The 57,167-nt window shown below is 64.5% G+C and carries 52 protein-coding genes and 1 pseudogene (2 of these 53 cut by a window edge); 31 read left to right on the top strand and 22 right to left on the bottom strand.

All coding sequences use genetic code 11. The features are described from left to right. Both DDA93_RS05265 and DDA93_RS05270 read left to right on the top strand, forming a co-directional pair. A protein-coding gene (locus DDA93_RS05265) for an MFS transporter (protein ID WP_243400516.1) crosses the window boundary here: on the top strand, positions 1 to 994 show its 3' portion. Its footprint begins 317 nt before the window's first position; 994 of the gene's 1,311 nt are visible here — the last part of the coding sequence; its start codon lies off the left edge, out of view; the stop codon is at positions 992 to 994. Positions 995 to 1,057: 63 nt separating this feature from the next. After that, on the top strand, positions 1,058 to 2,371 hold the full coding sequence (locus DDA93_RS05270; RefSeq protein WP_116778213.1) for a nucleotide disphospho-sugar-binding domain-containing protein: 1,314 nt from the start codon (positions 1,058 to 1,060) through the stop codon (positions 2,369 to 2,371). Positions 2,372 to 2,400: 29 nt separating this feature from the next. Here the strand turns inward: DDA93_RS05270 and DDA93_RS05275 are convergent, their stop codons facing one another. The 3 genes from DDA93_RS05275 to DDA93_RS05285 form a co-directional block, all read right to left on the bottom strand. Continuing rightward, positions 2,401 to 4,074 carry an HNH endonuclease signature motif containing protein gene (locus tag DDA93_RS05275; protein WP_116778214.1) on the bottom strand — a complete coding sequence of 558 codons (1,674 nt, stop codon included), beginning with the start codon at positions 4,072 to 4,074 and terminating at the stop codon, positions 2,401 to 2,403. A gap of 222 nt (positions 4,075 to 4,296) precedes the next feature. Continuing rightward, positions 4,297 to 5,541 carry an amidohydrolase family protein gene (locus DDA93_RS05280; protein ID WP_116778215.1) on the bottom strand — a complete coding sequence of 415 codons (1,245 nt, stop codon included), beginning with the start codon at positions 5,539 to 5,541 and terminating at the stop codon, positions 4,297 to 4,299. Positions 5,542 to 5,596: 55 nt separating this feature from the next. Further along, positions 5,597 to 6,883 carry a class I SAM-dependent methyltransferase gene (locus DDA93_RS05285; RefSeq protein ID WP_116778216.1) on the bottom strand — a complete coding sequence of 429 codons (1,287 nt, stop codon included), beginning with the start codon at positions 6,881 to 6,883 and terminating at the stop codon, positions 5,597 to 5,599. A 114-nt stretch (positions 6,884 to 6,997) separates the two neighbouring features. On the opposite strand from DDA93_RS05285, the gene DDA93_RS05290 reads away from it, so the two are divergent. Further along, positions 6,998 to 7,993, top strand: a complete 996-nt coding sequence (locus DDA93_RS05290) for a LacI family DNA-binding transcriptional regulator (RefSeq protein ID WP_116778217.1) — start codon at positions 6,998 to 7,000, stop codon at positions 7,991 to 7,993. Between the two features lie 31 nt (positions 7,994 to 8,024). Here the strand turns inward: DDA93_RS05290 and DDA93_RS05295 are convergent, their stop codons facing one another. Together DDA93_RS05295 and DDA93_RS05300 are read right to left on the bottom strand one after the other, a co-directional pair. Next, the gene (locus DDA93_RS05295; protein ID WP_024477285.1) at positions 8,025 to 9,872 is read right to left on the bottom strand and encodes a glycosyl hydrolase family 28-related protein; all 1,848 of its coding nucleotides are present in this window, start codon (positions 9,870 to 9,872) and stop codon (positions 8,025 to 8,027) included. A gap of 222 nt (positions 9,873 to 10,094) precedes the next feature. Continuing rightward, entirely contained in the window at positions 10,095 to 11,234 is a 1,140-nt protein-coding gene (locus DDA93_RS05300; protein ID WP_162148067.1) for a hypothetical protein, read from the bottom strand. Between the two features lie 171 nt (positions 11,235 to 11,405). Between DDA93_RS05300 and DDA93_RS17070 the strand changes: the two genes are divergently transcribed. Genes DDA93_RS17070 through DDA93_RS05310 form a run of 3 tightly spaced genes read left to right on the top strand, consistent with a single transcriptional unit; the run spans position 11,406 to position 13,853 of the window. Then, complete coding sequence (locus DDA93_RS17070; protein ID WP_347693142.1) at positions 11,406 to 11,972, top strand: hypothetical protein; 567 nt, start codon at positions 11,406 to 11,408, stop codon at positions 11,970 to 11,972. Next, positions 11,882 to 12,775, top strand: a complete 894-nt coding sequence (locus tag DDA93_RS05305) for a DUF1524 domain-containing protein (RefSeq protein ID WP_347693143.1) — start codon at positions 11,882 to 11,884, stop codon at positions 12,773 to 12,775. The genes DDA93_RS17070 and DDA93_RS05305 overlap by 91 nt, the downstream gene beginning before the upstream one ends. A gap of 37 nt (positions 12,776 to 12,812) precedes the next feature. Beyond that, a complete protein-coding gene (locus DDA93_RS05310) occupies positions 12,813 to 13,853 on the top strand; it encodes a threonine/serine dehydratase (RefSeq protein WP_051317710.1) in 1,041 nt (346 codons plus the stop codon). Between the two features lie 275 nt (positions 13,854 to 14,128). On the opposite strand, the gene DDA93_RS05315 is transcribed toward DDA93_RS05310, so the two are convergent. Next, positions 14,129 to 14,566 carry a heme-binding protein gene (locus DDA93_RS05315; protein WP_019481905.1) on the bottom strand — a complete coding sequence of 146 codons (438 nt, stop codon included), beginning with the start codon at positions 14,564 to 14,566 and terminating at the stop codon, positions 14,129 to 14,131. A gap of 180 nt (positions 14,567 to 14,746) precedes the next feature. Here DDA93_RS05315 and DDA93_RS05320 point away from each other — a divergent pair, with 180 nt between their 5' ends. The 4 genes from DDA93_RS05320 to dhaK all read left to right on the top strand — a co-directional run bounded on the left by DDA93_RS05320 (position 14,747) and on the right by dhaK (position 18,073). Then, positions 14,747 to 15,598, top strand: coding sequence for a class II fructose-bisphosphate aldolase (locus DDA93_RS05320; protein WP_272942561.1), 852 nt, complete (start codon positions 14,747 to 14,749; stop codon positions 15,596 to 15,598). Positions 15,599 to 15,604: 6 nt separating this feature from the next. Then, on the top strand, positions 15,605 to 16,399 hold the full coding sequence (locus tag DDA93_RS05325; protein ID WP_024477291.1) for an HAD-IA family hydrolase: 795 nt from the start codon (positions 15,605 to 15,607) through the stop codon (positions 16,397 to 16,399). Beyond that, positions 16,396 to 16,998, top strand: a complete 603-nt coding sequence (gene dhaL, locus DDA93_RS05330; protein ID WP_243400517.1) for a dihydroxyacetone kinase subunit DhaL — start codon at positions 16,396 to 16,398, stop codon at positions 16,996 to 16,998. Before DDA93_RS05325 ends, dhaL begins: the two co-directional genes overlap by 4 nt. Positions 16,999 to 17,077: 79 nt before the next feature. Continuing rightward, entirely contained in the window at positions 17,078 to 18,073 is a 996-nt protein-coding gene (gene dhaK, locus DDA93_RS05335; protein WP_019481909.1) for a dihydroxyacetone kinase subunit DhaK, read from the top strand. A 33-nt stretch (positions 18,074 to 18,106) separates the two neighbouring features. Here the strand turns inward: dhaK and DDA93_RS05340 are convergent, their stop codons facing one another. Then, positions 18,107 to 20,035, bottom strand: a complete 1,929-nt coding sequence (locus tag DDA93_RS05340; RefSeq protein WP_165802574.1) for a LuxR C-terminal-related transcriptional regulator — start codon at positions 20,033 to 20,035, stop codon at positions 18,107 to 18,109. A gap of 216 nt (positions 20,036 to 20,251) precedes the next feature. On the opposite strand from DDA93_RS05340, the gene DDA93_RS05345 reads away from it, so the two are divergent. Next, positions 20,252 to 21,280, top strand: a complete 1,029-nt coding sequence (locus DDA93_RS05345) for a 6-phosphofructokinase (RefSeq protein ID WP_024475438.1) — start codon at positions 20,252 to 20,254, stop codon at positions 21,278 to 21,280. Positions 21,281 to 21,345: 65 nt separating this feature from the next. Here DDA93_RS05345 and DDA93_RS05350 read toward each other — a convergent pair whose 3' ends face one another. Next, positions 21,346 to 21,855 carry a universal stress protein gene (locus DDA93_RS05350; protein ID WP_024475439.1) on the bottom strand — a complete coding sequence of 170 codons (510 nt, stop codon included), beginning with the start codon at positions 21,853 to 21,855 and terminating at the stop codon, positions 21,346 to 21,348. A 64-nt stretch (positions 21,856 to 21,919) separates the two neighbouring features. On the opposite strand from DDA93_RS05350, the gene DDA93_RS16980 reads away from it, so the two are divergent. Beyond that, a complete protein-coding gene (locus tag DDA93_RS16980; RefSeq protein ID WP_272944171.1) occupies positions 21,920 to 22,045 on the top strand; it encodes a hypothetical protein in 126 nt (41 codons plus the stop codon). Between the two features lie 182 nt (positions 22,046 to 22,227). Here DDA93_RS16980 and DDA93_RS05360 read toward each other — a convergent pair whose 3' ends face one another. Then, entirely contained in the window at positions 22,228 to 22,968 is a 741-nt protein-coding gene (locus DDA93_RS05360; RefSeq protein WP_243400518.1) for an FCD domain-containing protein, read from the bottom strand. Positions 22,969 to 23,040: 72 nt separating this feature from the next. Here DDA93_RS05360 and DDA93_RS05365 point away from each other — a divergent pair, with 72 nt between their 5' ends. The 9 genes from DDA93_RS05365 (at position 23,041) to manD (ending at position 31,127) form a co-directional block, all read left to right on the top strand. Beyond that, positions 23,041 to 24,417, top strand: coding sequence for a sugar ABC transporter substrate-binding protein (locus tag DDA93_RS05365; protein ID WP_243400519.1), 1,377 nt, complete (start codon positions 23,041 to 23,043; stop codon positions 24,415 to 24,417). A gap of 171 nt (positions 24,418 to 24,588) precedes the next feature. Beyond that, on the top strand, positions 24,589 to 25,026 hold the full coding sequence (locus DDA93_RS16705) for a sugar ABC transporter permease (protein WP_243400520.1): 438 nt from the start codon (positions 24,589 to 24,591) through the stop codon (positions 25,024 to 25,026). Further along, positions 25,023 to 25,535 (top strand): sugar ABC transporter permease, encoded by a 513-nt coding sequence (locus DDA93_RS16710; protein ID WP_243400521.1) that lies wholly within the window; start codon positions 25,023 to 25,025, stop codon positions 25,533 to 25,535. Before DDA93_RS16705 ends, DDA93_RS16710 begins: the two co-directional genes overlap by 4 nt. Before the next feature lie 3 nt (positions 25,536 to 25,538). Beyond that, positions 25,539 to 26,426: a carbohydrate ABC transporter permease gene (locus DDA93_RS05375; RefSeq protein ID WP_116778220.1), complete on the top strand. Its 888-nt coding sequence runs from the start codon at positions 25,539 to 25,541 to the stop codon at positions 26,424 to 26,426. 3 nt (positions 26,427 to 26,429) lie between these two features. Further along, on the top strand, positions 26,430 to 26,954 hold the full coding sequence (locus tag DDA93_RS05380; RefSeq protein WP_024475761.1) for a gluconokinase: 525 nt from the start codon (positions 26,430 to 26,432) through the stop codon (positions 26,952 to 26,954). After that, complete coding sequence (gene dgoD, locus DDA93_RS05385; protein WP_116778221.1) at positions 26,944 to 28,089, top strand: galactonate dehydratase; 1,146 nt, start codon at positions 26,944 to 26,946, stop codon at positions 28,087 to 28,089. Before DDA93_RS05380 ends, dgoD begins: the two co-directional genes overlap by 11 nt. Before the next feature lie 32 nt (positions 28,090 to 28,121). Continuing rightward, entirely contained in the window at positions 28,122 to 28,754 is a 633-nt protein-coding gene (locus DDA93_RS05390) for a bifunctional 4-hydroxy-2-oxoglutarate aldolase/2-dehydro-3-deoxy-phosphogluconate aldolase (RefSeq protein ID WP_116778222.1), read from the top strand. Positions 28,755 to 28,851: 97 nt separating this feature from the next. Continuing rightward, complete coding sequence (locus DDA93_RS05395) at positions 28,852 to 29,853, top strand: sugar kinase (RefSeq protein ID WP_279325266.1); 1,002 nt, start codon at positions 28,852 to 28,854, stop codon at positions 29,851 to 29,853. Between the two features lie 44 nt (positions 29,854 to 29,897). Beyond that, complete coding sequence (manD, locus tag DDA93_RS05400) at positions 29,898 to 31,127, top strand: D-mannonate dehydratase ManD (protein ID WP_024475764.1); 1,230 nt, start codon at positions 29,898 to 29,900, stop codon at positions 31,125 to 31,127. A gap of 89 nt (positions 31,128 to 31,216) precedes the next feature. On the opposite strand, the gene DDA93_RS05405 is transcribed toward manD, so the two are convergent. Next, positions 31,217 to 31,585: a hypothetical protein gene (locus DDA93_RS05405; RefSeq protein WP_019481922.1), complete on the bottom strand. Its 369-nt coding sequence runs from the start codon at positions 31,583 to 31,585 to the stop codon at positions 31,217 to 31,219. Positions 31,586 to 32,054: 469 nt separating this feature from the next. Then, the gene (locus DDA93_RS05410) at positions 32,055 to 32,741 is read right to left on the bottom strand and encodes an aspartate/glutamate racemase family protein (RefSeq protein WP_024475765.1); all 687 of its coding nucleotides are present in this window, start codon (positions 32,739 to 32,741) and stop codon (positions 32,055 to 32,057) included. A gap of 200 nt (positions 32,742 to 32,941) precedes the next feature. On the opposite strand from DDA93_RS05410, the gene DDA93_RS05415 reads away from it, so the two are divergent. Next, positions 32,942 to 33,880: an NAD-dependent epimerase/dehydratase family protein gene (locus tag DDA93_RS05415; RefSeq protein ID WP_116778224.1), complete on the top strand. Its 939-nt coding sequence runs from the start codon at positions 32,942 to 32,944 to the stop codon at positions 33,878 to 33,880. A gap of 95 nt (positions 33,881 to 33,975) precedes the next feature. Here the strand turns inward: DDA93_RS05415 and DDA93_RS05420 are convergent, their stop codons facing one another. After that, the gene (locus tag DDA93_RS05420; RefSeq protein WP_116778225.1) at positions 33,976 to 34,863 is read right to left on the bottom strand and encodes a YscO family type III secretion system apparatus protein; all 888 of its coding nucleotides are present in this window, start codon (positions 34,861 to 34,863) and stop codon (positions 33,976 to 33,978) included. A 189-nt stretch (positions 34,864 to 35,052) separates the two neighbouring features. On the opposite strand from DDA93_RS05420, the gene DDA93_RS05425 reads away from it, so the two are divergent. From DDA93_RS05425 to DDA93_RS05435, 3 genes are all read left to right on the top strand, one after another. Further along, a complete protein-coding gene (locus tag DDA93_RS05425; RefSeq protein ID WP_165802575.1) occupies positions 35,053 to 37,098 on the top strand; it encodes an EAL domain-containing protein in 2,046 nt (681 codons plus the stop codon). 93 nt (positions 37,099 to 37,191) lie between these two features. Continuing rightward, positions 37,192 to 39,405: a catalase gene (locus tag DDA93_RS05430; protein ID WP_116778227.1), complete on the top strand. Its 2,214-nt coding sequence runs from the start codon at positions 37,192 to 37,194 to the stop codon at positions 39,403 to 39,405. A gap of 90 nt (positions 39,406 to 39,495) precedes the next feature. Next, the gene (locus tag DDA93_RS05435; RefSeq protein ID WP_024475437.1) at positions 39,496 to 40,392 is read left to right on the top strand and encodes an alpha/beta hydrolase; all 897 of its coding nucleotides are present in this window, start codon (positions 39,496 to 39,498) and stop codon (positions 40,390 to 40,392) included. An 87-nt stretch (positions 40,393 to 40,479) separates the two neighbouring features. On the opposite strand, the gene DDA93_RS05440 is transcribed toward DDA93_RS05435, so the two are convergent. Then, a complete protein-coding gene (locus DDA93_RS05440; RefSeq protein WP_243400529.1) occupies positions 40,480 to 41,937 on the bottom strand; it encodes a DASS family sodium-coupled anion symporter in 1,458 nt (485 codons plus the stop codon). A gap of 187 nt (positions 41,938 to 42,124) precedes the next feature. Here DDA93_RS05440 and DDA93_RS05445 point away from each other — a divergent pair, with 187 nt between their 5' ends. Beyond that, on the top strand, positions 42,125 to 43,123 hold the full coding sequence (locus tag DDA93_RS05445) for a D-2-hydroxyacid dehydrogenase (RefSeq protein WP_024476286.1): 999 nt from the start codon (positions 42,125 to 42,127) through the stop codon (positions 43,121 to 43,123). A 101-nt stretch (positions 43,124 to 43,224) separates the two neighbouring features. Next, on the top strand, positions 43,225 to 44,760 hold the full coding sequence (locus DDA93_RS05450) for an MDR family MFS transporter (RefSeq protein ID WP_116778229.1): 1,536 nt from the start codon (positions 43,225 to 43,227) through the stop codon (positions 44,758 to 44,760). Between the two features lie 8 nt (positions 44,761 to 44,768). Here the strand turns inward: DDA93_RS05450 and DDA93_RS05455 are convergent, their stop codons facing one another. Together DDA93_RS05455 and DDA93_RS05460 are read right to left on the bottom strand one after the other, a co-directional pair. Next, positions 44,769 to 45,635 (bottom strand): SDR family oxidoreductase, encoded by an 867-nt coding sequence (locus DDA93_RS05455; RefSeq protein ID WP_024476284.1) that lies wholly within the window; start codon positions 45,633 to 45,635, stop codon positions 44,769 to 44,771. Between the two features lie 196 nt (positions 45,636 to 45,831). After that, positions 45,832 to 46,557 (bottom strand): YoaK family protein, encoded by a 726-nt coding sequence (locus DDA93_RS05460; protein WP_024476283.1) that lies wholly within the window; start codon positions 46,555 to 46,557, stop codon positions 45,832 to 45,834. Positions 46,558 to 46,736: 179 nt separating this feature from the next. Between DDA93_RS05460 and DDA93_RS05465 the strand changes: the two genes are divergently transcribed. Both DDA93_RS05465 and DDA93_RS05470 read left to right on the top strand, forming a co-directional pair. Then, entirely contained in the window at positions 46,737 to 48,545 is a 1,809-nt protein-coding gene (locus DDA93_RS05465) for a gamma-glutamyltransferase (RefSeq protein WP_116778230.1), read from the top strand. 38 nt (positions 48,546 to 48,583) lie between these two features. Further along, the gene (locus tag DDA93_RS05470; protein WP_237742103.1) at positions 48,584 to 49,285 is read left to right on the top strand and encodes a GntR family transcriptional regulator; all 702 of its coding nucleotides are present in this window, start codon (positions 48,584 to 48,586) and stop codon (positions 49,283 to 49,285) included. Between the two features lie 34 nt (positions 49,286 to 49,319). On the opposite strand, the gene DDA93_RS05475 is transcribed toward DDA93_RS05470, so the two are convergent. Further along, positions 49,320 to 50,513, bottom strand: a complete 1,194-nt coding sequence (locus DDA93_RS05475; RefSeq protein ID WP_116778231.1) for a phospholipase D-like domain-containing protein — start codon at positions 50,511 to 50,513, stop codon at positions 49,320 to 49,322. Between the two features lie 93 nt (positions 50,514 to 50,606). Beyond that, positions 50,607 to 51,329: an ATP-binding cassette domain-containing protein gene (locus tag DDA93_RS05480; protein ID WP_116778252.1), complete on the bottom strand. Its 723-nt coding sequence runs from the start codon at positions 51,327 to 51,329 to the stop codon at positions 50,607 to 50,609. A 124-nt stretch (positions 51,330 to 51,453) separates the two neighbouring features. Here DDA93_RS05480 and DDA93_RS05485 point away from each other — a divergent pair, with 124 nt between their 5' ends. Beyond that, positions 51,454 to 52,743 carry a GNAT family N-acetyltransferase gene (locus DDA93_RS05485; RefSeq protein WP_116778232.1) on the top strand — a complete coding sequence of 430 codons (1,290 nt, stop codon included), beginning with the start codon at positions 51,454 to 51,456 and terminating at the stop codon, positions 52,741 to 52,743. A 21-nt stretch (positions 52,744 to 52,764) separates the two neighbouring features. Here DDA93_RS05485 and DDA93_RS05490 read toward each other — a convergent pair whose 3' ends face one another. The 4 genes from DDA93_RS05490 to DDA93_RS05505 form a co-directional block, all read right to left on the bottom strand. Then, complete coding sequence (locus DDA93_RS05490) at positions 52,765 to 53,484, bottom strand: hypothetical protein (protein ID WP_019481939.1); 720 nt, start codon at positions 53,482 to 53,484, stop codon at positions 52,765 to 52,767. Positions 53,485 to 53,645: 161 nt separating this feature from the next. Continuing rightward, positions 53,646 to 55,460, bottom strand: a complete 1,815-nt coding sequence (gene glsA, locus DDA93_RS05495; protein ID WP_116778233.1) for a glutaminase A — start codon at positions 55,458 to 55,460, stop codon at positions 53,646 to 53,648. A 30-nt stretch (positions 55,461 to 55,490) separates the two neighbouring features. Then, positions 55,491 to 56,003 carry a hypothetical protein gene (locus DDA93_RS05500; RefSeq protein ID WP_024476273.1) on the bottom strand — a complete coding sequence of 171 codons (513 nt, stop codon included), beginning with the start codon at positions 56,001 to 56,003 and terminating at the stop codon, positions 55,491 to 55,493. Next, positions 56,000 to 56,389: a hypothetical protein gene (locus DDA93_RS05505; RefSeq protein WP_019481943.1), complete on the bottom strand. Its 390-nt coding sequence runs from the start codon at positions 56,387 to 56,389 to the stop codon at positions 56,000 to 56,002. Before DDA93_RS05505 ends, DDA93_RS05500 begins: the two co-directional genes overlap by 4 nt. Before the next feature lie 209 nt (positions 56,390 to 56,598). Between DDA93_RS05505 and DDA93_RS05510 the strand changes: the two are divergent. After that, positions 56,599 to 56,907 (top strand): annotated as a pseudogene (locus tag DDA93_RS05510) (divalent metal cation transporter); the annotation flags it as partial. Between the two features lie 162 nt (positions 56,908 to 57,069). Here the strand turns inward: DDA93_RS05510 and DDA93_RS05515 are convergent. Continuing rightward, on the bottom strand, positions 57,070 to 57,167 hold the end of the coding sequence (locus DDA93_RS05515; RefSeq protein WP_116778234.1) for a hypothetical protein. Its footprint extends 319 nt past the window's final position; the window shows 98 of its 417 coding nt (coding positions 320–417); its start codon lies beyond the right edge, outside the window — the gene reads right to left on this strand; its stop codon occupies positions 57,070 to 57,072.

The raw sequence follows: 57,167 nt of genomic DNA on the forward strand, positions 1-57,167 counted from the left end.
TGCGCTTCTTGCGGCGACGGGATCGGTGGTGGCTATTGTTGCCGCGTGGCTGAGCTCGTTCCCTCTGCTGTTGCTTGCTTTCGCCTTTCTCGGCGTGGGCACCGCGGTGAATCTTCAAGCCCGATTCGCAGCCACCGATCTGGCGAGTTCGCAGCATCGGGGGCGGGACCTCTCCTTGGTGGTCTGGTTCACTACGATCGGCGCTGTGCTGGGGCCGAATCTGATCGGGCCGGGGGAGGCGATCGCGTCGACGCTGCAGATGCCCTCGCTCACGGGGTCCTTCCTGATCGCGGTGTTTGCCCAGCTGGCCGCAGCGACGGTCTACCTGGTGGCGCTGCGCCCCGACCCGTATCTGTTGAGCAAATCCAACGCTCCCGAGAATGGCCTTGAGGCAGCTCCCGGCGCCATCCATGGGCGGGGTCCGCTGGTGTTTGCCATTGGCTCCATCGCTATCAGCCATGCGGTGATGGTGTCGGTGATGTCCATGACGCCGGTGCACCTGATCAATCACGGCGTCACGCTGACCATTATTGGATTGACCATCAGCTTGCACATTGCCGGGATGTTTGCGCTGTCGCCGGTGTTCGGGTGGCTCAGCGACAGGGTGGGCCGGGTGGCGACCATCCTGATTGGGCAGGGCCTGTTCGCGGTGTCGCTGCCGATCGTTGCGTTGGGCGAGGACGATCCGGTCCTGGTGACCGTGGGACTGGTGTTCCTCGGACTGGGCTGGAGTGCGGCCACTGTCGCGGGGTCGGCTCTGGTGGCGGATCTTGCGACCGGTGCTGCCCGGCCGAAGATTCAGGGCCGGACCGACCTCATCATGAACCTTGCCGGCGCTGCCGGGGGAGCGGCATCCGGTGTGGCTCTGGTGCTGATTGGCTACGCCGGGTTGGCATGGGCCGCCGGCGTGCTGGTGTTGGTGGTCGTGGCGGGATCGGTCATTACCAGGTCGGGTGCCACTCGGTCGGATGCTCCGGAAACTAGGTCAGCGTGAAGCCTTGAGCGCTGACGAGTGCGGTGGGACACTTGTCGCACCCACTCACCTCTGGGAGTACCCATGGCAGCGGTGCTTGTTTGTTCCACTCCGGTTATCGGCCATATCAACCCGATGGTCGCCGTCGCGCAGGGTCTTGTTGACCGCGGGCACGACGTCAGATTCCTCACCGGGCGACGTTTCGAGGACCAGGTGGTCGGCGCTGGGGCCACCTTTGTGCCGCTTCCGGCTGAGGCAGATTTCGATGACACCAAGATCGACGAATCTTTTCCAGGTCGCGTCGGTCTGAAGGGCCCGAAGGGCATCAGATACGACCTGTCGGAGGTTTTCATTCGCCCGGGGAAGGTTCAATATGAGGCGGTCCAGCGGGTGATCGCCGACCGCCCGGTGGACGTGGTCCTCGCCGAGCCCCTGTTCATGGGTGCGTCGCTGCTGCTTGCCGGGAATCAGCCGGGCCGGCCCGCCGTCATCAACTGCGGAATTCTGCCGCTCAGCCTGGCCAGCAAGGACACCGCACCGTTTGGATTGGGCATCCGACCGATGCCCGGGCCCCTCGGTCGGATCCGGAACCGCGTTCTGCAGTTGGTGAGCGAACGGGTGGTGTTCGCGCCGGTGCAGAAGTATGCCGACGACGTTGCCCGCAGCACTACCGGAGCAACCATTCCGACCTTCTTCATGGACTGGCCCCGGGCCGCCGACCACCTTGTCCAATTCACTGTCCCAGAGTTCGAGTACCCCCGCTCGGACCTGCCTGCTACGGTGCATTTCGTGGGACCGGTGTCCCAAGGCGGCCTTCGGACCGGTGCTGCGGGCGCGGTGGGCCTGCCCGAATGGTGGGGTATGCTCGACGACGATCGGCCAGTCATTCACGTCACCCAGGGGACCGTCGCTAACCAGGACTTCGGTGAGCTGGTGCTTCCCGCTATCGAGGGGTTGGCGCACGACGACGTCGTGGTGGTCGTCAGTACCGGAGGTCGTCCCGTGGAGGTGCTCGAAGGGTCATTGCCTTCCAACGTTCGTGTTTCCTCCTACCTGCCTTATGACGAGCTACTGCCGAAAACCGATGTGCTCGTCACCAATGGTGGCTACGGTGGGGTTCATTTTGCCCTGCGGTACGGCGTCCCTTTGGTGATGGCCGGTGAAACTGAGGATAAGGCCGAGGTCTCTGCCCGTGTTGCCTGGTCCGGCGCCGGCATCAACCTCCAGACCAAGCGAGCAAGACCGGAAGTACTCGCTGCGGCAGTCCGAGCCGTGCTTGGCACCCCGTCGTATCGGGAGGCGAGTCAACGGATCGGAGCCTCAATCAGGGAGTCTCCGGGCGTGGGTGGGCTGGTGGACCTGGTTGAGAGTCTTTATGGTTCGAGGAGTGCTCAGTGAGAGTCTGGGGGATTGTCGTGGCAAGGTGATTAGGGTCGTGACCTGATCTGCTTTAGGGCTTTGTCCTGCGCGCGCTCGATTGTCGCTGTTCCAGGTAGGGGTGGTGCGGTGGAGTGGTAAGTGTGGCCGGTGGGGGTGGTGACTTTGAGCCTGTGCCGTGGTCCCGGAACTGCCTGGACTGTCCAGCCCGGGGTTTCTTTGGTGTGGTTGCAGGCTTCGCAGAGTCCTGCCCCGTTCGTGATCGTTGTCGGTCCGCCGCGATGCCAGGGGATGATGTGGTCGAAGTGGCGGATCGGGGCGTCGCAGTAGGCGGTGCGGCAGGTGTCGTCGCGGGCGGTGATGAACCGGCGTTGCGCCCGGGTGAAGAGCCGTGCTTTGGAGTCCATCGCCACGAGCTCCCCGGTAGCCGGTGCGGTGTAGAGCCGACGCAACCACACATCGAAAGCGGGAGCTGTTGCCGGGCCGGTCGAATCTGTTGACCCGGCCGGCTTCTTCGGGCCGGTTGATCCGTTGGTCGTTTTTCCCGTTCGGATGAGGTTTCGTGCCCAGAGGGAGGGGATGATGCCGTAGCCGGGGATCCTGGCTGGTTCGCCGTCTCCTTGTAGGAGCGCCCGGTCGGTCATGATGACCTGCAACTCGACCCGGCTGATACCCCCGGGCACCCCGGTGACACGTTCGACGAGGGTATCGGCCATCACCTGGCCCCGGGACCGGGGGTCCCCGGTAGCCCGGGCCGTGTCCGCATGACGGGTCAGGGCCGCGTAAGTCGCGACGGCCTCTTTTACGGGGAGTAGCGCAGTGAGGTAGGCCATCGTCTCCGGCGCCGGGCGGATACTCACGCACCGTTCCGTTACCGCATGGGCGGCCCGGTTCACCACTGAGCGGGGATCCCTGCGGTACGCAGCGGCCTTCGCCGCCGCGATGATCGCCTTGTCCCCGTCGCCGGTGAACCTGCCCGTGTCGGGGGCCAGTTCCTCATCGACGCCCGTCCGGTCAGAACTGGAGAGGCAGGCGGTTTCCTTCACCAACAAGGTGGCACGCCACTCATTGAGCTCACCGTTATGCAGTGCGGCGAGGGTGTGGGGCATCTCCGTGACCAGGGCGCGGGCTAATCCGAGGAGGCGGCTGCCCCGGACCGGGGATTCACGGCGGGCTAACGCGATCTGCGCCCCCACCCCGTTGCCCCGCTCCGCGGCGGGGACCCCGGCATCGGCCTGGGCTTGGCGCTCGGCCACGTCGACAGCCACCGCGATCTGGGCCTGCACTCCGGCGATCGCCGATTTCAGGTCCTCCAGCTCACGCAGCTGATCAATCAACCCCGCCGCGTCCGCCGCCGGCTGCAGGGAGTTGAGGGCTTCGGCTAGCTCCCGGGTGGACCATTCACCGCGACTACGACCGCGACCGCGACCGCCGGACCGGGTGGCCGAGGGGGGTTCACCGGTAGACGCCGATGTAGACGCAGTAGCGTCAAGGGAAACGCGGCGGCCGGTGGGACTATCAGCCCGAGAAATGCCGCCGTCACGATGACCCTGACCACCGGAACCGGTGAGGGAACCAGCGACAGGGGCACTGGTTCCGAGGTTGCCGGCGGCATCGGTATTACCACTGGCACCGCCGGAAACAGCACCAGAAGGGCCGCGCGGAGCCGCTACCCGGGAGGGGAATCCCTTCCGTTCCTGTGATGGAGCTGTGCTGCCGTCCATACCTCTATTGTCCCAAACCACACCGACAATCCAGGGATTCACAAGCCTATGTGGATAAATCTCTCGAACAAATATTCGAATAAGGCTGGAGGCCCGGCTAGGGCTTTAGACAGGATCCATCCGTCGTGCGACTACAGCGACGCCATCCGGTTCCTTGCCGATCAGCTGGTGGATGCCCGACCTGTTTGGGCAGCACCCAACGGCGACGCAACCAGTTAACAATCACACCGTCGGAAACTGCAGCACGCCACCCTGATAGACCTGCCCGATCATGGAGCGCAGACCAGCCAGCTGCTCGGTCGATTCCAGTTGGCCGTTAAGCACGACGATGTCGGCTAGGTGCTTCTCTGCCAACCGGCCGACGGAGTTGAGGGGCGTGATGAGTTCGCCCGGCACCGACGTGGAAGCGGCCAACACCTGCTCAAGGGTCATGCCGGCGTCGGCCATCAGAGCGAGTTCCTCCAGGTTGTCGCCGTGCGCGCCGACCCCCGCGTCGGTGCCCATGCCAACCCTGACTCCCGCGGCGATGGCTCGGGCGACCGACTGGCGGTGGTCTTCCGCCACCTGCTGGGCCTTGTCGATGACCTGTTGCGACAGCCCGCTGGTACCGGATTCGCCCTTGCGGATGACAGCCAGCGGAGCTGAAAGGGTGGGCACCAGGTAAGCCTTGGTGTCCAGGAACAGCTGGATTGCCTCGTCGGTGAGGTAGATGCCGTGCTCGATGGTCCGCACGCCCGCCCACAGCGCGTTGATGATCCCGGCGGTGCCTTGCGCGTGGGCCATCACGTATTTGCCCTGCATCCCGGCTTCCTCAACGACGACGGCGATCTCCGCGGGGGTGAACTGGGAGTGCCGCGGGTCGGTGGTCGGCGAGAGCACCCCGCCGGTCGAGCAGATCTTGATCTGGTCGGCGCCGGCCCGCAGGAGCGTGCGAGTGACCTTCCGGACTTCCTCGACGCCGTCGGCGATGCCGCTGGGACGGCCGGGATGAGGCCCAAAGTCGGGGGAGTCGAGTCCCGAGGGGTGCCACAGATCGCCGTGACCACCGGTCTGGGACATGATGCTGACGGCGATGCGGAGCCGTGGACCCTTGACGACCCCGGTTTCGACCGCCTGTTTCGCACCCAGGTCAGCGCCACCGGCGTCGCGCACGGTGGTGACACCTGCGCGGAGGGTTGCCTCGAGGTTCCGCACGGACTCGTAGAATTGCAGGGAGTAGGGATCGACCATCGCCTGGATGGAGCCGGGAGTGGAGGTCATCACGTGAACGTGCAGGTCGATCAGGCCGGGAAGGACCGTGCGACCAGCACAATCCACCACCGTGGCCTCCGCATACGCGTCGACTGAACCGGCGTCGCGGCCCACAGCTTCGATCATCCCGTCGCGGATGACGACGTCGGTTTGGCCGGGAAGGAAGCGTTCGCCGTCGAACACATAGCCGTTCTTCAAAACTGTCGCAAGCGTCATTGCTGCCTTTCGCGGGTTGACCGCAGCCAGGCGCTGCAGGCGTTTAGCGGCCAGCCTACAGCCAATCCGTCCGCCGCAGCGGCGGCTGGGCCCCGCCGGGACGCTGCACCAACACCTGGTTCACGCCAGTCAGCCCGTTCTCGAATCCCAGTGCGCTGGTCGCCATATAGAGGCGCCACACCCGGGCCCGACCCTCGCTTGTCAGACCGACCGCTTCGTCCCAATGATCTTCAAGGTTCTGCACCCACGCGCGGAGGGTGAGCGCGTAGTGCTGACGCAACGCTTCGACGTCGAGCACCTCGAACTTCGCTGACTCCAGGGCGCCGAGCATCACCGTGAGGCTGAGCATCTCGCCGTCGGGAAAGACGTACTTGGGGATGAATGAATCGGGGTCCGGGCGCATCGTGTCACCGGCATTCCAGGAGATGGCGTGATTGAGCAGTCGGCCGCCGGGGCGCAGCAGGCCGAACAGGTGGCTCGAATACCCGGCAATCTGGTCGCGCCCCACATGCTCGGACATGCCGATGGAACTGATCGCGTCGAAAGGGCCGTCGTCAACGTCGCGGTAGTCCTGCACCCGGATCTCCACCTGCTCGGTGAGCCCGGCCTCGGCCACCCGTTTGCGGGCACGCTCCGCCTGCTCGGCGGACAGGGTGACGCCGACGACGTCGGCCCCGTAGCGTTCCGCCGCATGCAGCGCGAAACTGCCCCAACCGCAGCCGACATCGAGTACCCGCATCCCCTGTTCCAGGCCGAGTTTCCGGCAGACCAGATCGAGTTTCGCCTCCTGAGCCGCGTCAAGACCGGTCTCGGGGGAGTCCCAGACCGCGCAGGAGTAGACCATGGACGGGCCGAGGACGAGCGCGTAGAAGTCGTTGCCGACGTCGTAATGATGGGAGATGGCGACGGCGTCGCGTTTCTTGGAGTGTTTCCGTCCGACCCGGTCGATCGTGATTTCCTCGGGCGGGGGCGCGGGGTTGCGGCCAATGGCACCGAGCCGGACCGCTATGCGCAGCAACCTGGCGCGCTCGCGGAGGGTCAGGGGGCTGAAGGGTTCCAGTTCGGCGAATTTACCGACGGCGCTCAGGGCGGTGAAGCTTGTGTAAAGGTCACAGGGAGCATCGATATCGCCGGCGACGTAGGCCCGGCTTAGGCCCAACATGCCGGGAGACCAAAGCATTCGCCGCAGTGCTCGCCGGGACCGGAACTCAATCACCGGCGCCTCTGCCGGGCCGGCCGCCGAGCCGTCCCAGGCCCGCAGGCGAAGCGGGATCTGTTCTGTTCCCAAGACAATCCCCAGCGCCTCGGCCAATAGTGCTGCGGCCCCCCGTGATTTGCTCATAGCCATGTCTACTCCGGTTTTCCCCGGAGGGCTAGGGCAGTTCGGCCAGCGGCTCGGCGAGGAATGAGCCATTAGGATGGCGGAAGACAGGACTACGGTCCGGAGGAGAGCGGAATGGCGGGGATTACCAGTGCCGACGTGGCTCGCGAGAGCGGCGTCTCGCGCACCACGGTCAGCTATGTACTGACGGGGCGCGAGGGCGTGAGTATCTCCGAAGAGACGCGGCGGAGGGTTCTGGAAACCTCCAAGCGGCTCGGCTACGCGCCGTCGGCTGCAGCGCGGGCGCTGAAGACCGGGCGCAGCGACCTGGTGCTGTGCATTCTTCCGGACTGGCCCATCGGTCCGGTGATCGAAACACTCCTGGATCACCTCGCTGATGAAGTTGCCGAGCGGGGCCTTTCAGTTCTGGTGCACCACGCCCGCGGACACCGTCCGCTGCAGGATCTGTGGCGTGCCGTCACGCCGCGCGCGGTGATTGGTTTCGCACCGTTCGACGACGACGATCTCCGGGCCATGCGCCAGGCCGGCATTCAGGTGTTGGGGACCCAGGGGGAGGCGGTGGGACCGGTGCCGTCTCGACCCTCCGAAAGCCAGCTACGGATCGGACAGTTGCAGGCTCAGCAGCTCATTGCCTCCGGGAAACACCGGATCGCCTATGCGTGGCCCACCGATTCCCGGGTTGAGCATTTCGCAGCGGATCGGTTGGAGGGCGTCCGTCGTGAATGCGCGGACCACGGCCTGCCCGAGCCGGAAGTGCTGTCGGTAGACCTTGAGGCAGCCTCGGCCGCTGCAGCGCTGCGTACCTGGCGAGAGGGGCCGGACCCGGTGACCGGTATCGCCGCGTACAACGACGACGTCGCGCTCGCCATTCTGGCCGGGCTTCGGCTGCACGGACTCGCATGCCCCGCGCAGGTGGCAGTCGTTGGGGTTGACGACGCGCCGGCTGCCCGTCTCGCCGACCCGCCGCTCACCACCATCTCCCAATCCATCGAACTACAGGCACGGTACCTGGCTGGCCTCGTCCTCGCCGGTCTGGGTGACCAGGCGGAGGACGAGGCTCCAACCTTCCCCGGTGACGGGATGGTGCTGGTGGTTCGCGGCTCAGCGTGACTCGTCTGAGCCGGGCGTCGCCGTCCAGGACCTACTGGTACTGCACCACGTAACTGGGGATACCCGTGTTGTCGTTGCTGACCGGGGCCCCGGTGTTGTTGACGACGTGGTCAATGGTTCCCGCTCCGAGATTCACGGTGAGGATGTGGTTCAGCTGCACACCGGCTGTGTCCGGAACTTCGAAGCCCCGGGTTGCGTGGATGGTCGGATCCACGTTGGTGAAAATGTAGGAGCCGCCGCCCCAGAGGGTGTGCTTCGTGACGTCGTCGGCCACCTTGTACCCGGCCCACCCGAGGACGCCGTCGTGCTGCCAGGCCTCCTGATTGGGAGGATCATAGGGAAGCTCATTCTGGAAGAAAACCGTCCGGCCGTTTTCACCGTTCCAGATGACGTTGTACTCCTGGTAATGCTCCACGAAGAGTCCCGTGGCGGTCACGTTGTCACCGTTGATGATCACACCGTTACGGCCCGTGCTGACATCCCATCCGAAGGTACCCTCGATACCGTGATCTGCACGCCACGCCCAGATGTGATCGATGAGGACATTGTCGCTGTTGACCTCAAGGCTGAGGTCCGCCTTTCCGACGTTTGGTCCGCCGATCCGGAAGTACACATCACTCAGGGTGGTGGGATTCAGCGGGTCGTTCTTCTTACTGCTGTTGTTTCCGTTCTTCGTGCCGATCTGCAGCAGGAGGGGTGAGTTGACCTCTCCACCGTCGATCGTCACACCGGCCAGCACGACGCCGGGCACGTCGGCGACGCGCATTGGCATCGCCCCGTTTTTCGCGGTCAGGGTTGCATGACCCATGCCCAGGACGACCGTGTTGGCCCGTTTGATCGCAATAGTGTTGTCGATGCCGTACACCCCGGGGGTTAGCAGGAGGTGCTTGCCGCGTGCGAGCTGGCTGTTGATGGTCTGGACAGAGTCCGAGGGGTCCGCGACGAAGAAATCGGACAGTTTGATGGTGGTGCCCGGGGTGATTCCGTCCTTCCAGGAAATCCCGCTGGAGTCGATCTGTGCGGAGGGTACCCGCACGTTATAGGCGCCGTCGTCGTCAACGAAAAGGTAAGGCTTCTCGCGGCTGACCGGGGTTGTTTCGAGGGTGGTGTACGGAGGAGTGGGGAAGGTGCTGTCCGCCGGGGCGCCGTCGACACCGGCAAACACGGCATTCCACACACCGTTGGACCAGGAGCCGATTTCGCTGTTGCGCGTGAACCACTGCTGCTGGGAACCATTGATGATGTCGTTGGCCTTGGAGTCAGCCATGTATCCACCGCTGGCAAATTGCGGCCCGGCAGTGCAGTAGTCCATCAGGGAAAGCGTTCCGCCGGTGACGTTGACGCGGCGCAGCGAGACGGCCTGGGAGACGGCCCAGAAGTTGGCGGTTGCACGGCACCCGTCCTGGCCTGCACCGTTCACCTGGAGGGTCAGGTTAGAGAGGGTGCGCCAGAAGTTGTTGAGGGCGATGCAGTTGCTGGTGCCGTTGTCCTCAAGACAGCGGTTATATACCTCGATCTTGCCGTTGATGGTGACATCGGTCGGTGACTGACCGAGGCCGGCAACCTCGGTGTAGTAGCCCACCTTGAACTGCAGTGGTTTCTCGTCGGTGCCATAGGTGCCGGGCAGAAAAAGCAGGGACTGGCGGTTGGTGCCCATTTCGTCGTCGATCTGGCGGGCGTTGACAGCATCAACCGTGGCTTGGATGTCTTCGACGGGCATTGTGGGCGAGAAAACCGTCACGTTCGGACCGAGATCCGGCACGGCGGGCAGATGTTTGGACTTTTTATCCTGCACGTCGGCGGGGGAGGCAACTGCGGCAGGACCTGGAGCCACCAGGAGCGCAGCAGTCAGACCGGCAGCCAGGAGGGTGGGGATCATGGGACGTGATCGCCCGGTGGCAGAAGGCCGGTGGGCTCGACTTTGAAAGGGAGGCGTAGGAGACATGTGTTGACCGTTCTCTCCGTTGAGGGTGTCAGACAGGGTTGGTGACTCGTGTCACTAGTCTGTACAGTGATTCAACCGGACGCGGTCTCTACAGTCAAGGAAATGACGGGGTCGACCAAAGCTTGGTTTGCGCCGCAGAGGCTTAACCGCGTGGGTTCAGGTCCGGGACAGTAGAAGATGGGAAGAACGCTTGGGATCAGGCTCGGCTCTTAGGCCTGCGGCACGGGCTTGCTCAAGACACCAGACGGAAACGCTGGCACCCAGCAGTTTCTTGAGGGGACCGATGTGCTTGACCCGCTCGGTCGCCACCGAACCGAACAGGGCGTGGCTGACGGCTCCGCTGCGCTCCATTTTCGGGTCCTTCAGGGCAGCGGCCCATGCCCGTGTCAGACCGTGAACTACTGCGTGGGGTTCATTGCCGACGCTCCTCAGATGCCTGTCCAGGTGGGTCTTCATGACCTGGAACTCGGAAACTTTCGGTGCTTTGGCCGCTTGTTGTGGTGCGGTCGCCTTCCTTGAGGCAGGTACCTCGACTGGCACAGGAGTCTCAGCGACGGGGGAAGGCGCTGCCTCGTGCGACGCAGACTGTTCCACCATCAGCCGGGCCAATTCACCGTGAAGGTCTGCGAGCTGGAGGTGGATATCGACGATTCGTTGGGTGGAATTCGGTGTGTGCCTGGGCGGTTGAAGTGTCAGTTTTCGACGGACAGCCCTGGACACCGTGCAACGGAATACGTCCGCCAGGGTATCTGCCAGTTCCACGAGGATCGCTGGATCGGCCACAAGCAGGGGAACCCGTACCTTTCGGGATTCCACCAATGAAGCTGCAAGCTGATCCAGAGTGCCGTGCACTCGACCGTACCGGAGCCGCTCGTAGGTTACACCCGGTCCCACCTGCGGAGCGTAGACGCACTGCTGGGGGTTGAGGTCCAACGTACCGACCAAGGGAAAGAAACGCGGCCGCACCGAACTCCGAAGGACCGCGCGCACCGCATCGAGTTGCTTTGAAACCTGTTCTATCGGGTTGGCTGCTTCGGTCCCGTCCAGGAGGATCCACGGTTTACCCGTGTCGGTAACAGCGGCAACCCGGGACGTGAAGCCTTTCCACTCCGAGACGGTGAATACCCCACGAGTAGTGTTGTAAAACAGCCAATCGACCTCTGCCACTGGTTTTCCTGGAGTGTCCACCCGGCAATTGCTGAACGCCCACACGGAGTCGTCCAACAGCTCACCCAATCGGGCGACGTCGGCTGGCGCAGGCCGGTGTGCGGCGGTATTGGTTGACGGGAAATGCAACAACTGATGATCTTCCTGCGGCGCGGGATCCAGACGCTGGGTGTCCGTCGGCGCCCCACCGCCGGCGAACATTCGCGCTGATGCGCTATGTCATCATCACGGGTTCGGCGCCGTCACCGCAAGTACGGCACCGGTAGACTTCGCTGACATTCACAAATCTGGGGGACCTACTTGAACTATCCGTCGCTGCCGCCTGCCTCAAACACGCCGCCCCCATCCACTCCGCCGACGGACAAGTCGAAGATCAAGATTTCGACGGCGGTGGCGGCGGGTGCCTGCCTCTTCCTCCTGGTGCTTGGATTCCTGAGCAGCGGCCTCAGCGGCGCAGTGATCATGGCAGGTCTGGTGGCGTTCTTCACGGGTCTCTATGTAGTGGTCACCAATCGGCCGTCATGGGCTGGCATCGCCGGCCGCAAGATGGGTGCCATCACCATGGCGGCGGCGCTGGTCGCCTTCATGGTCGGAGCGGTCCTGGCACCGCCGATCGAAACCACACCCGCCGCGGTCGCCGAAGAGACCACCTCGGCCCCGGTCGACGACGTCACCGCGTCTCCAACCCCATCCGCCACTCCCCGGGAGACTGCACCCCGACTCTCACCCCGGCCCCGACGCCCAGCCAGGATGTTGCACCGCTCGACAGTGCCGACGTGGTTGCCGCGGACGGCGACCCGAGCGCACCCGAAGGCCAGCCCGAGTACAGCACTCGTGCCCTCGATCTGTTGGATACCCTGGCTGTGAAGGGTCGGGCGCCAAAAACCGGTTACGACCGCGACCAGTTCGGTCAAGCCTGGGCCGACGTCGACCGCAACGGCTGCGACACCCGCAACGACATGCTCAACAGGGACCTGACAGCGATCGTTCACGCCAATTCGGTGCCGTGTAAGGTCCAATCGGGTATCCTCGACGACCCCTATACCGGCACCACCATTGACTTCCTCCGGGGGCAGTCCACTAGCATCGACGTCCAGATCGACCACGTGGTGGCACTGTCCGATGCCTGGCAGAAGGGCGCCCAGCAGCTCAGCGCCGGCCAGCGGCTTGCCTTCGCCAACGATCCGCTGAACCTCCAGGCGACAGACGGTCCCACCAACGCTCAAAAGGGAGCGGGCGACGCCGCTACCTGGCTGCCGCCCAACCAATCGTTCCGCTGTGAGTATGTGGCCCGGCAGATTTCGGTGAAAGCCACCTATACGCTCTGGGTCACCCAGGCCGAGCGCGACGCCATGGCCCGAGTTCTCGCTGACTGCTCCGACACGATGGCACCCACCAGCCAGGCCGCGCCCGTCGCCACGCCGGAACCAGCACCAGCGCCAGCATCCGCCCCAGCACCCGCACCCGCGCCTGCCCCTGCCCCAGCACCAGCGCCCGCACCTGCCCCAGCACCCGCACCCGTGCCTGAACCGGTTCCCGTCCCAGCCCCTGCGGCCTACTACGAAAACTGCACGGCCGCCCGGAATGCGGGAGCCGCGCCGGTATACCGGGGGCAGCCGGGCTACGGCACCCATCTGGACCGAGACGGCGACGGGGTGGGCTGCGAATAGCGGTTGCCGCTCCGACACCACCGCGTAAGATCCAGCTATGGATAACGCCTATGCCACAACAGACAAGCCAACCTCGGGCACCGAAACCCAGCTGGTTACTCTCGACGACATCCGAGCCGCCGCCGACCGAATCCAGGACCTGGTGCTCCGGACCCCGATCATCGCGCTGCCTCATCCGGACCGCCCGTCCGACATCCTGCACCTGAAAGCCGAGTCCCTGCAGCCGACCGGCGCCTTCAAACTCCGCGGCGCCTACAACACCATCTCCCAGGTACTCGATGAGTCCCGAGAACGCGGCATCATCGCCCAGTCCTCAGGCAACCACGCCCGCGCCGTCGCCTGGCTGGCCAAACGGCTCGACCTGCACGCCGTCATCGTCATGCCCGACGCCGCCCCGCCCACCAAGGTGGCAGCCGTTCGCGCGCTCGGCGCCGAAGTGGTGCTCGTGCCAGCATCTGAACGGGACAGCCGCACCGTGGAACTCGCTGCCGAACACGGCTACGTTGAGGTACCGCCCTACGACGACGTCCGTATCATCGCCGGTCAGGGCACGGTCGGCCTGGAGCTCATCGAGCAACTGCCCGACCTCGACGTCGTCCTTGTTCCCATCTCGGGTGGCGGGCTCATTTCCGGAATCGCGACTGCCATCAAGTCGCTGCGCCCCGAGGTGCAGGTGATCGGCGTCGAACCCGAACTCGCGGCCGACGCTGCCGAAAGCCTGCGCGAGCAGCGCCGCATCACCTGGGACACCAAGCTCACCTACCGCACGGTCGCGGACGGGCTCCGGACGCCAGCCGTCGGCGTCCACCCCTGGGAACACATCCGGCGCTACGTCGACGACGTCGTGACCGTCTCCGAGGAACAAATTCTTGCGGCGGTGCGTCACATCGCGGTGGAGGGACGCCTCGTCGCCGAACCGTCCGGCGCCGTCGCCACCGCAGCCTGGATGCACGACCTGGCGCCGCGCGGTGCAACGGTCGCGGCGGTCGTGTCGGGTGGATCCGTCGATCCAGCCCTGATGGCGCGGGTGCTGGCCAACTGGTCACCGTTCGGGATGCCCCCAAGGCGGCAGCGCTGACTCGACGGTGTGGGAGGGGTGTGTGCAGAAAAAGTGCATGCACTGCATGCGATGCATGCATTCTCTGATCAGCCAAGTGCATGCACTGGATGCGATGCATGCACGTTCTAATTCGGGCTACCCCTTCGGGACCTTCCCCGAGTGCGTCCTTGCCCGGGTGCGTCTTTACCCGGAGACCCCTTCGCCCGGATGCCCTTTTGTCTGGGTGCTCCTGGCGAGGCGGCCGGCAGTCAGAACACCTGGAGTCAGAACATTGGGCGTCAGAACACCTGGAGTCAGAACACCGGCACCGCAGAGAACGCGGCGGCGCCAGCTTCGGCCACCTGCTGATCCTGGTCAATCGATCCCGTGGACACGCCGATCGCACCCACGATGCTTCCATCCCGCACGAGTGGAATGCCACCCGGGAACACCACGAGCCGGCCACCGTGGGCGTCGCTGAGACCGAAGATGGGCCCATCGTGCCTGGTCATGTCCTGGAGGACTCCGGTTTCGCACTGGAAGGCGATTGCGGTGTAGGCCTTATTGATCGCGATGGTGATGCTGCCGATATTCGCGCCGTCCATTCGGACGTGCGACTTCAGGTTGCCGCCAGCATCGACCACTGCGATATCCATGGGCTGGCCAATCTCTGTGGCCTTCTCGGCTGCGGCGTCGATCACGCGGCGGGCCTCTTCCAGGGTGACAGTCTCCAACACGGTTCCAGTTGCCATGAGCTTCCTCTTCCTCGACATTTTCAGCACAACTCTGTGCTGAGGACAGCGTTGCTGGCATCTGTCGGCTTGCCAAGTAGTGATTACCCCCATGTGGGGGAGGGTGTTCCCTCATATCCAGGCCCAGGAGTTCTCGCCTACCGTGTAATCCACCTACCAAGGAGGTTTGACGTGGGTGTTGTGCCCTTGAAAGATATTGTTGATCCGGCATTTTCGGCGCGCTACGGGGTGCCGGCAATAAACGTATTCAATGATTTGACTATGGAGGCTGTGCTCGCGGGAGCTGTGGAATGCAACTCTCCGGTGATCCTGCAGACATCGGTGAAGACCGTGCGGAGCATCGGCTCCCGGGTCTTGTTTGAGATGTGGGAGTCGCTGACCCGCGGGATCGAGGTGCCGGTGACCCTTCACCTCGACCACTGCCCGGACCGCGAGGTGGTGACCGAGTGCCTGAAGGCCGGCTGGAACTCAGTGCTGTTTGACGCATCAGAGCTTCCGGTCGAGGAAAACCAACGCCAGACCATCGAAGTGGTCCGGGAGGCCCGAAGTTACGGCGCCCAGGTGGAAGGCGAAATCGAGGCCATCACCGGCGTTGAGGACGACCACGGCTCTGATGAGGTGTCGAAGCAGCAAAGTCTCGAGACAGCGTTAACCTTTATCGACGCCACCGGGATCGATGTTTTCGCACCGTCCATCGGCAACGCCCACGGTACGTACAAGGCCGCCCCCGTTTTGGACGTCAACCGGGTGACCGAGATTGTTCAGGCACGCTCCATTCCCATTGCCCTGCACGGCGGAAGTGGGCTGAGCCCTGAACAGTTCCAGGACCTGATCGCCCGGGGTTGCGCCAAAGTGAACATCTCCACGGCATTGAAAGAAACGTTCATGCAGTCCAGCCTGACCTTCCTGAAGCAGGCCGAACAGAACAACAAATGGGACCCGCCGTCGCTCTTCAAGCACACCCGTGGAGACGTGATCGACATGGTCAAGGAGCTGGCCGAACAGTTCGGCAGTGCTGGGAAGGGCAGGTAACCAGTCATGCCCACCTTGATTTTTGACTGCGACGGTGTGCTCGCGGACACCGAACAATTTGGCCACCTCCCGGCCTTCAACCGCACCTTCGAGGAATTTTCGGTACCTGTGCACTGGAGCGTCGATGACTATGCGGAAAAGGTGAAGATTGGCGGCGGCAAGGAACGCATGCGAAGCATTCTCACCGACGACGTGAGCAGTCAGCTTGGGCTGCACGACGACGACGCGAAGGACACGGCGATTCTCGCCTGGCACAAACGCAAAACCGCCATCTATACGGATTTGGTGGACGGAGGCGTCATGCCCGCACGGCGTGGAATCGCCCGGTTGGTTCAGGAGGCGCACGACGCCGGTTGGGGCCTTGCTGTCGCCTCCACCTCCGCGGAACCCGCGGTTCGGGCGGTGCTCACCCACGCCGTCGGGAAGGAGCTCGCCGCCCATTTCGCCGTCTTCGCAGGGGACGTGGTGCCGCGCAAGAAACCGGCGCCCGACATTTATCTGCTCGCACTTGAGGACCTCGGCCTCAGCACCGACGACGTCGTGGTGGTCGAGGACAGCTCAAACGGACTCCGCGCGGCAGTGGCCGCTGGCCTCCGCACAGTGGTCACCGTCAGCAGTTTCACGCGCTCCGAAGATTTCACCGGGGCGTCCCTGGTGGTCACTTCGCTCGGGGACCCTGGTGAGTCCGCCGAGGTGCTCGCCAGCCCGCTCGGCGTTGAGGTGGATGACGTCGTCTCCCTCTCAACTCTCCAACAGCTACTGGATTCACCGTCCGTCACAACCCACCCGGAGGCATCATGACATCCACCGACCTTGAGAACGTCGAATTTGTGGTCCGCTCCATTGCGCATACGGCTGTGGAGAAGGAGCAGGAATTTGGTGACCTTGACGCAGTCGTCGGCGACGGCGACCTGGGCTACTCATTGGCTCGCGGCTTCGAAAAGGTCCTGACCGACTGGGATACCTTCAAGCGCGACGACCCTGCCACTTTTCTGCAGCAGATTGCGCTGGCCATCTCCAGCCGAATTGGCGGAACCTCCGGCCCTCTGTGGGGGACGGCCTTTCTGCGGGCGTCCGCCGCAGCAAAGGCATCGGGGACCATGGACGGCGCCACGGTCGTCGCGATGCTACGCGGTGCAACCGACGGCATCAAGGCGCGGGGAAATGCCGAGCTCGGGGACAAGACTCTCCTCGACGCGATTGTCCCGGCGACCGACGAGCTGGAACGCGAACTCAGCAAGGGAACTGACGCCGCCGGCTGCCTCAAAGTCTTCTGCGACACCGCCCGGGCCGCAGCCGACGCCACCAGTTCCCTGGAAGCCAGGCGGGGCCGGGCCAGCTACAGCGGAAAAAGGAGCATCGGCTCGCCCGACGCCGGTGCGGTGGCAATAGCATCATGATCGAACGACTGACCGACGAATGGGCAGCACGTTAGCCCGTTCCTTGACCTTCAATTCAACACAACGATGTGGAGCCCAGATGAAAAAGTTTGTCAATGATCCCAAGCAGTTTGTTCCGGAAATGCTCGAGGGATTGGCACTGGCCAATCCTGAGACGCTGAGGTATGTGCCGGAATACAACCTCATCATGCGGTCCGATAGCCCCAACGAGAATAGGGTGTCCATCGTTCAGGGATCTGGTTCCGGCCACGAGCCGGCCCACGTGATGGCTGTAGGCAAGGGGATGCTCGACGCCGCCTGCCCGGGTGACGTGTTCGCTGCGCCCCCGTTCGACTACGTCTTCGAAACCACCAAGCTACTTGCCTCCCCAAAGGGCGTGCTGCTGCTGGTAAATAACTACACCGGCGACAGAATGGTCTTCGACATGGCCCAGGAGATGGCCGCCGCCGAAGGCGTGAACGTGAAGACGCTGTTCATTGACGACGACGTCTCGGTGCAGGACTCCACCTACACCATCGGCCGGCGTGGAGTCGCGGGAAACTTCTTCGTGATCAAGGCGGTGGCTGCCGCGGCCGAGCGCGGCGCGGACCTTGACGAGGTGATCCGGATCGGCGAGAAGGTGAACTCGGTGACCCGTACCATGGGTGTGGCACTGACCGCCTGCACACCGCCAGCGAAGGGAAGCCCGCTCTTCGAACTAGGCGAGGACGAGATCGAGGTGGGGGTAGGCATCCACGGTGAGCCGGGCCGGCGTCGGGCCAAGATGATGCCCGCCAATGACATCGTTGACGAAATTCTTGAGCCGGTGGTTAGCGACCTGCCGTTCAAGGACGGCGACCGCGTGGCCCTGATGGTGAACGGCCTCGGGGGCACCCCGATCAGCGAGCTGTATCTGCTCTACGGGCAGGCCCACAAGCAGTTGGCCGCCAAGGGAATCACCGTCGGGCGCAGCTATGTGGGCGAATACTGCACGTCATTGGACATGGCTGGCGCCTCGATCACGCTCGTCCGGCTGGACGACGAGATTGAGTCGCTGCTGAACGATCCCGCCGAGATTGCGATGCGGGTGTTCTAGCCAACAGGTTGTGAGGTTTATCTGGATCGCATTTCAGGATGCGGACCTTGATCCTAGGTGCGGCCCCCGGCGGATACCGGGGGCCGCACCTACGTCGGGCGTGGGCTGGGACGGCTCGACGCCGCTCATGCTGACCAGCATGGTCCGGTTGCGGGCTCCGGTCTTGCGGAGCAGGGATCCAACGTGTTTTTCAACGGTCTTTGCGGAGATCTGCAGCTGGCGCGCGATCTGTTTGTCCGCCATGCCCTGTAGCACCATGTCGCGCACCTGCCGCTCGCGCACCGTGAAACTGTCCAGCGTGGTGTCCTCCGGGGCGGCAGCCATGAGGGAATCGAAAAGCTCGCCCTCCACCAGCGCCTGCCCCTGACCAGCCGCGACGATCACCCGCGCAATCGCCTCTCCTCCCGCTTTGCGGTTGATGAATCCTCGCACGCCAGCTTGTTTGGCTGACCGCACCTGGTCCACCGTGGGATTATCCGTGAGGACCACGATGGCGGCCTGTGGATCGAGTTTCCTGACCTCCGTGAGTAGTCCCGTATCGGTTTCCTGGACCATGTCCAGATCAACCACCAGGACGTCGGGGCGGAGTAGTTCGTATGCGTCCAGCAGTTGCCCTGAAGAGCTGACTTCGGCCGCTACCTGAACTGCTGGCTCGCTGATCTGTAGTAGCCTGACCAAGCCAGCGCTGATGAGGGGTTTGTCGTTGGCGATCAGCACCTTCCACCGCGGCTGGGGGCGCTCGCCCCGCTCCGGCACCTTGTCGGGCAGGGTGGCCCTCACCTTGGTACCCCACCCGGGCATCGTGTCGATGTGCAGGTCACCTCCCAGATGGACCGCACGCGAGGTCATCCCATGCAGGCCAAGGCATCCCGTGGGCAGGGCTGAGTGGTCCCCGTGGGTGGTAGCCAGATCAAATCCCCGCCCGTTGTCTTCCACCAGGACAGCTAGCGAATCACTCTCATAGACCAATCCCACCCGAACGCTCGTCGCCCTCGAGTGTGTGACCACATTGCCCAGCGCCTCCTGGATGATCTTGAACGCCTGGTGAGCGATCTCCGGGGCAAGCGCGCGGGGAGACCCGATGACGGTGAGTTGCGTCTCCGCAGCGCTCATCGATTCGGCCCAGGTCAGTTCGGCCGCGACTGCCACGTCGAGGTCCCGGCCCGCGAGGGACGCCGGGCCCATCCCCAGGATTGTGCGGCGCGTTTCGGCCAGGGCATCATGGGCGATATTACGGGCGGTTCCGATGTGCCGGGTTGCGGCGGCTTCCAGGCCGTCCCGCCGGACCGCTTTGTCCGCATCATCAAGACTGAGAAGCAGGGTGGCCAGGGACCGGCCGATGGTCTCGTGAACGTCCCGCACCGCCCGCTCCCGTTCCACTCCGATGGCGGCCTCCTGCTCGCGTTCAGAAGCGATGGCGTGCAATTCTGAATTTTTCAACGCGATCGCTGCGTGGCTGGCGAAGAGCTCAGCCAACGCGGCGTCATCGGGAGTAAACACGCGCTGCGGATCGGCGCCGAAGATGATGCAGGTCCCGATGACGCGTGCATCCCACTGGATGGGTACCCCAATGACCGCGCAGTTCCACCGGGGATCTTCTGGGGAGATATGGCCCTTCGACACTTGACTGTAGGTCCGGAGGATCACCGTGGAGCGATCCCGCACCACCAGGCCGGTGATTCCTTCCTCTAGCGAGAAGGTTTGCCCTTCCTGGCAGCCCACGCCGAAATCGACTTTTTTGGCGTAGGTCCCGCTCGCTTCGTTGACTAGGGAGAGGGAACCCGATTCGCAGCCAAGCAGCAGTGCGGCATGCCCCAAAATCCGTTCCAGGAGCGGTTGAAGCTCAAATCGTCCGGCGAGGTCACGTGCCAGTTCCGCGACAGTGTCCAACCGCTTTTGCGCGCTATCCACCTGCAGCGTGCCATGCATTAGTGGGTCAGGCCCCAGCCAGGAATCAGTCATTTCCGTCCTCTCTGACGAAATGCGCGTTGAATCTCCGTGGGACCGGACACCTGTGCAGCACACCATCGGTTTATGCATTAAATCACTATGCGTGCTGGTTATCCCCCATGGGGACGGCGGGTAAGCCCTCATGGCAGGTCCAGTGGATTGATGGTTGCGTTGAGGTAGGCAAAACAAGGGTCCCGGACAGGGCGAAACGATGGCTGGAGAAGAGTAATGGCTCGGATTGGAATTCTGACCAGCGGCGGAGATTGCCCGGGGTTGAACGCTGTGATCCGGTCCTGCGTGCTCCGGGGGATCCGGAACCATGGCGACGAATTCGTCGGCTACATCGACGGCTGGCGGGGGTTGGTTGAAAACAATTCGATCATCCTGGATTGGATGAGCGTTCGCGGTATTGCCAAACAGGGCGGAACAATTCTTGGCACTTCCCGCACCAGCCCGTTCGGCGATGGCAGCGGCGTGCAGCACATCGAAGCGAACCTTCGTTCCCTCGGGGTGGATGCGCTGATTGTAATTGGCGGTGAGGGAACCCTCGCCGCCGCTAAAATCCTCAGTGATGATGGTGTGCGGATCATCGGTGTCCCCAAAACGGTGGATAACGACCTGTCCGCGACCGACTATTCGTTTGGCTTCGACACTGCGGTGCAGATCGCGACCGAGGCGATCGACAGGCTGAGTACCACCGGCGAATCGCATCATCGGTGCATGATTGCGGAGGTGATGGGACGCCATGTTGGCTGGATCGCGCTACACGCGGGCATGGCCACGAGTGCCCACGCGATTCTCATCCCGGAACAGCAGCCCAGCATGGAGGAGATTTGCGAGTGGGTGGCGAAGCCGTTTCACCGGGGAAGAACCCCGCTGGTGGTTGTGGCCGAGGGATTTGTCTCGGCGGAGATGAACCACCCCCACTCGGAACGCGGACTTGATGCCTTCAATCGACCCAGGCTGGGTGGTATTGGTGAAAGGCTCGCACCCATCATCGAGCAACGAACCGGGATTGAAACGCGGTCCACAACTCTCGGGCACATCCAGCGGGGTGGTGCGCCGAGTGCGTCAGATCGGGTGCTCGCCACCCGGCTGGGCATGGCAGCAGTAGACGCCGTTCACGACGGCGCGTGGGGCACCATGGTTGCCCTCCGCGGCACTGACATCGTGCGGGTAGACCTAGGAGAGTCGGTGGCGCAACTCAAGACTGTCCCGCAGTCACGCTATGACGAAGCAACAACGTTTTTCGGCTGATCGGTTGGTCTGAACGGCGCGATTGCGGGAACGGTTCGCCTCTGGCACCTAATGTTCCTGCCAGATCAGATCAGGTCATAGGGCTCAAGGGGACGGTTCTCGCGGTAGCGGTCACGCCAGCGGTGGTGTGGTTCGGCTTTTCCGTCGTCGTGCACCACGACTACCGGGCAGACGGCACGCGCGACACACGCGTTGCTCACGGATCCCAGGTGCAGGCCGCGGAGGCCGCCGTGACCCCGCCTGCCGACCACCAGCATCTGTGCCCTCGCGGCCGCCTCGACCAGCACGGTCGACGGATGACCGCGGATGATGGTGCTGGTGAATCCAGGCGGCGTCTCGTCTCCAAACGCCTCGTGAATAGCCTCATCGAGGCGTTTCTGGGCACCCTTTCCGAAGATGGTCATGTCGGGGAGGAGGTACTCCTCGTACATCCTTGGATAGTCCCAACAGGCAACGGCGTGGACTTCAGCGCCAAGGGCCGGGGCGAGTTTCGCGGCCAGCCTCAGGGCGAGGATCGAAGGCTCCGAGCCGTCGACGCCCACCACTACATGAGGATCCTCTGGGGTTCGTTCCATCACAGCTCTCCTTGGCTCGCAGGACCACTTCCGGGTACCCCAATTTTACGCCGCGTAAGCCCCTATGCGCAGGGAAACAGCCGCCAATATTCAAGGCTTATACGGAGTGGTCGGGGGCGGCGACCATACGCTGAACCAGCTCGCCGAGGCCTTCGATGCGATCGTGACGACGTCGCCAGCGGTCAGGTAGGGAACTCGGCCGGAGAGCGCGACGCCCTCGGGGTGCCGGTGTTCACTGGGTCTGCCGGGTACAGGGCCATGTACGGGGACGGCTCCAACGCCGGTCAGAGGTGCACCCACTCTGAGGGAGCCAGTGTGTTCGAGCTGAGGCGAATCCTCCGCGGCCAGCGCATCAGTTTCTTTTGGCTGATCCTATTTGTGCGCTGCTTCATCCCAGAGCGTGCTCATTTCGGTCATGGCACGTTCCATGATGGCGAGCATTGAGTGGTGGGCATCGACCGGGTTGCCGCGCTGGATGGCGCTGGCGACGTCGACGTGCAGTTGCAGTGCTTCGTCGTGCGGGTGCTCGGGCATGAGGCCATAGTGGGTTCGCCCGGTCAGAACCTCGGCGACGAGGGAGTTGAGCTTCCCGAACATCTCGTTCCCGGAGCTGGATAGCACCAGGCGGTGGAACTGGATGTCGAGGGTCAGGAACAGTTCAGTGTCGCCGTCCTGCCCGGCGGCCCACAGCTTTCCGGCCAGTCCCATGAGCTCGCTGGCGTCGGCCAGCGGCGCCCGCAGTGCTGCCAGCCGGGCGGCCTGCGGCTCCACTGCCGTGCGCAACTCGGTCAATGAGCGGAGCTGGGCGACCCGCCCCGGGGAGGCAAGGCGCCACCTGATGACCTGGCGGTCGTAGAGGTTCCATTCGGTGGGGGGCAGCACCTGGACGCCCACCCGCCGTCGTGATTCGACCATTCCCATGGAGGCTAGGACACGCAGCACCTCGCGGATGACCGAGCGGGAGACGCCGTAGCGCTCCTCGAGCTCTTCGATCCGCATCACCGATCCGGCGGCCCATTCGCCGGCTCCGATGGCCAGTCCCATCTGGTCAACCACTGACGCATGCAGGCCAGAGGGCATGACACCGGGGGTATGGGGATCAGTTGGCTGCATGAAGTGAAGCGTATCAAGAGCATCCCATTCGAGTGACGGGGTTGCATAAGTATGATCTTTGTCACTACTATCGTGGCTATTAGCAGATGTAAACCGATCATCTACTCCTGGCCCCGGCTATTGCGGGTGTCCTCAACGAAGAGAACTGGAGCAACAGTGCAGCGTAAAACTATGCGGGTAGCCGGACTGGCGGTCACGGCCTTACTGGGTGGAACCCTTGCGGCATGCGGCGGAGGCGGTGGCGGCGACGAAGCCTCCGACACTCTGCGGGTTACCCTCGCCAACCATGTGTGGACCGATACCATCATTGAAGCAATTCCCGAATTCGAAGAAGAAACGGGCCTGACCGTCGAACTCACGCAGCTCGGCGAAGACCAGCTATCGGCCCAGTACAACGTGCAGCTCAACGCCGGCACCGATGAGATCGACGTGATGATGTACCGGCCACTGCAGGAGGGCAAGCTGTTTGCTCAGAACGGCTACTTGGCCGATCTGACGGAACGCGTCGAATCTAACCCCGAGTGGGAATGGTCAGACTTCCAGAGCGGCCCCGTCGACTCCACCACGTTTGAGGACAAGGTGGTTGGCGTCCCAACCATCACCGAGCGCGAGGTGCTGTACTACCGCACCGACCTCCTCGAGGCTGCAGGCCTCGAGGTCCCGGAGACTCTCGAAGAGCTGGAAGCCGCCGCGAAGCAGATCAGCGAAGAGAACCCCGACGTCGCAGGCTTCGTCGCCCGCACCGGCAAGTCACCGGCCGTCACCCAGTTCTCCAGCTTCCTCTACAGCTTCGGCGGCGACTTCATCGATGAGGAAGGCAACTCAGCCATCGCCTCACCGGAAGCCAAGGAAGCCTACGATTACTACGGCCGCATGATCAACGAATATGGTCCAGAGAATGTCAGCACCGACATGAGCTGGCCCGAAGCCATGGCCATCTTCACCCAGGGCGGTGCAGCCTTCTACACCGAGGCAGACAGCCTCTATCAGAACGCCACCGACCCCGCGAACTCGCAGGTTGCCGAGAATGTCGGCTTCGCCCCACTGCCTGCAGGTCCTGCCGGATCCAAGCCCTACAACGTACCATCGTGGGGCCTCGGCATTAACGAGGCATCGAAGAACCAGGACAACGCCTGGAAGTTCCTCGAATGGGCCACCAGCAAGGAAATGGTTCTCGAAATCCAGCAGGCAGGCGTCCCCGGTCCCCGCACATCGGTCTGGGCCGACCCTGAAGGCACTGCGACCTATCCCGAGGACCTCGTTGCGGCCATCGAGGCCAGCGCCGAAAACGGCGTCGGCTACGATCGCCCGCTCGTGATCAACGTGGCTGAAGCCCGTGAAGTGGTGGGCGATCCGATCGTCATCGGCATCACCGGCGGCGACGTAGACGCGGCAGCTGATGCAGCGAGCGAATCCTTCCAGGCCTTCCTGGACGACGAACGCGAATAGCGTTCGACGGCGGCTCCCGCAGCCGCCCTGCGATGCGGCGCCGCCCGGCGGAGACAACCTCCGCTGGGCGGCGCAACCACCGGGCCCGCTGACCGGCCGGCCGCCGCACCCTGACGCGCTCCACCCACCACCTTTGCAACCATTGCCATTAGCGCACCAAGGACGTTGACCATGACTGTCGCCTCCCCACCGAGGATCAACCCGCCGAAGGACCGCAGGCCGGGAAACACCCATTACAAGGCCTACTCCGACTGGGCGAACAACCACCGGAAGTGGCTGTTCGCGGCGCCGGCCATGATCTTCGTCGGCATCCTCATCATCTTCCCGCTCGGCTGGACCATGTACCTGAGCCTGACCGACTCCTCAGGGTCGGTCCGCGCCGAATCCGAGTTCATCGGTTTCGCCAACTACGCCGAAGTGCTCACCGACACTGAACGCTTCTGGCCCGCCGTCGGACGCACCTTCGCCTTCACCTTTGTGGCGCTCGCCGTCCAGATGATCCTGGGCATGTGCATCGCACTCCTGCTGTGGCGCCCGTTCAAGGGCGAAAAATGGGTCCGGGTGGCAATCCTCCTGCCCCTGGTCGCCACCCCGGTCGCCGTCGGATGATGTGGCGGCTGATCTTCGACCCCAACATCGGGTTCGCCAACCAGGTGCTCGGCTTTGTGGGCATTCCGCCCCAGCCCTGGCTCTCCGGTCAGGCGACCGCGCTACCCACAGTGATTTTCATCGACATCTGGCAGTGGACCCCCATGGTGGTCATCATCCTGCTCGCCGGCCTTACCTCCCTCTCCGAGGAGCCGGACGAGGCGGCCCGGATCGACGGCGCCAACGCGTGGCAGCGGTTCCGCTACGTCACCGTCCCCCTGCTGATGCCGACCATCATTGTGGCGGTCCTCCTGCGCAGCATCGACGCGCTCAAAACCTTCGACCTGCTGTACGCCACCAAGGGGCGCGGCGGTGGATCCTTCAACGAGGTGGAGACGCTGAATATCTACGCCTACGGGCTTAGCTTCGACTACAACGACTACGGGTTGTCCTCAACCGTCCTGATCCTTTTCTTCCTCATCATCATCGCGGCCATGTGGGTTCTGACCCGGCGCCGGAAGGACGTGTAGCTCATGAGCACGATCGCCCCCAACCTCAGCCAGGGCAGCACCAAGCCCACCGGCATTCCCGCGCGCCGGAAGAAACCACTTCGCCGGCAGGGCTACAAGATCTTCCGCGTTGTCGCCCTGACCCTCGTGGTGCTCGCGTTCATCGCCCCGCTGGTCTGGATGTTCCTGGCCTCGCTGAAGACCAACGTCGACATCTACGACGCCAGCAAAACCCTGATCTTCACCCCCACCACCGCCAACTACGAAACGGTGCTGGGCCGCAACAACTACTTCTCGTTCGTGTTCAACAGCTTCTGGGTGGCGTTCGCGTCGACGGCGCTATCCCTGATCATCGGCGTCCCGGCGGCCTACTCCATGAGCCGGTTCGCGATGCGCCGTTCAGCGCTGGTAGTCCTGATGGCCCGCATCATCCCGGGCGTGAGCCTGCTGGTGCCCTGGTACTACGTATTCTCCAACCTGTCCCTGGTGGGCGGATACGGGGTGCTGATCCTCTCGCACATGTTCGTGGCCCTGCCACTGATCGTGTACATCATGATGTCCTACTACGATTCGATGCCCCTTGAGCTCGAGGAAGCGGCCCGGGTGGATGGACTCACCCACATCGGCGCCTTCCTGCGGATCACCCTGCCCCTGTCCATCGGCGGCGTGGCAACGGCCGGAATCCTGTCCTTCATCTTCTCGTGGAACAACTTCATGTTCGCCCTGGTGCTCTCCGGCGCCGAGACGAAGACGCTGCCCGTGGCCATCTTCAACTTCGTGGCCTACGCCAGCATCGACTGGGGAGGCCTGATGGCCGCTTCCGTGGTGGTCACTATCCCGATCATGGTGATCGCGCTGTTCACCCAGAAGTACATCGTTTCCGGCCTGACCGCCGGCGCGACCAAAGGCTAGGTCATGGCAGACTCAAAAACCCCGCCAATCGTGGTCATGGGGGTGCAGGGTTCTGGCAAAAGCACCATCGGGTCGCTGCTCGCTGAACGCCTCGGCGTCGCTTTCGTTGACGGTGATGATCTGCACCCGGTGGACAACAAAACCCTGATGGCCGCAGGGACGCCCCTCACCGACGACAACCGGCTTCCCTGGCTACACACCGTCGGTGAGGTGCTCGCCGAAGGCCGGAAAGCCGGCGTCGTCGTCGCCTGTTCGGCTCTCAAACTCGCGTACCGGGACCTGCTCCGCGGTCACGTCCCAGAACTGGTGGTCGTGCACCCGCACGGCACCATTGAACTGGTGGCCGCACGGATCTCCGAGCGGGAACACGAGTACATGCCGCCGTCGCTGCTTGCCTCCCAGTACGAGAGCCTGCAGACCCTGGGCGACGACGAACGCGGCCTGACCGTCGACCTGTCCCTCCCACCACAGGCAATGGTTGACCACATTGTCGCGTACCTCTCCGAAAGCAACATTCATGCGCATTAGTAGGATCGAAACCTTCCTCGTCCCACCACGGTGGCTGTTCGTCAGGGTGGAAACTGACCGCGGCATTGTCGGCTGGGGCGAGCCGGTGGTGGAGGGTCGCTCCGAGACGGTGCGGACCGCCGTCGAGCAGCTCTCCGAGTTGCTGATCGGCGCCGACCCGCTCCGGATCGAGGACCACTGGCAGGTCATGACGAAGGGCTCCTTCTATCGTGGCGGTGCCATCCTGGCCAGCGCCGTCGCCGGGTTGGACCAGGCACTGTGGGACATTGCCGGGAAATCGCTCGGCGTGCCAGTGCACCAGTTGCTCGGCGGGCATGTCCGCGACCGGATCAGGATGTACGGCTGGGTGGGCGGCGACGAACCCGCCGAGGTGGCTGACTCCATCTCCGCCCAGCTTGAGGTGGGACTGACCGCAGTGAAGATGAATGCCAGCGGTCGGATGAGCCCGCTTGGCAGCGTCGCGGAGATCGACGCCGTGGTGGAGCGCGTCGCCGCTGCCCGCGAGGTGCTCGGCCCGCACCGGGACGTGGCCGTCGACTTCCATGGGCGGTTCACCCTTGCCAACACGCGGCGGGTTGCACCGCTGCTGGAACCGTTGCACCCCTTCTTCCTGGAGGAGCCGACGGTGCCGGAGAATTCGCACCTGATCGGTGGGCTGACCAGTTCCACGAGCATCCCCATCGCGACCGGGGAGCGGCTCTACAACCGGCAGGAATTCCTCCCGGTGTTGCAGGCGGGCATCGCCGTCGCGCAACCGGATCTCTCGCATGCCGGTGGCATCACCGAGGTCCGCAAAATCGCCTCCCTTGCCGAGGTCTACGACGTCCAGCTCGCGCCGCACTGCCCGCTGGGTCCGCTGGCGCTCGCCGCCTGCCTCCAGGTGGGCTTCGCGACCACCAACTTCCTGATCCAGGAACAGAGCATCGGCATCCACTACAACCAGGGCGCCGAAGTGCTCGACTATGTCCTCGACAAGACCCCGCTGAAGTTCGTGGACGGCCACGTGGAGCGCCTCACCGGTCCGGGTCTGGGCATCGAAATCGATGAAGCAGCCGTCCGGCGGGCAGACAAGAGCGGCCACGCCTGGCGTTCACCCGTGTGGCGGCACGACGACGGCTCCTACGCCGAGTGGTAAACCGGCCTTCCAGCCCTACGAAAGGACCACCCATGTCTGACTTTCTTGACGGACTCAGCAGCTCCCGCTTGCTGGCCATCATCCGCGGTACCGACCGGGATGCCTCAATCCGTGCCGCCGTAGCCCTGGTCGACGAGGGGGTCCGCTACCTCGAGGTGTCGCTGAACACCCCCGGCGCCGTCGACGTCATTGCCGCGGTGCGTCAGGAGGTGGGAGACCGGGCGACCGTCGGGGCCGGTACGGTCCTGACCGCCGACGACGCCGAGCAGGTCGCCGCTGCCGGTGGACAGTTCCTCGTGACTCCGGCGGTCTCCGCATCAGTCGCCGCAGGCGTCAGGCTCCAGCTGCCGGTCATTGCCGGCGCACTGACCCCCACCGAGGTGTACTCGGCAATGGACCAGGGCGCCACTGCGATCAAACTCTTCCCCGCCTCACTTGGCGGGCCCCGCTTCCTCTCGGCCCTGCGGGACCCGTTCCCGGCCATCCCGTTTGTGCCGGTCGGCGGAGTGGACGAGGCAGCAGCCGCCGATTACCTCGCCCGCGGCGCCGTTGCCGTCGGCGTCGGTTCACCGCTGGTGGGGGACTCGGCGTCGGGCGGGGACCTGACCGAACTGCGGCAGCGTGCCCGGCGGTACCTGGAGCTCGCGGCGGCGGTCGCCGGATGAGTGCGGATGCTGACAGGGGGCCAGCGGGGAGTAGCCCGGTTCCTAGTGAAGGAGCGGTGGGAGGTAGTCCTCGGGAAACGTGCATGCATTGCAGGCATTGCAGGCACAATCCGAATGTGAAAGTGCATGCAATGCATGCAATGCATGCACCTTAAAAATTGAGGTAGTCACCTTCGGCGAAACCATGGCGTCGATCCGGGCTGCGGGCTTGCTGCGTGCCGGGGGCGCGATGACCATGTCGCTCGGCGGCGCTGAAACCAACGTCGCGATCGGGCTCGCCCGGCTCGGCCACCGGGTGAGCTGGGTGGGCAGGCTCGGAGCCGACGAAGTGGGGACCTTCGCATTGCGGACCCTGCGCGCCGAGGCCGTGGTGACCGACGGCGTCGTCGTCGACCCCAGGCGCCCCACCGGCCTGATGCTGCTGGAACGGCGGATCGCTGAGGTGTCGCGGGCCGCCTACTACCGGGCGAATTCGGCCGGCTCGGCGCTCTGCAGCGATGACTTGCGGGCGGCGCTGGAAGGCAACCCGCGGGTCCTGCACCTCACCGGGATTACCCCCGCACTCTCCGTGTCTGCGGCTGAAGCCACCCTGTGGGCGGCGGGTGAAGCGAAACGCCGGGGCATCCTGGTGAGCTTCGACGTCAACTATCGGTCGAAACTGTGGGCCGTCTCCGAGGCTTCGGCGGTGCTTGGCCCGCTGGTTGACCTGGCCGACATCGTCATCGCTTCCGACGACGAACTGGCCCTCGTGGCCCCCAGCGTTTCGGAAGCCGAAGCCGTGGCGGGCCTGCACGTGCGCGGGGTGCGAGACGTCGTCGTTAAGCGCGGTGCGGCTGGTGCCTCGACCTTCACCGCGGGGGAGCGGCCGGTGCACCAGAGCGCGATCCCGGTACCGGTGGTGGACACGGTGGGGGCCGGTGACGCGTTCACGGCAGGGTATCTCTCAGCGTTGCTCGATGGGGAGCCAACCGCCGGGCGACTGCTGCGCGGGGCGACGCTCGGCGCGTTTGCTGTTTCCGGGTCGGGCGACTGGGAGAACCTGCCGTATCGCAGCGAACTTGCCCTGGCCGACCAATCGGCAGGCAGCACCATCCGCTAGTCAGTCTGGTTCATTTATCTGAAGTTCGTAGCAAGGAGACGTAAGTGAAAATCAAGAGCGCAGAAGTGATCGTGTCGAGTCCGGATCGGAACTTCGTCACTCTCCAGATCACCACCGAGGACGGCCTGACCGGGCTTGGCGACGCCACGCTGAATGGGCGCGAGCTGGCCGCCGCTGCGTATCTGGAACACCACGTGGTGCCGCTGCTGATTGGACGGGACGCGCACCGGATTGAGGACACCTGGCAGTTCCTCTACCGCGGAGCGTACTGGCGCCGGGGGCCGGTGACCATGGCGGCGATCGCGGCCGTCGACGTCGCGCTCTGGGATATCAAAGCCAAAGCCGCTGGCATGCCGCTGTACCAACTGCTCGGCGGCGCGTCACGGGACGGCATCCGTGCCTACGGCCACGCCAGCGGGCGGGACATCCCCGAGATCCTCGACTCCGTCCGGGAACACCTTGAGCTGGGATACAAGGCGATCCGGATCCAGACCGCCGTGCCGGGCATCGATGCCGTGTACGGGGTGGCAGCCCAGCCGAGTGCCGGTGGAACCCGCTACGACTACGAGCCGGCGCAGCGCGCGGCCCTTCCCGCCGAGGAGGACTGGGACACCCGCGCCTACCTGAGGCACATCCCCACCGTGTTCGAGGCGGTGCGCAACGAGTTCGGACCAGAACTGCCGCTACTGCACGACGGCCACCACCGGATGACGCCGATCGAGGCGGCCCGCCTGGGCAAGTCGCTGGAACCGTACGACCTGTTCTGGCTGGAGGACTGCACCCCGGCGGAGAACCAGGATGCGCTGCGGCTGGTCCGGCAGCACACCACCACGCCGCTGGCCATCGGGGAGGTGTTCAACACCGTGTTCGATTACCAGACCCTGATCCGCGAGCAGCTGATTGACTACGTTCGCTCGGCAGTCACCCACACCGGGGGAATCAGCGCGATGAAGAAAATCCTCGACTATGCGGCCCAATACCAGATCAAGTCAGGCATCCACGGGCCCACCGACATTTCGCCGGTGGGGATGGCCGCGGCCCTGCACTTGGACCTGGCAATCCACAACTTCGGCATCCAGGAGTACATGCGGCACGGCGATCTCACCAACGAGGTGTTCCAGCAGTCCTTCTCCTTCAAGGACGGCTACCTACACCCGGGCGAGCAGCCCGGACTCGGCGTCGAACTCGATCTGGACGCTGCAGCGGCCCATCCATACACCCCCGCCTACCTGCCGTTCAACCGGCTCAAGGACGGGACCATTCACGACTGGTAAATCCCCGATCGTGCGGGGGCAGCGACCCGGGCGGTGGTTCCTCGACAGGCCTTCGCGCCATCGAGGTTCCGTCCCGGATCGCCGCCGGTCTAGGCGGGGTACGCCGCTTGCAGCTCGCGCATGCTCCGCGTCCCGCACTGTTCGAGGGATGGTAGGAGACCGACTACGCCATCCAGGTCCTGATGCTTCAGTCTGGTTTTCAGCACGCCCGCCAAGGCGGCGAGCTGGAGAAGTCCCAGCATTCTGCTGGAGCTTTCGATACTGAGGATGACATCCATCAGGAGACGCTCATCCCGATCTTCGGCGGCCCGACTGAGTCGGTAGAACCGTTGATCCCACATGCCGATCGAAATCTGGACGAAGGCGTTGCAGGCTTCAGGGTTCTCGAGCTCACGCTCCAGGTCCTTGAGTGTCCCCGGGGAATAGAGAGGCAGAGATTCGATGGCGTAGTCGATCATAGTGTCCTGTCTTCCCGTGGGATTTCAGGCTAGGAGGACACGGCGGTGATGTAACGCGTGCCGACTACTCGATTATGGGCTGGCGATACGCGAACGGTCCTTCATTCCTACCCGCCCTTTATGCAGGCAGGGCCGTCAGGTGTTTACCAGGCCACCGTTGGCCCCTATGATCAGATCAGAGGTCTAACTGGGGGTCAAAAGGGATGATGAAGAAAAATCGGAAAGTCGACGGGCCGGCAGCGGACCAGCCCGATTCAGCGGCGTCTTCCCCCAGCGCACCCAAAGGAAAATCGGTGAGCTGGCCCAGCCGCCGCCGATCGAGCACTCAGAATCGGGCAACGGATGCGAACGGTGAGTTACGCCGTCTCGCGGCCCGGCGGTGGGACTCGCTCACCAAGCTAGGGCGCCGCCAGCACCCCGGGCAGCCTGAGTAGCCCCGGTAGCTCAGCGGACGGGAACACACCAACGGCTAACCGGCCAGTTTGGCGAGCACCCCGCCCGCGTGGCGCCGAGCGTCGGGACTGCCCAACTGCAGGGTCAAAGCCGACCCAGCCGCCAGGACGGCGTCGACCACGGGTAGGCCGTACCGCCGGCGAAGTTCGCGCGAGACCCCCATGCTGGTCAGCCCAGTGCACGCCTGCAGGATGACGTCGGCGCCCTCGTCAACCAGCCGCTCCGCCGCGAGATAGGTTTCGTAAACCCCGGACGGCGTGAGTAGATCCTGGGTGTGGGTGACGCCGTCGGGCGCCTGAACCGAATGCAAATGCTCACCCAGCACCCGGGCAACGGCGAGCGGCGGTTCTGTGCTGAGCGCGAGCACACCAATCCGGGAGCCCAGGGCGAGGGCAGCGGCCGCCCCTGCAGAGCCGGCGCCCACCACCGGAATATCAACGAGGCTGCGTACGTCCTCCAGCCCGGGATCGGAGGAACAACTGATCATGATGCCGTCAACGTGGGGTGCCAGGTCGGCGGCGAGAGCCATGACCTTGGGGGACGCGAAATCGTGAGTCAACTGGTCGTGGACGCCTTCCGGCTGGTCGTGGACCGCTCGCGAAACAACTTCCACACCGAACGCGTCGCGGACCGCGCGACCGTGGATGTTCAACAGTCGGGGATCACTCGAAGTGAGAACCCTGATTAGGCCGATGCGTGTCATTGACTCCTCATTGGAAGGCCGGTTGGGTCAATTCAATGGTGACAGCGGCGGATTAACGCGAGGTTTCGCGCCGGTTAGCAACTAAAGACCCGTGGGCGTTGCCGCTTTCGGGGGCATGGACGGCGAACTGGGAATGCGACATAATCCCTTCAACTCCTGCCAATAGTTTCGCCCCTCAATGCCTTCTGGAAGGAACGAGCATGGAGCAGATGGTAGTTACCGGGGCTGGTCCGGTCGGATGGACGGTAGCCGAGTTGCTCGCTGGCGCCGGTCACCGGGTGCGGATACTGACCAGGAACGGCACCGGCCCCGACTCGCAGCTGATCCAACGGCAGCCGGTGGATGTGTCGGACCCGACGGCGGTGACTAAAGCCGTTGAGGGGGCCTCCGCCGTCTTCCACTGCATTCACGCCGCCTACAACGCCGACGCCTGGCGGCGGGAGCTTCCCCGGTCGGAGCAAAACATCCTGGCTGCTGCGGCACGCGAGGGCGCCGTCGTCGTCTTTCCCGAAAGCCTCTACTCCTACAGCAAGCCGGAACAGGTGATGACCGAAGCCGGTCCCCGCGACGCGACGGGAGGTAAGCGCGGAGTCCGCACTGACCTGTTGAAGGCGCGGGAGGCATCACCGACCCCCACGGTGAGCGTTGTCTCGGCCGACTTTTTCGGCCCCCGGGTGCAGCAGTCCCAGATGGGTGAGCGGGTGGTGCCCCGGGTGATTGCCGGTCGGCGGATCAGCGTGATCGGGAGCGCAGACACCCCGCATTCCTTCACCTACGTCCCCGATCTCGCGGCCGCATTGATCACCGCGGCCCGCGACGAGCGGGTGTGGAACACGGTGTTGCACGCGCCGACCCTGCGTGCGATCACCCAACGGCAACTGGTCGCCGCCTTCGCCACGGCTGCGGGCGTGCCGACCCCCAACGTCGTCGCGGTGCCGGGCTGGTTTGTTCGGGTACTCGGACGGGTGCAGCCCTTGATGCGCGAGCTGACGGAACTGCTGTACCAGATGGAGCACCCCTTCATCATGGATTCCACAGCGTCGGAGCAGCGGTTGGGGCTGGCCCCCACCCCGTTGCCTGAAGCAGCGGCGGCAACGGTCAACTGGTGGCGGGACAGATCCGTTGCCGGGCGCCGTTAGAGAGCGAGACCGCTTCGGTGGGGTAGGTGGCGGAGGCTCGTAGTCTGGCCCTGCACTACGAATGATGCAAGGATCCCGGCTCGCCCCGTGCCGCCTCAGAGGAGCTTGTCCAACCGCCGTCGGGCGCTGTCCACGGCGCGCTGCGCATCACGGACGGCGCGGACCGCGGCCGACTGTTCCTGTTCGGCCTCGTCGATCTGGTGATCGAGTGACTTGAGGTCTGCCCTCAACTCGGCGAGACGGTGCTGCAGGTCCTCAATCTCTGTGGACAACCCGGTACGGCGGTCCTGGAACTTGTCGATCCTGCGTTCCGCGTCCTCGGCGTCGTCGTCGGCCTCCGCCAGAGTGCGCTCGGCGTCCTCCAGTGCGGTGCGCGCGCTGTCGATGCGCTCCTCGTCGACCCCGTTCTCTCCGGCGGTGATCTTCCCAACCCCGGCCCTGCCGGTGGCGGTGGTGGCCTGCTCAAACGGCCCTCCCACAGCACCTTCGAGGTCGACGGCGTCCCAGCCGCTGGCGCTCAGGACGCGCAGGAGCCGCCCGGTGGACACCGCGGCGGCGGCATCCGCGTCGGTCATGGCGGCACGGAACGTCTGCTCCATTTCGGCTGCGACCGCAGCGCTGACACCGTGACCGAGTTCTTTCGCGAGCGAGAGGCCCACCGTGCCCAGCCCGCTGAGTAGCCGCTGCCGCTGCTGTCCGAGTTCCTTCATCCGTTTCTGGTCTAGCTCTTCCTGGGCATTGCGCAGAGCCATCCCCAGCTCAAGGGCCTCGTCAACGGCGTCCCGGCGGTGTTGGACGAGCATGTTGACCAGCCACGCTGCCATCGAAGGTTTGGGGAGCCGCCTGATCTGACCCGATAACAGCTTGTCATCGGCGCTTTTCGCCCGCGCGTTGCGTTCGGCGGTGAACTCTTCGAGGGGGAGGGCATACAGGTGAGCGGCAGCCTCGGTCAGGGGGTGTTCGGATTGCTTCCGATCGCTCACTGTGTCCTTCCTCAGCGCGGGTGGGTCTGGCCCCAATGTAACCGTGGTGATCTACCTCTCACAATTGCCGCTACCATTCCTCTAGAGGAATTGATCTGGGGAAACGGATCGCCCACCGTAAGACTGGGCCGCCAAACGTTCGTTGGCGTGCGACATCGGCGTAACGAAGCACACTAGGGGATGAGTTCAATGGCGACCAAATGGGAACCTCGGTTCGAGGGGGAGGTATTACCCGAGTCGCTGTTTGCGCAGGCCCACGCAGCTACCTCCGAGGTCACACTAATCACCGATGCCAGCCAGAACATCGTCCACGTCTCGCAGTTCTTCACCACTATTACTGGATACAGCCCTGAGGATGTGGTGGGGCTGAACTGCCGGTTGCTGCAGGGGCCTGGATCTGATCCTGAGACCAAACGGGTCATGAGGACGGCACTGGCCGCGGGGGAGCCCTTCCGCGGGGAAATCCTTAACTACCGCAAGGACGGGTCAGCATTTTGGAATGACCTAAGCGTGGTCCCGCTGCGCGACGCCGACGGTCGGGTCGCCCACTATGCCAGCGTCCAACGGGACATCAACACCCGGATTGCCCTGAACGAGCAACTGCGGTTCCAGGCGATGCATGATCAGGTGACAGGGCTGCCAAACCGGGTGGCGCTCACCGAACGGTTCCAGGACGTGTTCGCTAGGGGCGACCACACCAAGGTCACGGCAGCCGTAGGCATGATCGACCTTGACGACTTCCGCGCCGTCAACAACGCATTCGGCCACGAAGCTGGGGACCACGTCCTCAAAGAATGGGCTGTGCGCATGCAGGCCATATTGCGCGACGGCGATTTTCTCGGCCGGATGGGCGGCGACGAATTCATTCTCCTGGTGAAGGACATTGACCGCGCGGCGGCGCCGGTAGTGCTCGCTGGAATCCTGGATTCGCTGCACGATGCGGTTGAACGGCCGTTCAACGTCAATGGGAGAAGCATCAGGGTGGGGATGAGCATGGGGCTCGCGTTGTATCCCCGCGATGGGTGCGACATGGCGTCGTTGCTGCGGAATGCCGATGAAGCGTTGTATCAGTCGAAGAAGTTGAAGAGCAACCGTGACCGGTGGTGGACGCTGGCTGCTGCTGAACCGGAGGCCGGATTGGGGTCCGACCTGAATTATCTGGCAGCGGGCGTGGCTGGCGTCGGCGGGCGGCCGGATAGCAGCGTCATCGACAGTTACCGGGAGCGGCTGCACTCAGGGGGGCTCGAGGCGTTCATGCAACCGGTGGTTGACCTCCGAGATGGGTCGGTGCACCTGTTTGAGGCGTTGGCCCGGCTGCGGATGGCCGACGGGCGGATTGCTTCGCCCGGCGAGTTCCTTCCCTATCTGACCAAAAATGAGCTTGACCTGCTCTTTGTCGGGATGCTTGATCAGGCGCTCGGCTGGGTCGCCACCTGGGATGGGGAAGGGCTGAAGGCGAACATTTCGGTAAACCTTCCCCCGAGCACGCTCCTGAATCCGGACTGTCTCACTCTGGTGCGTGACGCTCTGGAGCGCCATAATATTGCCCCGAACCGGTTGGGTCTCGAGTTGCTTGAATCACAGACCCTGGAGTGGGAGGTGCAGCGCGATGCCCTGGATCAGCTCGTGGGCCTCGGTGTCGGGCTTGCCATGGATGACCTCGGCGCCGGCCACAGCAGCCTGAAACGACTGTCGGTGCTCCCCTTCAGCGCCATCAAGCTGGATCGCGAGCTGCTCACCGAGATCCGCAGGAAGCCTGTGGAGACGCTGAGCATGATTGCGTCCCTCATCCAGATGGGCCGTGATTTCGAAATGAACGTCGCCATTGAGGGGCTGGAGGATCTCGGGATCACCGAGGCCGCCGTCGTCCTCGGCGCGCCGCTGGGGCAGGGGTACTACCTCACCCGGCCGCTGCCCGCCGTGGAGGCTGCCGGCTGGGCGCGCGGCTTCACCCTCGACGTGCAGCCGAGTGCGCCGCGAACCTACCTGGGCGGGTTGGCCTACCATTGGCAGTTCGCCCGGCTGGGTGCGCCGCATCCGCGTCCGCTGGCAGCCTGTCCTCTCACTGGGCTACTCGACGACAGTCCCGCCAACGAGGATGTGATGCGCTGGCACGCTTTGCAGCACGATCCCGAGGCCACCCACCCCTCGGCGGGCCGCCTGCTGATGGACTGGCTGGTGCAGCAGATCCGACGCAAAGGAGCGGAAACCGTCGGGGTTTTCACCCCGGTGTAGCGCCCACTTATATATGAAGCCTGCTTAGTATTACGTGTAGGCTGACAGGGTAGCGACAGGAACTCTGCGCTACCCGAGTGTCTGGAGCAATCGATGTCTGAGCAGAATTCCCCCATCACCAACCCCCCTATTCCTGGTGCGCCGTCGGTTGCGGCGCCGAGCCTGGCGGAGCCGGTGGAACCTCGCGAGCCGCTCCCGCCCAAGCCTGATCAGGATGCGCCCGAGACTGTGTCACCGACCGGTACCCCCACCGGCGCTGCCAAGACCGTCAATTCGCAGAGCGGTCGGTTCCTCACCACTGCCCAGGGCGCCCGGGTCGCCGATACCGATCACTCCCTCAAGGCGGGTCCACGTGGGCCGGTCCTGCTCCAGGACCACCATCTGCGTGAAAAGATCACCCACTTCGACCACGAGCGCATCCCCGAGCGTGTCGTTCACGCCCGCGGGGCTGGCGCTCACGGAACCTTTGTGGCCAACGGTGCCGCAGCAGGAGTCACGAAGGCTGGCTTCCTCGCCAAGGACGTCGAGACGCCGGTCTTCGTGCGATTCTCCACGGTGCTCGGCTCACGCGGTTCGGCTGACGCGGTGCGTGACACCCGTGGCTTCGCCACCAAGTTCTACACCGATGAGGGCACCTACGACCTCGTGGGAAACAACATCCCGGTGTTCTTCATCCAGGACTCGATCAAGTTTCCCGACGTCGTCCACGCAGCCAAGCCGCACCCGGACCGTGAAATCCCCCAGGCCCAAAGCGCCCACGACACGTTCTGGGATTTTGTCTCGCTGCACAGTGAAGCGCAGGCGCACACCATGTGGAACATGTCCGATCGCGGCATTCCCCGCTCCTACCGGACGATGGAAGGCTTCGGCGTCCACACCTTCCGGCTGCAGAACGCAGCAGGCGAAACCACCCTGGTGAAAATCCACTGGAAGCCGAAACAGGGCGTCCACTCCCTGGTATGGGAAGAAGCCCAGATCATCAACGGGATGGACCCCGACTTCCACCGCCGCGACCTGGCGGATTCCATTGAGGCCGGTGCCTTCCCGCAGTGGGACCTGGGCATCCAGACCTTCCCGGACACCGAAGACGAGATGTTCGAGGGAATCGACCTGCTCGACCCCACCAAGTTTGTCCCCGAAGAGTTGGCTCCCGTGCAGATCATCGGAACGATGACACTGAACGCAAATCCGACCAACTACTTCGCTGAGACCGAGCAGATCGCGTTCCACCCGGGTCACCTGGTACCGGGCATCGACGTCACGAATGATCCCCTGCTGCAGGGTCGGCTGTTCTCCTACATCGATACCCAGATCAGCCGGCTCGGTGGACCAAACTTCGCCCAGCTGCCGATCAACCGGCCGCATGCTCCCGTCAATGACATGCTCCGCGACGGCATGCACCAGACCGCAGTCCATGGGGGAGTGGCGCCGTACCGGCCGAACTCGCTCGACGGCGGTTGCCCGTTCCTCGCCGGTGAGGACATGAGCGCCTACATCGACGTGCCGCAGGAACTCCCGGCGTCGCGCAAGGTACGCGAGAATCCGGCCACGTTCGAAGATCACTTCAGCCAGGTGCGGATGTTCTTCAAGTCCCTCACCCCGCTGGAACAGGATCACGTCATCTCCGCGTACACCTTCGAACTGGGAAAAGTGTACGAAGAGAACCTGCGCGTCCGGCAGCTGCAGAACCTCGCCAACATCGACGAGCGTCTGTGCGCCGAGGTGGCCAACGGTCTCGGCCTGGCAGCACCCGCACCCATCGAACAGGTCGAGGATCACGAGCCGAGCCCCACGGTTTCGCAGATCGGCGGCACCTGGCCTGTTGAGGGCCGGATCATCGGTGTGATCGCTGACGCCAACAGCGACGTCACCGCCGTCGCCAGGCTCAGCTCACTGATCAACGACGCCGGAATGGTTCCGTTGATCATCGCTCCCAAGGGCGGCAAGCTCGACGGCGGACTGGTGGTCCAGCGGACCTACCTCACCGCCCGATCCACCGAGTTCGACGCGCTGATCGTGGCCGGCGCGGCAACCCCGAGCGACGACGCTGCCAATAGCCGGGACGCTAAGGCCGGGTCACCGGGCGTGACAATCGACCCCCGTGTCGCACTGCTCCTCTCCGAGGCGTTCAGGCATTCGAAGGCCATCGGCGGCGTCGGCGACGTTGCCTCGGTGTTGCAGTCAAGCGCCATCAGCCCCGAGGCGCCAGGCGTCGTCGTCGGCGACGCGACGCCAGTGCTCACCACGCTGACCGAGCTGCTGTCCAAGCACCGGGTCTGGGACCGCTTCCCGGTTCCCGCTAAGTAAATAGGTTAAAGGCAACTGACCGCTGGGAGAGACCCCGGCGGTCAGTTGCCTTTAACCCCGACCCCTCCGCCGAGAAGTTAGAGTAGCTGCATGTTTGAGGCTTTTACGGAATTCGTGACGACGGTTGACGGGGTCGATATTGCGGGCAGGATCTCCCGCCCCACGGATGAACCCAAGCCGGCGCTGCTGCTGCTGCACGGGCATCCCGAATCTCACGTGATGTGGCACAAGATTGCCGACCGGCTGACCGAGCGCTACACCGTGGTGATGCCTGACCTGCGCGGCTATGGTTCCTCGGGAATTCCGGCCAGCGATCCGGAGCACCAGACCTACAGCAAGCGCACGATGGCCCGAGACCAGGCGCTTCTGATGCAGCATTTCGGCGCTGAGCGCGGATTCCGGCAGTTTGCGGTCTGCGCCCATGACCGCGGTGCACGGGTGGCCCACCGGCTGCTCACCGACCACCCGGACCTGGTGACCGCAGCAATGCTCCTGGACATCGCCCCCACCCTCGACATGTATGAAGCAACCGATAGAGCCTTTGCCGAGGCTTATTTCCACTGGTTTTTCCTCATCCAGCCGCAGCCGTTGCCGGAATCGCTCATAGAGGCCAACCCGCGCGCCTACATCGAGAATCTGATGGGAAGCAGGTATGCGGGCCTCGCCCCCTTTCCGCGGGATGTTCTCGACCAGTACGTTGCTGCCCTCTCCCGGCCCGGCGCAGTTCACGCGATGTGCGAGGACTACCGGGCGTCGTCGACCATTGACCTCGAGCATGACCGCCACGACCGGGCCAGCAATCTGCAGATCAGCACCCCGCTGCGGGTGCTGTGGGGGAAGCACGGGGTGGTCGGCAAGCAGTTCGATCCACTCGCACTCTGGCGCGAAATGGTCCCCAACGCGACCGGCCGGGCGCTCGACGCCGGCCACTACCTCCCCGAGGAAGCACCGGCAGACGTATTGGACGAGATCCTGAGCTTCCTCTAACGGCCGACACCGCCGGGTTGAACCTGCCTTAACGAACCGCGCCGCCCGACCCCGAAGGGCCGGACGGCGCGGCGGCCTGGAAAAGACCTAGTACACGAGCCCGAAGACCCAGGCCGCCAGCGTCATCGTGGTGATGGTGGTCAACACCAGCGCAATGAGGTTCAACCAGATGCCGGCCTTGAGCATGTGGGCAATCTCGACATGGCCGGAAGAGTAGGCGATGGCGTTGGGCGGCGTCGCAACCGGCAGCATGAACGCGCAGGTCGCGGCGATCGCCACGGGGATCACCAGCAGCATCGGATCCACGCCGAGCCCGACGGCGACCCCACCGATCAGCGGCAGGAACGCAGCCGCGGTGGCCGTGTTACTGGTGAGCTCGGTCAGCAGCAGCACGATGCCAGCCACGATGGCGATGATCAGGACCAGCGGCAGCACATCGAGTCCGGCCACCCGCGTGCCAACCCAGGCGCTCAGACCGGTTGCGGTGAACTGCGCCGAGAGCGCGAGGCCTCCGCCGAACAACAGCAGGATGTCCCAGGGCAGCGCCCTAGCACTGGCCCAGTCAAGCAGGGGCACGCCCTTCTTGATATTCGCTGGGATCACGAACAGCAGGACAGCGACCACCATGGCGATGACGGCGTCAGCAATGTTCGATCCCGGCCACAGCAAGGGGACACTGATCCAGGCAGCCGCTGCGAGTACGAAGATCACACCGACCTGCTTCTCACCGGTGTTCATCGAGCCGAGCTTCTTGTACTCATCCCGGATCAGCTGGCGCCCGCCCGGGATCTCCTTGATCTCAGGCTTGTAGAAGACCTGGGTAAGGAGGAACCAGGCAATGAACATGAACACCACCGACATTGGCACGCCGACCAGCATCCACTGGCCGAAGCCCACCTGAATGTCGTGGGTCTCGGCCAGGTAGCCGACCATGAGTGCGTTGGGTGGGGTGCCGATAATGGTGCCGAGCGAACCGATCGACGCCGAGTAGGCGATGCCCAGCATCAACGCGATGCCGAACCGCTTCGGTGGTTTGCCGTCGCTGACAGTTGCCACCAGGGTGAGAACCGAGATGCCGATGGGCAGCATCATCACGGCTGTGGCGGTGTTGGAGACCCACATACTCAGGAAGCCGGTGGCGATCATGAAACCGCCGATGAGTTGGCTCGGCTTGGTACCGACCAGGAGGACGGTCGCGAGCGCAATTCGTCGATGCAGGTTCCACCGCTGGAGCGCGAGGGCCAAAAGGAACCCGCCCATGAACAGGAAGATGATGGGGTTGGCGTAGGGCGGTGCCACCTCATCAATGGTGGACACGTTCAGAATCGGGAAGAGGACCAGGGGCAGCAGCGCTGTCGCGGCCAGTGGGATGGCCTCGGTCATCCACCACAGCGCCATCAGGGCGGCGATGGCGGCGGTCACCCTGGCGGGCTGCTCAAGGTCGGTCGGCAGGGTCAGATACATGATGATGGCGACGACGACGCCGGCCACCAGGCCGATCCTTTTCCGCATCAGCACCCGTCTATCCTCGGCAGGCTCCAGCATGCCGGGTGCAGCCGAGGTATCGACCTCTTGTTTGTTTGACGGCTGTTCGGTTGACGGCGTTGTCACGGTGTATCCTCCCGATGGGAGCGTCCGGGCACCCGAACGCTGACTACATATGCAACCCCATGAATCCAACCAAGTAAAGCTGGGCAGTTGTACGACGGCCGGCCGTGGGAGGATTCTGAGCATGAACTTCTTCGACCGGTCCGGCCGCAAGCCCGTTGTGACAGTGCTCGTGGGGGACCGCCCGGTGGTCGGACTGGAGCGGGTTGCGGCGCTGGCGGAGCTCCGAGAAACCGACGCCGCCGGCCTGCCGATGGCGCTCCGCGGAGCCGACGTGCTTTACCTCTGGGACTTCTTCTCCGGCGCGGTCGAGCCGGCCTGGAAACACGCCGATTCCTTGACGTGGCTGCACGTCGCAGCGGCCGGCGTCGACAAGCTCCTTTTCCCCGGTTTGATCGAATCCGCTGTCACAGTAACGAATGCGCACGGCGTGTTTGACCTTCCGATGGCCGAGTACGTGCTCGGCGCCATGCTGTTTTCCGCCAAGGACTTCGGCCCCACCCGCGACCTACAGCACAACCGGGTCTGGGGCCGGCGAACCACCCGCAACATCGCCGGCGCGCGGGTCCTGATCGTGGGAACGGGAAGCATTGGCCGGTGCACTGCGCGACTCCTGAGTGCGGCGGGCGCCGACGTCGACGGCGCCGGCAGAGTGGCACGGACCGGCGACCCCGACTTCGGCACCGTCCACAGCAGCTCACACCTCACGGCGGTGGTCGGCGCCTACGACTATCTCGTCCTCGTGGCCCCGCTGACCGCCCAGACAGAGGGGATGGTCAGCGCCGAGGTGCTCGCCGCGATGGCACCAACCGCGGTTCTGATCAATGTGGGGCGCGGCCGCCTCGTCGACGAGGCGGCGTTGGTGCGGGCGCTCGACGACGGCGGCATCGCCGGAGCGGTCCTGGACACCTTCGCCGTCGAGCCCCTCCCTCTGGCCAGCCCGCTCTGGGGGATGGACCAGGTGCTCATCTCCCCTCACATGGCCAGCGACGCCGATTCCTGGCTGCAGGATCTGGCCCGCCAGTTCGAAGACAATTTCCTGACCTGGTATGCGGGAAAGCCGTTGCCGCACCGGGTGGATAAGGCGCTCGGGTACGTGCCAACCTCTGGCGCTGACAGCTGACCGCGGCACCCCGACCTTTTCTCCTGCGGAATAGATTCTCTTCTTTCGTGCGTTGCGGCTATTAGGATCTGCTCCTCCCACACCACGTCAAAGGAATTTCTGTGTCTCATAGTGCCCCGCCCTCCGCTGCGCGCCAGCCGATCGAGCGCCAGCCGGCCGGGAGCCGGGAAGACGCTGCGGAGGCCAAACGCAACAAGCTCGTCATCTCGCTGCTCCTCGTATCCGCCTTCGTGGTGATCCTCAACGAGACCATCATGAGCGTGGCACTGCAGTCGCTGACCGTGGACCTCGGCATCACCGTCAGCGCCGGCCAGTGGCTGACCACCGCGTTCATGCTCACCATGGCAGTGGTCATCCCGGTCACCGGGTTCCTGCTGCAGCGGTTCCACACCCGCCCAGTCTTCATGGCCGCCATGTCCCTCTTCAGCCTCGGCACCCTGGTGTCCGCGCTGGCGCCGGGCTTCGAGGTCCTGCTGGTCGGCCGGATCATCCAGGCGAGCGGAACCGCCATCATGATGCCGCTGCTGATGACCACCGTGATGACCCTGGTCCCGCCTGCCTCACGCGGGCGCACCATGGGCAACATCGCGATCGTAATCTCGGTGGCCCCGGCCATCGGCCCCACCGTCTCCGGCCTGATCCTGAGCGTGCTGGACTGGCGCTGGCTCTTCTGGCTGGTCCTGCCCATCGCCGTCGGCTCGCTGATTCTCGGCGCCACCCGCATTCAAAACGTCACCACACCGCGGCGCCTGCCCATCGACGTCCTCTCGGTAATGCTTTCCGCCCTGGCGTTCGGCGGCATCATTTACGGCCTCAGCCAGTTCGGTGAAGCAGCCGAGGGCGGCGGACCGGTTCCACCCTGGCTGCCCCTCGTCGTCGGCGGCGTAGCGCTGGTCTTCTTCATCCTCCGCCAGCGCAGCCTGCAGCGCGCCGACCGCGCCCTGCTGGATCTGCGAACGTTCACGTCCCGCACGTTCACCATCTCCATCCTGGTGATCTCCGTCAGCATGATGGCATTGTTCGGCACCATCATCCTGCTGCCCCTGTACGTCCAGAACGTGCTGGGACTGTCACCGGTGGTGGCGGGCCTGCTGCTGTTCCCGGGCGGGCTGACCATGGGTCTGCTCGGCCCGGTGGTGGGGCGCATCTTTGACAAGCGCGGACCCCGCATCCTGGTGGCGCCCGGCGCGATCCTCGTCAGCCTGGTGTTCTGGGGGTTGACGATGCTCAGCGAAACCACTCCCTTCCTGATGGTGATGGTGATGGTGGCTCACGTTTTCCTGAGCATCGGCCTCGCCCTGATGTTCACGCCGCTGTTGACCTCGGCCCTGGGATCGGTCCGGCCGCAGCTCTACTCCCATGGCAGCGCGATTGTCGGCACCGTCCAGCAGCTCGCCGGTGCAGCGGGCACCGCGCTGTTCATCTCGGTGATGACCATCCAGGCATCTGCCCTGCTCGACGGCGGTGCCTCCGAGGTTGCTGCCGAGGCGGGCGGCATTCAGGCTGCCTTCTTAGGCGGCGCGATCGTGTTCATGTTGGCCGTGATCGCCGCGTTCTTCATCCGGAAGCCCGAAGAGGCACCCGTTGATGCTGCCGACGCCCCCATCGACGGCGCCGGAGTGCCGGCAGTCCACTAGGCGGACGGCTAGGGGTGCCTGACTCCGTCCCCATTGAGGACGGCCAGGTACCCCTCCCGGAACGTGGGGTAGGTGAAAGTGAACCCCGTGGCGGTCAATGCCGCATTGCTCAGGCGCTTGCTTCCGGTCCGCGACGTCGACGCCGGCCCCACCTGCGGTGTGGGCACGCCCAGTTGGGCGGCAAGAAACTCAAGGACCTCGCCCTGATCGACCGGCTCATTGTCGACGCCGATATAGACCGGACCCGGCTCGCCCACCTGGGTGGTTAGGTGCACGATGGCCGCCGCCGCATCATCGCGGTGGATCCGGTTGGTCCACTGGACCTCCTGCGGCAGGACCGCGGTGCCGGAGGACAGTTGGTCGATCAGCCGGGTCCGGCCCGGACCGTAGATCCCTGACAGCCGCAAGATGATGGCCGCCGGTCGCCGGTCACGCAGCAGCTCCTCCGTGCTGGCCAGGATTTTCGCCGTGGCAGTGCCGGGCGCCACGGGAGTCGATTCGTCCACCCACTCGCCCTCGTCGCCCCCGTATACGGCGGTGGACGAGACCAGCAGCACTTGCGCGTCGATGCCAGCACGGTCTAGCGCGTCCAGCACGTTGCCGGTAGCAGTGAGATAAGCCGCGCGGTAAGCGTCCTCGGTACGGCCGTCCGCGGCGGTCGCCAGCACCACAATGCGGGTGTCGGCGGGGAGCGGCGGCAACTCGCCGGTCAGATCCACCGGGACGCCCGCAATTTCCGCCGGGAGCTTGTCGGCTGACCTCCGCCATCCGATCACCCGGTACCCCGCCGCGGCGAATCTCAGCCCGGCCTCGGTCCCCAGATCGCCGCATCCAGCAATCAGTACAGTCCCCCGAGGAGATTTACCTTCGCTCACGTCAGAACCCTTCTCGAACCGGTCGAACTATCCTAAAAGTCGAGCCTACAACGGCGCCGGACCTGCAGAAATCCCACCGGTCGAGGTCGGTCAGTGGGATTGTCTAGATTATCCCAGTGACCAGGGCTGACCGGTGGGAGAGTCGGAACTGGCAGGATCCGGTGGGAGAGTCGGAGCGGGCAGAATCCAGAATTTGCTACCCGGCGGCTGCAGGCTCCAGCTCTCGCTCGTTCGCCGCGGCCCGCTTGTCCTTGCGGTGACGGAGCTGGCCGATCAGGGTCACCACAGCGGACAGGACCGCCGAGAGGGCGATGCCGACCCAGAGGTCTAGTTGAAGCGCTGCCGCCCCCACGAGGGCGCCGAGCAGAATCAGTGAGATCGCGAGTGCGCGGCGCACCCAGAACGGGCTCTTTCCGCCGGCGAGGCGCGAATCCGAGGCCAACCCGGTAATGGTGGAGGTCACCACCACCGTGGTGATTTCGGCGACCTTGAGGCGTTTCGCCGTCGCGGCCTGAATACCCATCGCGAGGGCGAGGGTGCTGGTGGTGATACTGCCCAGTAGGTGGTCGGCGGTGACGTCGACCAGGGCGGTGAACAGGGCCAGGCCCCCGGTCAGCCCTGCCACTAGCAGGAAGGTTGCCGATGTTCGTCCGCTCCAACCCTCGGATGCCGTGCGCAACACGCGCCCGCCAATGACGGCGCCAACCATGAAGAAGAGCAGGGCCAGGGCCGGGCGGAGGACCGGGAGATCGCTGCCGCCTGCGATGGCCATGCCCAGCAGAACGACGTTGCCGGTCATGTTGCCGGTGAAGACCTGATCGAGACCCAGGAAACCCACCGCGTCCACCACCCCGGTGGAGAAGGTGAGCGTCAGCATGAGCCATAGGTGGAGTCGGTCGGTGGAGACGGGCTGCCGCTTCATTGGATCCTCCAGGGGTAGATGGACCGTCGCATCACCGTCGGCCTGTATACAAAATGTACCTTTCTGCCTATTGTTGTATGCAATCGGTCGCTTGTGGAAGCGGGCTGCGTGACGCACCCGGACCCATCAAGACCCCAACCCAGTCCACGGACCCGCTCAACGAACCGAAAAGGACCTCGATGACCTATACCCAGCCCGCTTCCTTCACCACCCGGCCCACCCTCGAGGGCACCTTCGGGATGACCGCTTCCACCCACTGGCTGGCCACCGCGTCGGCGCAGGCAGTCCTTGAGCGTGGGGGCAACGCGTTCGACGCCGCCGTCGCCAGCGCATTTGTGCTCCACGTCGTAGAGCCGCACCTCAATGGCCCGGGTGGGGATATGACCGGCGTGTTTGCGACGGCGGCAAACCCGTCCGAGCCCATCGTCCTGATGGGGCAGGGCCCGGCCCCAGCCGCCGCCACCCGCGAGCACTACCTCTCCGAGGGTCTGGAACTGGTGCCAGGCTCCGGTGCGCTCGCCGCAGCCGTACCCGCCGCCGTCGACGCCTGGTTCCTGCTGCTCCGTGACCACGGCACCTGGGAGCTCGGCGACGTCCTGCACTTCGCCATCGGCTACGCCCGGAACGGGCACCCTATTGTCGGGCGGGTGGGTGCGACGATTTCAGCGGTCGCTGACCTCTTCAACGAGCACTGGCCCACGTCGGCAGCGCTCTGGATGCCTGAGGGCAAGGCCCCAGCGGCCGGTGAAATGATCAAGAACGAGGCCTACGCGGCAGTGCTGGACCGGTTGGTGGCTGCCGGGGCGCCGGACGCCACCCGCGAGGAGCGCATTGATGCTGCCCGCCGCGAATGGAGCGAGGGTTTCGTGGCGCAGGCCGCCGTCGCCTTTACCGCGCAGCCGCACCGCCACTCGTCCGGCACCGACCATGCCGGGGTGATGAGCCTCGAGGACTTCGCCGGTTGCCAGGCCACCTACGAGCCCGCCACCACCTTCGAGTTCCGCGGCCACACGATCGCGAAAACCGGGGCCTGGGGGCAGGGACCAGCCCTGCTGCAGACCCTCGCCATCCTCGCCGGGTACGACGACGAGCACCTGGACCCGTCCACTGCCCTCGGCGCCCACACCATCCTCGAGGCGCAGAAGCTGGCCATCGCGGATCGGGAGGCCTACTACGGCGACGCCGACGTTCCGCTGGATTACCTGTTATCCGAGGAGTACTCAGCCCAGCGCCGGGCGCTGATCACCGACCGGGCGTCGGCAGAGTTCAGGCCCGGCACCGTCCCGGGGCGCGAACCCTTCATCCCGCCGCTGCGCACCGAATACACGGCACCGGCTTTGGCCGGGGTGGGCGCAATGGCAGGCGTCGGCGAGCCGACCGTCTCCCGCAGCGGCGAGACGCGCGGCGACACCTGCCATATCGACGTCGTCGACCAGTGGGGCAACATGGTCTCCGCCACGCCGTCCGGCGGCTGGCTGCAGTCCTCACCGACCATCCCCGAACTCGGGTTCTGCCTGGGCTCACGGTTGCAGATGACCTGGCTGGAGGACGGTGCGCCGTCGACCCTGCGCCCCGGCAAACGCCCCCGCACCACCTTGACTCCGACCCTGATCCTCAAGGACAGCGTCCCGGTGGTGGCGCTCGGATCACCCGGCGGCGACCAGCAGGACCAGTGGCAGCTGCTCTACATTCTGCGCACCGTCGTCGGCGGCTACTCACCACAACAGGCCATCGACGCTCCCTCGCTGCACACCACGTCCATCCCCGGATCCTTCTTCCCCCGAACCTGGGAACCCGGGGGAGCCGTGGTGGAGGATCGCCTCGGTGACGACGTCATTTCCGATCTGGAAGGCCGCGGCCACGTGGTGACCAGGGCCGGCGACTGGGCGCTCGGCCGCATCTCCTCGGTTGTGAGCGACCCCGCAACCGGTGTACTGAAGGCCGCCGCCAACCCCAGAGGAGCACAAGGCTATGCGGCAGGACGCTAAACTGCGGGGCGCACGGGAACTGCCGGCACCGATCCGCGGTGCCGCTCTTGCCGCCTGAGCCAGAGTCGGCCGATCCTGCCCCGAAACAGCGGGTGCAGGACGAAATCCGGCATGACATCATCTTCGGGTCCCTGCGCCCTGGCACCCGCGTGACCGAGGCGGCGCTCGCCGCCAAGTACGGGGTCTCCCGCATCCCCGTCCGGGAGGCGCTGCGTGCGCTGGAGGCTGAGGGTTTCGTTGATTCCAGGCCGTACGCCGGATCGACGGTGTCGGAAATTCCGGTGGACGACGCCGACGATCTCTTCGCCGTCCGTGAAGCGCTCGAGGCTGCCACCGCGCGGCGTGCGGCGCGGCGGGCGTTGGCCCAGTTCAGTGCGGGCGAGCCCAGCGTCGAGTGGTGGAAGACCCGTAGGTTGCTCGCCGACCTGCTCGACGACGGCGACCAGGCCGTGGCGGAGGGCAACCTCAAGGTGCTGCCCGAGCTGAACATCCGCTTCCATCTGGGGATCGCCGATCTCAGCGGCAGCGCCTCATTGACGGCCCTGCTGCGCCAGATTTCCGGCAAGATCGAATGGCTTTACGCCACGGACGTCGATCATCGGGGGAAGCAGTCGTGGGGTGAGCACCGGCTGATCATGGCAGCGATCGACGCCGGCAACCCGGTCGACGCCGAACGGCTGATGGCCGGGCACGTCCACCAGTCCCGGGTGGGATATCTGGACCGCTTCGCCACCCCCTGAGACCGGCCCCCACGGTTTTTCCCGCTGACCGTCGCTAGAGGAGCGGGCGGAGGGGAGCGAGGATCGCCTCGCTGACGCGGGCCACAAGGTGGCGTCGCTCCCATTCCTTAATCGTGAGAATCCGGCTGTTGCCACTGTCGATCGCGAAGATCTGCTCCATGTTGTGTGCCAGCCCCTCGTCGAAGATCTCCAGGTTGATCTCGTAGTTGCCGGTCAGGCTCAACCGGTCAATGTTGGCGGTGCCGACTGTCGACCATTGCCCGTCCACGGTCGCCGTCTTCGCATGGATCATGGCGTTCTGATAGAGCAGGATCTGGATGCCGTTCTCCAGCAGTGATGAATAGAAGCCGCGGGACAACCAGTCAGAGAGCACATGGTTTGATTCCTCTGGCAGGATCACGCGGACGTCAACCCCGCGTTTACTGGCCCGCAGCAGGGCGTTCAGAATCTGCTGATCCGGAATGAAGTAGGCGGTGGTGATGTAAATGTGGTCCTTGGCTCGATTTATTGCATCCAGGTAGACGCCGCGAATCGGGAACACCAGGTTGGCGGGAATGTTGTTGACCGCCCGGAGGCGGGGCTCCCAGAAGCCGGCACTGGTGTCGTCCAGGGGTTGCCGGGACCGTGTGGTGGCCAGATTCCAGACGCTGACAAAGGCTTCGCGCAAATCCCAGACCGACGGCCCGACAACCCGCAGGTGGGTGTCCCGCCACTTCGTGGCGTACAGGCTGCCGATGTTGTAGCCGCCGACAAACCCGATCCGCTCATCAACAACCAGGAGCTTGCGGTGGTCAAACCCGGTGCCGCGAATGTTGGTGAAAAGGATTGACGGCCGCAGGACCGGGAACCGGAAGACTTGCACATCGGGGTGGAACGAGTAAAAGGATGGCCGCACCACCAGGTTCGCGAAGCCGTCGTAAATGACATGCACCTTCACGCCACGCGCTGCCGCCTCGTTCAGGGCGTCACGGAAGGTGTGGCCGACGGCGTCGCCCTTCCAGATGTAGGTCTCCATCAGGATCTGGTGCTGGGCAGATCGGATTGCCTCAAGCATCGCTTCGTAAAGATCTTCGCCGTAGGTGAAGACAGTGGTCGCCGACCCGGCGACGTGACCGTCGAAGGTCCCCGGCTTGGGAAATCCCTCACGTTTGGTTCTGATCTTCTTCTCCACCGCGTCAATAACCACCAGTGTTGCGGCGACGACCGCCTGCAAACCCCCGAGCGCCATCGCAGCTCTTCCGACGACGGTGCTGGCGAAGCCGACGAGGCGCTTTGGGTGGTGTAGACGCATATTCAAGAGCCTATCGGACCGCGCCCGGAATCAGAGCTGGCGTAGATACCGGTCGGGTGCGTTCATGAAGCTACGCCAGTTGACTGTCAGATCCAGTTCGTCCCAGTGCATCTCGCGGAACCCCCAGGGCCCGAGCTCGAGGATTGTTGCGCCGGGAAGGGCAGCGAGGAGAGGGGAGTGGGTGGAGAGGAGCACCTGGGATTTCCCATCGGCGAGGAGTTCTTTCAGGATCCCGAGCAAAGCCAGACAGCCGCCGAAGGACAACGCCGATTCCGGCTCATCCAGCACCCACAGGCCCGGTCCACGAAACCGGTCCACCGCGAGTTCGAGGAACGACTCCCCGTGTGACATCGAATGGAACCGGGTGTCGTTGCCCGACCGGCCAGGATTCTGCTCCAGATAGGTGAAGAATCCGTGCATGGTCTCGGCCCGCAGGAAATAGCCTCGTTTGCTGGCGCCCGGGTTCCGGACCAGCTGGAGGTGATCCGACAGTTCCGACTCGGACGGCCGGGTTGAGTGACGCGCACCGGTGGACCCGCCCTCGGGCGACAGCCCGAAGGCCAACGCAATCGCCTCGACCAAGGTCGATTTGCCCGAGCCATTCTCGCCGACCAGGACTGTGGCGGAGCCGAGCGTCATCCCGTCGTCCAACAGTTGCGCCACGGGCGGCAGGTTGGCCGGCCAGCTCCCCTGCTCCAGTTCGGAGGCCGGATGGGCAGTGACCCGCCGGAGGGGGAAACGGTCGAGGCGCATCACAGCATCATGGCAGCCGCCTCAGACAGTCACAATCTCCGGTGCCGTCCAACGGTGTGTCATGATCAGCGCACTGCACGTTTCGCATCCGACACGATCAGCACACGACAAAGGAGTCACCCGTATGACCGGCTGGAGAATCAGGGACTTTCACTCTGCTGACATGGACGCGATCCTCCACCTGTGGGAGGAATCCCGCAGCGCCGGCGTCGAACCGGTGTACGCGCTCGCTGAGGTCCTCGCCTCCTGCCAGAAGGATCATGCCGTCGTCGCCGTCCACGGTGAAACGGTGGTCGGCACCGCGGTGGCCCGCGCCGCGCACGACCAGGGCTGGATTGTCTTCTTCGCCATCGACGAGGGCTGGCGTAACCACGGGATCGGCAGTGCGCTGCTCGCCGCCATCGAGGGCAGGATGGCACCGCACGGCCTGACCAAGCTCTCCACCCTGGTGCCCGACGCCGAACACCGGGTGGCTGCCCTCCTCAACTCGGGATTCCAGGACCGGAAGCACCTGAGGTACTTCGAACGTGACATTCCCGTGCAACGCCAGGAAATGGGCCTGCTCAGTGAACTCGGCGGACGGTTGATGCCGCGCAACCTGTGGAACAACGTGGGCGGCATGCAACGCGAGAAGGAACTGCTCGAACGCCGGTTGGTCCTGCCGCTGGCCAACCCCGACCTGGCCGAGCAGTACGGGGTGGTGCCGCCGCGTGCGGTGATGCTGTTTGGCCCGCCCGGAACCGGCAAGACCACCTTCGCCAAGGCGATTGCGTCACGGTTGGAGTGGCCCTTCGTCGAGGTGTTCCCCTCGCGGCTCGCCGCTGACTCCAAGGGCCTCGCGGGTGCACTGCGGGAGACCTTCCTCGAGATCGCCGAACTCGAACACGCGGTGGTCTTCATTGACGAGGTCGAGGAGATCGCCGCCCAGCGCCAGGGGGAGCCGCCGTCGCCGTTGCAGGGTGTGACCAACGAACTGCTCAAGATCATTCCCGCGTTCAGGGAACGGCCCGGCCGGCTGCTGGTGTGCGCCACGAACTTCATCCGGGCGCTCGACACGGCGTTCCTCCGGCACGGGCGCTTCGACTACGTCATCCCTATCGGGCTGCCCGACGACGACGCCCGCCACGCCATCTGGCAGCGCTACATCCCGTCCGAGGTGGCAGCAGAGGTCGACATCGTCCAGTTGGTCAAGACGTCCGACGGATTCTCGCCGGCCGACATCGAATTCGCTGCCCGCAAGGCGTCCCAGCGGGCCCTGGAGCAGGCGGTCTTCGGCGCGGTCGACGGTGGCACGCCAGCCCCCGGCCCGTCCAGCGAGGACTACCTGACGGCGATCGCCGAAACGCGGACCACCGTGTCGGCGTCCGTGGCGCAGGAGTTCCGCGAAGACATTGAACGGATCGCCAGGCTGTAGTGGGACCCGGGGTGCGCGACGTTATCGGGGTTTGCGGCCCAGATACACGGTGTTGGTCGAGTCCCTGCCCTGCAGCGGGTTGTCAAAGCTGACGACGTCGGCGCGTACCTCGGTGAACACCTCGCCGAGGACGGCCAGGTACTCGTCGTCGGGTGGGTCATTGGACCAGAGCGCGAAAATCCCACCCGGGTGCAGGTGCCCGGCCAGCCGCCGCGTGCCGGCCGGATCGTAAAACGGTGAGTGGCTGGGGTGGAGGACGTGCCGGGGGGAATGGTCGACGTCGAGGATCACCGCGTGGAACAGCCTCGCCGGGGCCTCGGGATCGAATCCTTCCGCCGATGCCGCCAGCGCGAAAAAGTCGCCGTGGACGTAACGGCACCGCGGGTCCGCGGTCAGTGTCTTCCCGGCCGGAATCAGCCCGGTCTGGTGCCACTCGATAACCTCGCCGAGCGCCTCGACGATCAGGAGCGACCGTGCACGCGGGCTGTCGAGTACCGCCTGAGCTGTGTAGCCGAGACCCAGGCCACCGACGACGACGTCGAGCCCGTCCTCCGGCAGCTCAGCAAGAGCCAGCTCGGTGAGCTCAATCTCGGCGACGGTGAAGAGGCTCGACATGAGGAAGTCGTCGTCGAGCTTGACCTCGTAGACCTCCTTGTCGAAGGTGGGGTCCCAACGCCGTCGGAGGCTGATCTCACCCAGCCGGGTCTTGCGCCAGTCGAGTTCCTCGAACCGGGCGCTCACCGCTGCACCCCGGTTCGCAGGCAGGAGGATGAGCTGACATTGGTGTGTCGGGCAATGAGGATCATTCCTTTAGTCTGTCAGGTAATCGGCTCCACGGACGGTGGGGCGAACCGTGCGCTGCGCCAGCCCGCGGCCGTCACCAACCTCCGTGGTCAATACCCCTAGTCGCGGACGCGGACGGCCGTCTCCCGCAGGTATAGGTCCACGCGGGTGTACGCATCGCGGGTCAGGGCCTTCCAGAGCTCGACGGCGAGCCGCGGGTCCTCGGATTCGAGCTGGCTAATTACGTCGGCGGTGAGCACCATGACCTTGACCCCGCCCTCAGCCTTCACCGTGGTCTCCTGGCGGTCGTCGCTGCCGAGTGCGAGTTCACCGAACGTCATGCCGGCGCTCAGGGTGGTCAGGCGCACCCGACCGCCGGTGGGACCGGGGACCGAGGTGGTGATTTTTCCGGACAGGATGAAGAACACGCCGCCGAACCGCTGGCCGACCCGGCGGATCACGTGCCCGTCGTCGTACTCGCGCTCTTCCATGCGACCGGCGAGAGCCGCGGCGTCCTCGCTGGTCAGCGGGCTCAAAGCCGGGCAGTCGGTGACCTTGACCAGCGTTGGGAGAAAGAGGTTATCGCCGTAGGCGGCAATGAGCTGGTCCTCGCACCACTCGACCGCAGCGGTGCGCGTGTCGAAGGTGGGAACCTCACGGTCCACGTCCTCGAAGGTGTCGGCGAGGGCCCCGTCGCTGTCAATCAGCACCAGTTCCCTGCCTTCGCTGACCAGGTTCTCCCGCGCTTCGGCCAGCAGCCGCAGGGAGACGTCGGCGACTTCGTCGACCCGGCGGAGGTCGAGGATGATGAACTCTATGGTCTGGTCGAGGGAGCTCAGCTCACGGATCATCGACTCGGTGCCAGCGAAGAGCAGGTCGCCGTTGAGTTCGATCACGCGGGCGCGGTGACCGTTGTCCCGCAGGATGTCCATCGCCTCGTCGTTGCGGCGGATGCCCGACGGTGATGCCGAAATGTCGTAGGTGGACCGGATCGCGGACTTGCCGGTGCGGGCGGCCCTGACGAAGTGCAGTTCCATATCCCGGGACAGGCGCTGGCTCGTGGCCATGCCGCGGACACTGCTGCCGTGTTCGTCCAGGGGAGGGGAGTAGACAGCGAGTCCCACCTGGCCGGGCAGGACGGCGATGGTGCCCCCGGCGACTCCGCTCTTGGCGGGCATCCCGACGGTGCTGATCCACGACCCGGCGTCGTCGTACATGCCGCAGGTGGTCATCACCGACAGAACCCGTTCGATCGGGCCGATCTCCATCACCTGACGGCCGGTGAGCGGGTTGCGGCCACTGTTGGCCAGGGTGGCGGCCATCACCGAGAGGTCGAGACAGTTCACCAGGACCGAGCACTGGCGGAAGTAGTCCTCGATCACCGGGGTGGGATCGTCCTCAATGATGTTGAACGAGCGCAGCAGGTGGGCCAGGGCGCGGTTGCGGTGGCCGTGCTTGAGTTCGGACTCGTAGATTTCGGTGTTGACGCTCAGCTGTCGCCCGGCGAACGCCGAATAGGTGTTGAGGATGCGCTTGAACCGTCCGTTGCCGCCCGACCCTTTGATCAGGGAGGTAGCAGTCAGGGCGCCAGCGTTGATCATGGCGTTGGAGGGCCGCCCGGTGCCCTCGGCGAGGGAAATTTCGTTGAACGAATCGCCGGAGGGTTCGACGTCGACCTTCTCATCAACAGCTTCCATCCCCAGGTCGGCGAGTGCCAGCCCGTAGGTGAAGGGCTTGGAGATGGACTGGATGCTGAACTCGTCCCGGGTGTCTCCCACCTCATAGATATAGCCGTCAACCGTGGTGAGGCAGATGCCGAAGTTGTTCGGATCGACATTGGCCATTGCGGGGATGGTGCTGTAGGGCTTGCCATCCTTCAGCTCGGCGATCTCCCGATGAATGCGCTTGAGGTAATTTTCAATAGGAGAGTCCATGGTCCAACACTAGCTGGAACCCAATGGCACTCAGCCGGTGCCGCCGGTACCTGGGGGGCGACGGTCAGGAGCGGAGACAGGGCCAAGTACAGGGACAGGGACAGGGCCAGGATCGGGGGCGGGAACCGGATCGAGGGTGAGCGGATGAAGCTCAAGATCGAGCCCTTGGTAGTCACCGGCACGCCCCGTGACGAGCGGCATCATGAACTGGCGGGAAATCGCCGCCTGAATAAGCACGCCCAGGGGATAGTAGGACCCGGTCGCATTCTTCGTCGTCGCAAGCTTCGCCAGGGTTATGGCACTGTCGGCGTCCAGAGGGAGCACTCGCCGATGCAGCAGCCCCCGCAGCAGATCTTGCAAGGCCCGATCCCGGATCGACCGCAGCCGGGGATCTGTGGCCGCATAAATAGCGGCTGTCACTTCCGCAATAGCGAGTGCGGTTGTTTGAGGTCGAGACGGAAACTGCTTCACAAACTCGACAACACCGTCATCCTCGGTCGAGCGAATGAGTGCGAGAAGAACGTCCGAGTCGAGAATGCTCACGATTCGGCCCTCCACTCGTGTGGAGCGGGTTGCGTGGAGGCCGCTCGGTTCAGCGTGGATTGACTGCTTTCGAACTGTTTCGGCTCGGGTTGTCTGAGCTCGGGTTGTTTGAGTTCCAGTCGCCGGAAGGGTGACCTCCGCTGTGGCAGTGCGGCATCGGGAACCGAGCCAATGTCCAGACGGATGTTCCAGAGCTTCGCGTACCACTCCGGCACCTGTAAGGCGGCCAGGGGGGTGAGTGCCTGCCGGGACTCGGCCGGTAGGCTGGCGAATCGGTTCACCAGCAGCCGCAGTTCCTGTTGCATTGACCGGCCGTTTTGCGCTGCTATCACCTTAATCTGGTCTACTACCGCGGGCTCTATTTGGCGAAGCGTGATGTTCGGCATGGGTGTCTCCTTTTCAAATCGTGCATGCAGTGCATGCGATGCATGCATTTCCCCATCCAAAAGTGCATGCATTGATTGCACTGCATGCACCAAATAAAAGGGATACCGTCCCCCGTCTATGTGGGTAAGCTCACTGCCTGTCACCTCAACCGTGAGAGGATACCTAGGGCCCGAACGCCGACGGCGCGAGCTACTAGCCTCCAACCCAGGGCCACCCCGACACCCGGGTGGGCGGCAAATACTTCAGGTTCTACGTTCTGTGGCTGACTTTCCCGCCGATGATCCTGTTTGCGCTGGGTCAGCCGATTGGGCTGATCCTGGCGTACGGTGTCCTCGGTTCACTGTTCATGCCGTTCCTCGCCGTCACCCTGCTCGGACTGCTGAATGGGAAGCGGATCCCCAAGAAGTACGCGAACAAGCTCCACACCAATATCGCTTTCGCCGTCGTCGCCTTGCTGTTCATTGTGCTCGGCATCAACCAGTTGGTCGGCGCCGTCGCGCCTCTCTTCGGGAGCTGACCCCGGGGTTTAGCCGCTCCGGCTGCGCCAGAAACGGCCCTGCGACTCAGACCTGCCGGTTGCAATCGGCGAACGTGAGCTTCGGGGCCGTTTCTGGCTCCGGTCGCCGTTTCTGGCTGGGGACTGCAGTGCCGGGGGACCGGCCGCTAGGAAAACCGGAGGCTAGGAAAACCGGACGTCTGTGAAGCCGCACACGGTGATCTCCACTGAACTCACCGGCCCCACCGAGGTCACCGACTCCACTGACTCAGCCGAGCCCG

It is taken from the genome of Arthrobacter sp. Bz4 (genome assembly GCF_003075455.1).
In the GTDB taxonomy this organism is placed as follows: Bacteria; Actinomycetota; Actinomycetes; order Actinomycetales; family Micrococcaceae; genus Arthrobacter_D.

Bases quoted from the DNA above. Each gene is read 5' to 3' on its own strand.
- DDA93_RS05270 (WP_116778213.1), top strand. From the start codon at position 1,058: ATGGCAGCGGTGCTTGTTTGTTCCACTCCGGTTATCGGCCATATCAAC.
- DDA93_RS05275 (WP_116778214.1), bottom strand. From the start codon at position 4,074: ATGGACGGCAGCACAGCTCCATCACAGGAACGGAAGGGATTCCCCTCC.
- DDA93_RS05280 (WP_116778215.1), bottom strand. From the start codon at position 5,541: ATGACGCTTGCGACAGTTTTGAAGAACGGCTATGTGTTCGACGGCGAA.
- DDA93_RS05285 (WP_116778216.1), bottom strand. From the start codon at position 6,883: ATGAGCAAATCACGGGGGGCCGCAGCACTATTGGCCGAGGCGCTGGGG.
- DDA93_RS05290 (WP_116778217.1), top strand. From the start codon at position 6,998: ATGGCGGGGATTACCAGTGCCGACGTGGCTCGCGAGAGCGGCGTCTCG.
- DDA93_RS05295 (WP_024477285.1), bottom strand. From the start codon at position 9,872: ATGATCCCCACCCTCCTGGCTGCCGGTCTGACTGCTGCGCTCCTGGTG.
- DDA93_RS05310 (WP_051317710.1), top strand. From the start codon at position 12,813: ATGGATAACGCCTATGCCACAACAGACAAGCCAACCTCGGGCACCGAA.
- DDA93_RS05315 (WP_019481905.1), bottom strand. From the start codon at position 14,566: ATGGCAACTGGAACCGTGTTGGAGACTGTCACCCTGGAAGAGGCCCGC.
- DDA93_RS05325 (WP_024477291.1), top strand. From the start codon at position 15,605: ATGCCCACCTTGATTTTTGACTGCGACGGTGTGCTCGCGGACACCGAA.
- dhaL (WP_243400517.1), top strand. From the start codon at position 16,396: ATGACATCCACCGACCTTGAGAACGTCGAATTTGTGGTCCGCTCCATT.
- dhaK (WP_019481909.1), top strand. From the start codon at position 17,078: ATGAAAAAGTTTGTCAATGATCCCAAGCAGTTTGTTCCGGAAATGCTC.
- DDA93_RS05340 (WP_165802574.1), bottom strand. From the start codon at position 20,035: ATGACTGATTCCTGGCTGGGGCCTGACCCACTAATGCATGGCACGCTG.
- DDA93_RS05345 (WP_024475438.1), top strand. From the start codon at position 20,252: ATGGCTCGGATTGGAATTCTGACCAGCGGCGGAGATTGCCCGGGGTTG.
- DDA93_RS05350 (WP_024475439.1), bottom strand. From the start codon at position 21,855: ATGGAACGAACCCCAGAGGATCCTCATGTAGTGGTGGGCGTCGACGGC.
- DDA93_RS16980 (WP_272944171.1), top strand. From the start codon at position 21,920: ATGCGCAGGGAAACAGCCGCCAATATTCAAGGCTTATACGGAGTGGTC.
- DDA93_RS05360 (WP_243400518.1), bottom strand. From the start codon at position 22,968: ATGCAGCCAACTGATCCCCATACCCCCGGTGTCATGCCCTCTGGCCTG.
- DDA93_RS16705 (WP_243400520.1), top strand. From the start codon at position 24,589: ATGACTGTCGCCTCCCCACCGAGGATCAACCCGCCGAAGGACCGCAGG.
- DDA93_RS16710 (WP_243400521.1), top strand. From the start codon at position 25,023: ATGATGTGGCGGCTGATCTTCGACCCCAACATCGGGTTCGCCAACCAG.
- DDA93_RS05375 (WP_116778220.1), top strand. From the start codon at position 25,539: ATGAGCACGATCGCCCCCAACCTCAGCCAGGGCAGCACCAAGCCCACC.
- DDA93_RS05380 (WP_024475761.1), top strand. From the start codon at position 26,430: ATGGCAGACTCAAAAACCCCGCCAATCGTGGTCATGGGGGTGCAGGGT.
- dgoD (WP_116778221.1), top strand. From the start codon at position 26,944: ATGCGCATTAGTAGGATCGAAACCTTCCTCGTCCCACCACGGTGGCTG.
- DDA93_RS05390 (WP_116778222.1), top strand. From the start codon at position 28,122: ATGTCTGACTTTCTTGACGGACTCAGCAGCTCCCGCTTGCTGGCCATC.
- DDA93_RS05405 (WP_019481922.1), bottom strand. From the start codon at position 31,585: ATGATCGACTACGCCATCGAATCTCTGCCTCTCTATTCCCCGGGGACA.
- DDA93_RS05410 (WP_024475765.1), bottom strand. From the start codon at position 32,741: ATGACACGCATCGGCCTAATCAGGGTTCTCACTTCGAGTGATCCCCGA.
- DDA93_RS05415 (WP_116778224.1), top strand. From the start codon at position 32,942: ATGGAGCAGATGGTAGTTACCGGGGCTGGTCCGGTCGGATGGACGGTA.
- DDA93_RS05425 (WP_165802575.1), top strand. From the start codon at position 35,053: ATGGCGACCAAATGGGAACCTCGGTTCGAGGGGGAGGTATTACCCGAG.
- DDA93_RS05430 (WP_116778227.1), top strand. From the start codon at position 37,192: ATGTCTGAGCAGAATTCCCCCATCACCAACCCCCCTATTCCTGGTGCG.
- DDA93_RS05435 (WP_024475437.1), top strand. From the start codon at position 39,496: ATGTTTGAGGCTTTTACGGAATTCGTGACGACGGTTGACGGGGTCGAT.
- DDA93_RS05440 (WP_243400529.1), bottom strand. From the start codon at position 41,937: ATGCTGGAGCCTGCCGAGGATAGACGGGTGCTGATGCGGAAAAGGATC.
- DDA93_RS05445 (WP_024476286.1), top strand. From the start codon at position 42,125: ATGAACTTCTTCGACCGGTCCGGCCGCAAGCCCGTTGTGACAGTGCTC.
- DDA93_RS05460 (WP_024476283.1), bottom strand. From the start codon at position 46,557: ATGAAGCGGCAGCCCGTCTCCACCGACCGACTCCACCTATGGCTCATG.
- DDA93_RS05465 (WP_116778230.1), top strand. From the start codon at position 46,737: ATGACCTATACCCAGCCCGCTTCCTTCACCACCCGGCCCACCCTCGAG.
- DDA93_RS05475 (WP_116778231.1), bottom strand. From the start codon at position 50,513: ATGGCGCTCGGGGGTTTGCAGGCGGTCGTCGCCGCAACACTGGTGGTT.
- DDA93_RS05480 (WP_116778252.1), bottom strand. From the start codon at position 51,329: ATGCGCCTCGACCGTTTCCCCCTCCGGCGGGTCACTGCCCATCCGGCC.
- DDA93_RS05485 (WP_116778232.1), top strand. From the start codon at position 51,454: ATGACCGGCTGGAGAATCAGGGACTTTCACTCTGCTGACATGGACGCG.
- glsA (WP_116778233.1), bottom strand. From the start codon at position 55,460: ATGGACTCTCCTATTGAAAATTACCTCAAGCGCATTCATCGGGAGATC.
- DDA93_RS05505 (WP_019481943.1), bottom strand. From the start codon at position 56,389: ATGCCGAACATCACGCTTCGCCAAATAGAGCCCGCGGTAGTAGACCAG.